The organism is Rhodococcus sp. UNC363MFTsu5.1, from assembly GCF_000686785.1.
GTDB lineage: Bacteria > Actinomycetota > Actinomycetes > Mycobacteriales > Mycobacteriaceae > Rhodococcus_G > Rhodococcus_G maanshanensis.
The window spans coordinates 1-46365 of record NZ_JMLO01000038.1; the positions used below are offsets into that span (position 1 = coordinate 1).

At 68.5% G+C, this 46365-nt stretch carries 25 protein-coding genes; 3 read left to right on the forward strand and 22 right to left on the reverse strand.

Annotated features, from left to right (window positions below; all coding sequences use genetic code 11):
* The 17 genes from BR31_RS29825 to BR31_RS0123315 all read right to left on the reverse strand — a co-directional run.
* Positions 1–8298 (reverse strand): non-ribosomal peptide synthetase (locus tag BR31_RS29825; protein ID WP_156042590.1); only part of this gene is annotated, 8298 nt, incomplete at its 3' end.
* Positions 8299–8427: 129 nt separating this feature from the next.
* Positions 8428–17964 (reverse strand): non-ribosomal peptide synthetase, encoded by a 9537-nt coding sequence (locus BR31_RS0123240; RefSeq protein WP_197023695.1) that lies wholly within the window; start codon positions 17962–17964, stop codon positions 8428–8430.
* Positions 17965–18469: 505 nt separating this feature from the next.
* Entirely contained in the window at positions 18470–19375 is a 906-nt protein-coding gene (locus tag BR31_RS0123245; RefSeq protein WP_027503083.1) for an oxygenase MpaB family protein, read from the reverse strand.
* Between the two features lie 34 nt (positions 19376–19409).
* Positions 19410–19991, reverse strand: coding sequence for a mce associated protein mas1a (locus tag BR31_RS0123250; protein ID WP_231496680.1), 582 nt, complete (start codon positions 19989–19991; stop codon positions 19410–19412).
* Positions 19981–21198, reverse strand: coding sequence for an MlaD family protein (locus BR31_RS0123255; protein ID WP_027503085.1), 1218 nt, complete (start codon positions 21196–21198; stop codon positions 19981–19983). The genes BR31_RS0123250 and BR31_RS0123255 overlap by 11 nt, the downstream gene beginning before the upstream one ends.
* Positions 21195–22277: an MCE family protein gene (locus BR31_RS29830; protein WP_051637683.1), complete on the reverse strand. Its 1083-nt coding sequence runs from the start codon at positions 22275–22277 to the stop codon at positions 21195–21197. The genes BR31_RS0123255 and BR31_RS29830 overlap by 4 nt, the downstream gene beginning before the upstream one ends.
* Positions 22277–23395 (reverse strand): MCE family protein, encoded by a 1119-nt coding sequence (locus BR31_RS0123265; RefSeq protein WP_027503086.1) that lies wholly within the window; start codon positions 23393–23395, stop codon positions 22277–22279. Before BR31_RS0123265 ends, BR31_RS29830 begins: the two co-directional genes overlap by 1 nt.
* Positions 23392–24438 (reverse strand): MCE family protein, encoded by a 1047-nt coding sequence (locus BR31_RS0123270; RefSeq protein ID WP_027503087.1) that lies wholly within the window; start codon positions 24436–24438, stop codon positions 23392–23394. The genes BR31_RS0123265 and BR31_RS0123270 overlap by 4 nt, the downstream gene beginning before the upstream one ends.
* Positions 24438–25487, reverse strand: a complete 1050-nt coding sequence (locus tag BR31_RS0123275; protein ID WP_027503088.1) for an MCE family protein — start codon at positions 25485–25487, stop codon at positions 24438–24440. The genes BR31_RS0123270 and BR31_RS0123275 overlap by 1 nt, the downstream gene beginning before the upstream one ends.
* Positions 25484–26713: an MCE family protein gene (locus BR31_RS0123280; RefSeq protein WP_027503089.1), complete on the reverse strand. Its 1230-nt coding sequence runs from the start codon at positions 26711–26713 to the stop codon at positions 25484–25486. Before BR31_RS0123280 ends, BR31_RS0123275 begins: the two co-directional genes overlap by 4 nt.
* Before the next feature lies 1 nt (position 26714).
* Positions 26715–27575, reverse strand: coding sequence for an MlaE family ABC transporter permease (locus BR31_RS0123285; RefSeq protein WP_027503090.1), 861 nt, complete (start codon positions 27573–27575; stop codon positions 26715–26717).
* Positions 27575–28384 (reverse strand): MlaE family ABC transporter permease, encoded by an 810-nt coding sequence (locus BR31_RS0123290; RefSeq protein ID WP_027503091.1) that lies wholly within the window; start codon positions 28382–28384, stop codon positions 27575–27577. Before BR31_RS0123290 ends, BR31_RS0123285 begins: the two co-directional genes overlap by 1 nt.
* Positions 28385–28702: 318 nt before the next feature.
* Positions 28703–30289: a fatty-acid--CoA ligase FadD5 gene (gene fadD5 / locus BR31_RS0123295; protein WP_027503092.1), complete on the reverse strand. Its 1587-nt coding sequence runs from the start codon at positions 30287–30289 to the stop codon at positions 28703–28705.
* A 177-nt stretch (positions 30290–30466) separates the two neighbouring features.
* The gene (locus BR31_RS0123300; protein WP_027503093.1) at positions 30467–31264 is read right to left on the reverse strand and encodes an enoyl-CoA hydratase; all 798 of its coding nucleotides are present in this window, start codon (positions 31262–31264) and stop codon (positions 30467–30469) included.
* A complete protein-coding gene (locus BR31_RS0123305) occupies positions 31261–32262 on the reverse strand; it encodes an NAD(P)H-dependent flavin oxidoreductase (RefSeq protein WP_037177975.1) in 1002 nt (333 codons plus the stop codon). The genes BR31_RS0123300 and BR31_RS0123305 overlap by 4 nt, the downstream gene beginning before the upstream one ends.
* A gap of 1 nt (position 32263) precedes the next feature.
* A complete protein-coding gene (locus tag BR31_RS0123310) occupies positions 32264–34429 on the reverse strand; it encodes a 3-hydroxyacyl-CoA dehydrogenase NAD-binding domain-containing protein (protein WP_027503095.1) in 2166 nt (721 codons plus the stop codon).
* Positions 34430–34462: 33 nt separating this feature from the next.
* On the reverse strand, positions 34463–35683 hold the full coding sequence (locus BR31_RS0123315; RefSeq protein WP_027503096.1) for an acetyl-CoA C-acetyltransferase: 1221 nt from the start codon (positions 35681–35683) through the stop codon (positions 34463–34465).
* A gap of 278 nt (positions 35684–35961) precedes the next feature.
* On the opposite strand from BR31_RS0123315, the gene BR31_RS0123320 reads away from it, so the two are divergent.
* Positions 35962–37194 (forward strand): TetR/AcrR family transcriptional regulator, encoded by a 1233-nt coding sequence (locus BR31_RS0123320; protein WP_027503097.1) that lies wholly within the window; start codon positions 35962–35964, stop codon positions 37192–37194.
* Between the two features lie 27 nt (positions 37195–37221).
* On the opposite strand, the gene BR31_RS0123325 is transcribed toward BR31_RS0123320, so the two are convergent.
* The 4 genes from BR31_RS0123325 to BR31_RS0123340 form a co-directional block, all read right to left on the reverse strand.
* Positions 37222–38628, reverse strand: coding sequence for a wax ester/triacylglycerol synthase domain-containing protein (locus tag BR31_RS0123325; protein WP_156042592.1), 1407 nt, complete (start codon positions 38626–38628; stop codon positions 37222–37224).
* A gap of 40 nt (positions 38629–38668) precedes the next feature.
* A complete protein-coding gene (locus BR31_RS0123330) occupies positions 38669–40153 on the reverse strand; it encodes a wax ester/triacylglycerol synthase domain-containing protein (RefSeq protein ID WP_027503099.1) in 1485 nt (494 codons plus the stop codon).
* Between the two features lie 105 nt (positions 40154–40258).
* The gene (locus BR31_RS0123335) at positions 40259–41155 is read right to left on the reverse strand and encodes an oxygenase MpaB family protein (protein ID WP_027503100.1); all 897 of its coding nucleotides are present in this window, start codon (positions 41153–41155) and stop codon (positions 40259–40261) included.
* Between the two features lie 9 nt (positions 41156–41164).
* A complete protein-coding gene (locus BR31_RS0123340) occupies positions 41165–42694 on the reverse strand; it encodes an aldehyde dehydrogenase family protein (RefSeq protein WP_027503101.1) in 1530 nt (509 codons plus the stop codon).
* Between the two features lie 172 nt (positions 42695–42866).
* Here BR31_RS0123340 and BR31_RS0123345 point away from each other — a divergent pair, with 172 nt between their 5' ends.
* The gene (locus tag BR31_RS0123345) at positions 42867–44012 is read left to right on the forward strand and encodes an acyl-CoA dehydrogenase family protein (protein ID WP_027503102.1); all 1146 of its coding nucleotides are present in this window, start codon (positions 42867–42869) and stop codon (positions 44010–44012) included.
* 44 nt (positions 44013–44056) lie between these two features.
* The gene (locus tag BR31_RS0123350; RefSeq protein WP_027503103.1) at positions 44057–44752 is read left to right on the forward strand and encodes a GntR family transcriptional regulator; all 696 of its coding nucleotides are present in this window, start codon (positions 44057–44059) and stop codon (positions 44750–44752) included.
* A 20-nt stretch (positions 44753–44772) separates the two neighbouring features.
* Here the strand turns inward: BR31_RS0123350 and BR31_RS0123355 are convergent.
* Positions 44773–46365, reverse strand: a 1593-nt coding sequence (locus tag BR31_RS0123355) for an alpha/beta fold hydrolase (RefSeq protein WP_027503104.1), incomplete at its 5' end; no start/stop codon positions are given.

Here is a 46365-nt window from a genome sequence, read left to right on the forward strand (position 1 = left end):
CAGTGCCACCACGTCGTCGATCCCGACGCCGAGCGCGATCAACTCGTGCGCAAGCAGGTTCGCGCGCCGATCCAGTTCACCGCGGTTGACCGTCACGCCCGCCTCGACCACCGCCGGGGCGCCCGGATCCTGCGCGACGCGCGCGTCGATGCGCTCGAGCAACGTCTCGGAGGTGCGGGTGAGTTCGGTGCGGTTGTACGAGTCGAGCAGCGCCCGCTCCGCCTCCGAGACCAGCGGCACCTGCGCAAGTGCGGCATCGGGTGCCGTCACCATTCGGTCGAGCAGATCCAGCAGGCGGTTCAGGTGTGCTGTCGCCGTTGCCTCGTCGAAGGCCTCGTGCTGGAACTCGACCGCGACGTGCAGGCGGTCCGCACTGGTTGCCGCGATCACCGAGAGCGGGAAATGGCTGGCGGCGGTGGAGTCAACGCCCAGCAGCCGCGACCCGGCGATGTCGATGTCGCCGCCGACCCCGGAGGTGTCGAGCGGGTAGGACTCGAAGATCACCGCGGTGTCGAACTGCGCCGCATCACCGGCCACCTTGTGGATGTCGGTGAGCCCCATGTAGTGGTGGTCGAGCAGGTCCGCCTGCTCGGCCTGCACGCGGGTGAGCAGCCCGCGCACGCTCTCGGCCGGGTCGAGCCGCACCGCCACCGGGATGGTGTTGATGAACAGACCGGCCATCTCCTCGACCCCGGCCAGCGCGGCCGGTCGGCCGGAGACGGTGGCGCCGAACACGACAGTGCCGCGGCCGCTGAGCATTCCCAGCACGAGGGCCCAGGCACTCTGCACGAGGGTGTTGAGCGTGACGCCCAGCTCGCCGGCGAGCGCCTGCGCCCGCGCGGTCTGCTCGGCGGAGAGGGCGAGCTCGATCTTGCCGGGCGCGGCGGCGTGTGCGGCCCCCGCCACCTCGGGGGCCAGCAGGGTGGGCCCGTCGATACCGGCCAGTGCCTCGCCCCAGATCCGCAACGACTCATCCCGGTCCTGCCGGGACAGCCAGTCGAGGTAATCGCGGTAGGACCGCGGCCGCGGCAACACGGCGTCGTCGCCACCGAGGGCGTACAGGGTGAGCAGCTCGCGGATCACCAGCGGCGTCGACCAGCCGTCGAGGATCACGTGGTGGTTGGTCACCAGCAGCTGCCAGCTCTCGTCACCTGCCCGCAGCACGGTCAGGCGCAGCAGCGGCGGCGCCGCCATGTCGAAGCCCGCGGCCTGATCCGCGCCGAGGATGCGGCGCCGTTCGGCGTCTCGGGCGGACTCGTCCAGCGCACCCACCTCGTGCACCGTCACGGGGACGCGGCTCGGCGCGGTCACCACCTGCAGCGAGCCCGACGCCTCGTCGACGACGAAGCCGGCCCGCAGGTTCGGGTACCGGACCAGCAGCCGATCCGCCGCCCGGCCGAGCCGATCCGCGTCGAAGGTCCCGGCGAAGTTCAGCGAGAACTGCGCGGTGTAGACGTCCAAGACGCCGGGCACGCCCTCGGCGAGCAACGCGTGGAAGAGCAGCCCGTGCTGGAGCGGGGACAACGACCAGATGTCCTCGAGGCCCGGGTAGCGCCGCTCGAACCCGTCGATCTGGGCCTGGGTGAGCTCGACCAGCGGGACGTCGGACGGGGTGAGCCCGCCCGATTCCTCGGAGCGGGCGTGCCGCGCGATCGCGGTCAGCGCCTCCCGCCACAGTTCCGCCAGTTCCGAGACCTCTCCCCTGGTCAGCACGCCTCGCGGATAGCTCAGCGTCATCGACAGCCCGCCGCCGGCGAGCACCGATGCGTTGACATCGAGCGCGGACGCGGCCGCCATCGCGGGATCGGTTGCACCGCCGAGGGATCCGCCGTCGGTGACGGGAATCCAGCCGAGCGAACGGATCTCGTCCGACATCTCGTCGGTTCCGAATCGGCCGAGGTAGTTGAAGGTGATCTGCGGCTCGGCGGCGGAACCCAGCTCCGCGGCGGTCGTCGGGTTGAGGTACCGCAGCAGGCCGTAGCCGATGCCGTTGTCCGGCACCGAGAGCAGCTGCTCCTTGACGGCCTTGACCGCGGCGCCTGCGCCCGGTCCGGCCGCGAAGGCATCGTCGAGGTCGATTCCGGCCAGGTCGAGACGTACCGGGTACACGCTGGTGAACCAGCCGACCGTGCGCGAGAGGTCCGCGCCCGGGATCACCTGCTCCTCACGCCCGTGGCCCTCGAGGGTGATCCCAGCGCTGGTGCCCTCCTGGCCGCGAGCGCGGCGCCACCGCGCAACGGCGAGCGCGAGCGCGGCCAGCAGCCCGTCCTGTGCGCCGCCACGGAACTTGGCGGGCACGGCGGTCAGCAGCGCCTCGGTGGTGTCGGCGGGCAATTCCGCCGTGATCGACTCGACCGTGTCCATGGTGTCCACGGCCGGATCCAGCGGCCGGGAACCCAGCGGCGCCTCGGATTCCGCGGTCACCGCGCGCCAGTGCCCGAGCTCGGCCATCCGCCGGTCGGTCAGCGCCTCCTCGGCCAGCGCGTGGGCCCAGCGGCGGGCCGAGGTCGCGGCCGGCTCCGCCGTCGGTTCGAGACCCGCCCCCAGCTGTCCCCAGGCGGCGGCGAGCGCGGGCACCAGCAGGCGCCAGGACACACCGTCCACCACGAGGTGATGCAGCACCACGAGGATGCGCCCGTTGACCTCCCCGGCTCCTGGCGCCGGGTCGAACCAGACGACCTGGACCATCACCCCGGCGACGGGATCGAGACGGTCCGCTGCCGCGTCGAGGGACGCCGCCGCAAGCCGCTCGAATCCGACTGTGCCGGGAAGGCTCTCGCCGTCGAACTCGACCCGGGTGATCAGCGGATCGGCCACCACGGTGCCTGCCGCGCCGGTGCGCAGCAGGTCGGCGCCCGGCACCAGCTCGGCGCGCAGCATGTCGTGCTGGTCGAGAACCGCCTGGAACGTGCCCGCGAGGGTGGCGTGATCGATCCCCTTGGGCGCCGTGAGCAGCACGGCCTGCGAGAACCGGGCGGCCGCGCCGCGCTCGTGCGCCCATCGGGCCACCGGCAGCAGCGGCATCTCGCCGACGCCACCGCCCGGCAGCTCCTCGAGCACCACAGGTCCGGCGCCGTCGGCGGCCATCGCGGCCACCTCGGCGAGGCCGGCGACGGTCTTGCGCTCGAACACGTCCCGTGCCTTGATCACGACGCCAGCGGCCTTCGCGCGTGCCACCAGCTGGATCGAGACGATGCTGTCGCCGCCCAGCGCGAAGAACGAGTCGACCACGGACACCCTGGCAACGCCGAGCACCTCGGCGAACAGGCCGGCGAGCAGCTCCTCCATCGGGTTCGCCGGCGCCACATACGATTCCGCCGACGAACCGAAGTCAGGTTCCGGCAGCGCCTTGCGGTCGAGCTTGCCGTTCACCGTGAGCGGCACCGCATCGAGCACGACGATCGCGGACGGCACCATGTGTGCGGGCAGCGACTCGCCGACGAATCGGGTCAGGGCGGCGACGTCGACCGTCGTGCCGGCGGCGGGCACCACATAGGCCACCAGAACCGTCGCCCCTGACGGCCCGGTGCGCCCCATGGTCATCGCGAAATCCACCGACTCGTGGCGTGCGAGCGCCGCATCGATCTCGCCGAGCTCGATCCGGAACCCGCGCACCTTCACCTGGAAGTCACTGCGGCCCACGTACTCGATCACCAGGTGCGAGAGGTCACCGTCTGCGGAGCGGTCCACCCACCGAACCACGTCGCCGGTGCGGTACATCCGGGCGCCCGGCTCGCCGTGCACGCCCGCCACGAACCGGTCCGCGGTCAGACCCGCACGATCGTGGTAGCCGCGGGCCAGCGGACCCGCGACGTACAGCTCGCCCGCCACGCCGACCGGCACGGGGCGCAGCCGCGCATCGAGCACCATCGCGGACACCCCGCGCGTCGGGCCGCCGATGGTGATCGCCTCGCCTGCCGCGATCGCATCGCCCGAGGCGACCATGACGGTGGCCTCGGTGGGTCCGTACGCGTTGTGCAGGGCGACCTTCGGCGCCCAGCGATCCACCAGGTCCGCCGTCAGCGCCTCGCCGCCCATCACCAGCACCCGCAGGGAGTCGAGACCGTCGGCCGGCAACGCCGCGGCCGCTGACGGCGTGATGAACGCGTGGCTGACCCGCGCGGCGGCGATGATCTCGGCGAGCTCGCTGCCGCCGTACACGGTGGGCGGAACGATCACCAGCGTGGCGCCCGCGCCGACCGCCATCAGCAGTTCGAGGATCGAGGCGTCGAAGCTGGGCGACGACGAGTGCAGTACCCGGGCCGCCGAGGTGACGCGGTAGCGTCGCCGCTGTTCGGCGGCGAAGCTCGCCAGGCCGGCGTGCGGCACCACGACGCCCTTGGGAAGCCCGGTCGAGCCCGAGGTGTAGATGACGTACGCGGCCTGGTCCACGCCTGCCGGGGCGACGCGGTCCGCGTCGGTGACCGCCACGGTGGACTGCCGCTCCCACTCTGCGGCGAAGCCCGGGTCGTCGAGGACCAGCCAGGTGGTGGCAGGCAGCCCGGCCACGTTGTCGGCGACGGTCAGACCCAGGACCGCGCCCGAGTCCTTCACCATGTGTTCGAGCCGGTCGATCGGGTACGCGGGATCCATCGGCACGAAGGCGGCACCGGACTTGGCCACCGCCCACAACGCGACCTGGGACTCGATCGATCGCGAGAGAGCTAGCGCGACAAACGACTCCGGCCCCACACCTCGACCGATCAGCACTCGGGCCAATGCGTTGGAGCGATCGTCGAGTTCGCCGTAGGTCAGCGCGACGTCGCCGAACATCAGGGCGATCGCGTCGCGGTCGGCGGCCGCAGCGGCCAGCAGGTCCGGCAGCGCGACCGGCTCCTCGCCAGTCGGGCCTGCGACCGGGGCGAGCGCGGCCCGCTCCGTGGCGCCGACGATCTCCATGTCGCCGACCGGCGCGGTCGGGTCCGCGGTGAGCGCACCCAGCAGCCGGACGAAGCGCTCGGACATGGTCCGGACGGTCTCGGCGTCGAACAGGTCGGTGGCGAAGACGAACTCGCCGGTCATCCCCGGGCCGTCTGGCTTCTCTCCGAGCACGAGCTGGAGATCGAACTTGGCGAACGCGACGCCGCTGTCGACCGGGCTCACCGTCAATCCGGGCAGCTCCACCACCGCGGGCTCGTTGTTCTCGAGCGACATCACGACCTGGAAGATCGGCGAATGCGCGGTCGAGCGCTCCGGCGCCAGGATCTCCACCAGTCGCTCGAACGGCACGTCCGCGTGCACGAGGGCACCGAGGTCCGATTCTCGTGTGGCGGTGAGCAACTCGGCGAACGATCCTGCCGGGTTCACGACGGTCCGCAGCGCGAGTGTGTTGACGAACATGCCGACCAGGTCGTCGAGCGCGGCCTCACCGCGACCGGCCACCGGCGTGCCGACCACGATGTCGTCGGTGCCGGACAGCTTGGACAGCAGGACGGCGAATGCCACATGCGTCGCGGTGAACAGGGTGGCCTCGTGCTGCTGCGCCAGCGCGCGCAACCGCTCGTGCAGGTCGGCGTCGATCTCGAACCCGAACCGGTCGCCGCGCATCGACTGCACCGCCGGCCGCGGCCGATCCGTCGGCAGGGTCAGCAGGTCCGGGATGCCGTCGAGCTCGTTCACCCAGTAGCCGACCTGACGGGCCAGCAGCGAGTCGGGATCGTCCTCCTCGCCGAGCAGCTCGCGCTGCCAGATCGCGAAGTCCGCGTACTGCACCTCGAGCGGCGCACGATCGGGACCGACACCCTGAGCGAAGGCGGCGTAGGCGGCCACGACATCGCGCGCCAGTGGCGCCATCGACGCGCCATCCGCCGCGATGTGGTGAACCAGGAACAGCAGCACGTGCTCGGTCGCGCTGATCTCGAAAAGCGTGGGACGAACCGGGATCTCGACGGTGACGTCGAAGCCCTGCGACGCGAGTCCACCGAGGCGGGACACGAGCTCGGCCTCGTCCCGTACCGAGATGGGCACCAGGTCGAGGTCGAGGCCGTCCGCAGGCAGCACCACCTGGCGCGGGCCGTGCCCGTCGTCCGGGAACACCGTGCGAAGCGACTCGTGCCGCTCGAGCACACTCGTCACCGCCGCCGCAAGGGCCTGGGCGTCCAGCGCACCGGTCAACCGGATACCGAGCGGCAGGTTGTATGCGGGCGAGGCGGTGTCGAACTGGTTGATGAACCACATCCGAGACTGGGCCAGCGACAGCGGGAGCCGCTCCGGTCGCACGGCAGCGACCAGCTCGGGTCGGGCCCGCCCGGTGCCTGCACTCCCGGCCGCCAGCTCGGCGAGGCCGGCCACGCTCGGCGCGTCGAACACCTCGCGCAGGCTCACGTCCGAGCCGAGCGCCGCGTTCACCCGCGCGACCACCCGCGCGGCGGACAGGGAGTTGCCACCGAGGTCGAAGAACGAGTCGTCGGCGCCAACCCGCTCGGCCCCGAGAATCTCCGCGAACACCGCCGCGACCGCGACCTCCGCCGGGGTGGACGGCTCCCGGTACTCGGCGCGATGGGTGTCCAGCGACGGATCCGGCAGTGCCCGTCGATCGAGCTTGCCGTGCGCGGTGACCGGCAGCTCGTCGAGAACCACCATCGCTTCCGGAATCATGTATTCCGGCAACGACAGTCGAAGCGACTCGCGGACCTCCTCGACATCGGGTGCGACACCGGCGGTCCCCACCAGGTACGCGATGAGGTGTTGCTCGGCGTCTGCGCCGTCCCAGACGAGCGCCACCGCCTGGGACACCGCGGAATGCGCCAGCAGCGCGGTCTCGATCTCGCCGAGCTCGATCCTCAGACCGCGGAGTTTGACCTGGAAGTCGTTGCGGCCGATGTACTCCAGCTCGCCATTGTTGGCCCGGCGCACCAGGTCACCGGTGCGATACATCCGTTCGCCGGACGGCTCGAACGGGTTCGCGACGAACCGCTCGGCGGTCAGTTCCGCCCGTCCGACGTACCCGCGCGCGAGCTGAACGCCCGCGAGATACAGCTCTCCCGCCACCCCGTTCGGGACCTGGTGCAGGCGTTGATCGAGGACATGGAGCCCGGTGTTCCACACCGCGGCACCGATGGGAACCGTGACGGTGTCGGCCTCCGTCACCTCGTGATAGGTCACATCCACGGCGGCCTCGGTTGGGCCGTAGAGGTTGTGCAGCCGCACCAGCGGCAGAACCTCCCTCAGCGCCTCGGCGGTCTGGGGAGGGAGCGCCTCCCCTGAGGCGAAGATCTGGCGCAGCGACACACACGTGTGCACCGTGGGCTCGGCGGCGAACACCGCCAACATCGACGGCACGAAGTGCGCGGTCGTGACGGACTCGGCGAGGATGACCCGCGACAGGTAGAGGGGGTCTCGGTGGCCGTCGGGCATCGCGATCACCATGCGCGCACCGGTCTGCAACGGCCAGAACAACTCCCACACCGACACATCGAACGTGGCGGGCGTCTTCTGCAGCACCACGTCGTCCTGACCGAGCCGGTACTCGGCCTGCATCCACAGCAGTCGATTCACGATCGCGGAATGGGCGATCCCGACGCCCTTGGGCTTCCCGGTGGACCCCGACGTGAAGATCACGTACGCGATGCCCGAGGGGTCGATCCGCCGGCCACGGTCCTCGTCGGTGACGGGGGTCCCCGGGAGACCCGAGAGGTCGAGGGTGTCAATGTCGAGAACGAGACCCTCCGCCGTGAACCCGTCGCGTGACGTGGTGAGGACGCAGACCGGGGCGGCGACGTCGAGGATGTGGTTGATCCGGTCGGCGGGCTGGTCCGGATCGACGGGCACGTATCCGCCACCCGCCTTGATGACCGCGTACATGCCGATGAGCAGGTCGAAGGACCGGCGCATGGCGAGCGCGACGAGAGATTCGGCTCCGACGCCCTCGGCGATGAGGCGACGTGCGAGCCGGTTCGCCCGCGCATCGAACTCCGCGTACGTCAGCGACGCGCCGTCGAACGTCATCGCGACCGAGTCGGGCGTGCGGGACACCTGCTCGTCGAAGAGCGAGACCAGCGTCGGCGCGCTCGCATCCGGCCCGCCCGGCGACAACTCGGCCGCGTCACTGCGAATCCGGTCGAGCACCGCACCGATCCCGCCCTCGGCGGCCACGATCGTCGGCACGAGGCCGGTGAGCACCACCGACACGATTCCGTCGGCGTCCATTCCCCGGTCTGCCAGCGGACCCGCCAGCAGCTGCATCCGCTCGTCGAGCTCCCGATAGGTCGCCGACATACCGTCCACGGACACGACGACCGTGTCCGGTCGGTCCGACGCGAGAGCGGCGATCGATCGAGTCAGATCCGCAGCAGACAACAGGCCCTCCGAAAGCAGTAACGCTGATCACAAAAAATGGCGGCGGGCCGCCCGCAGCGCGAACGCCGCGGCAGCGGCACGCCGCCCTGAGAAGATACGCTAGGCCGACCTATGGCCGGGCACAGTTGCTCATCCTCCGGTCACCGCCCGCACCAGCGGATCGTCGGTGTAGCCGGCCACCCGGGTCGCCGCATCCTCGACCAGTCGGGCGAGCACGTCCGCGAACCCGTCTCCCGCGCCGCTGCCGCCCGCCGCGAGCAGGATGGTCGGCACCAGGCTCGTCAACGCGGTGGTCACGATCGCCTCGACCGCCATGCCACGATCCGCCAGGGATGCGGTGAGCAGCTTGAGCCGCTCGTCCAACTGCCCATAGGTGACGGCGATACCGTCATGGTTCAGAGCGACATCGCCCGCGGCGAACTCTGCCACCTGCGCGACCAACGCCGGCAGGTCGTCGACACCGGGTTCGCCGCCCTCGGCTTCGGTCGCCGTGTCTGCGGGTTCGCTCCAGATGTCGATGTCACCCACGATGGCGTCCGAGTCCTCGGTGACGTCCTCGAGGATCCGGAGAAGCCGATCCGGGAAGCGTGCCACCGTGTGCTCGTCGAACAGATCTGTCGCATAGAGGAACGCGGCAGACAGCGTGGACACCGTGCCCTCGGCGTCACGGTTCTCGAGAACCGTGAGCTGCAGGTCCAGCTTGGCGGGCACCAGGCCGCTGTCGAACTCCGATGCGGTGAGATCCGGCAACTCCAGGGTGGGGCGGCCGAGGTTCTCGAACGAGAGCATCACCTGCGCGAGCGGCGAGTACGCGGGCGAGCGCTCCGGGTTGAGACGTTCCACAACGCTGTCGAACGGCACGTCTGAATGCGCGTAGGCCTCGAGGTCCACTCGCTTCGCCTGCTGCACGACCTCCGCGAACCGGGCACCGGGATCCACCGAGGTCCGCAGCACCAGGGTATTGACGAACATGCCGACCAGGTCGTCGAGCGCGGCCTCACCACGTCCGGCCACCGGGGTGGCGACCGCAATGTCCTCGCCACCGGTCAGGCGGGCCAGCAGGACCGCCAGGGCAGCGTGGACGACCATGAACAGCGTCGCATCGCTGCGGCGCGCGAGCTCGTGCAGGCGCGCGGTCAGGTCGGCGCCGATCTCGAAGTCGACCTTGCCGCCGCGCATCGACTGTCGCGCCGGACGGGGACGATCCGTAGGCAGCTCGATGAGCCCGGGCATGCCGCGCAGCGCGCGCTCCCAATAGTCGAGCTGACGCGAGGCGAGGGACTCGGGGGCGTCCTCCGCACCGAGCACCTCGCGCTGCCACAGCGCGTAGTCGGCATACTGCACGGCGAGCGGTTCCCAGCCGGGCTCCTGGCCCGTCACGCGCTGCCCATAGGCCAGCATGACGTCCCGTGCCAGAGGTCCCATCGAGGCGCCATCGGCGCTGATGTGATGCACCACAAGGCCGAGCACGAATTCCTGCTCGCCCACACTGAACAGGCGGGTCCGCAGCGGCGGGACCGAGGTGACGTCGAAGCCCTGCGACGCGAACGCGACGAGACCCTCGGTGAGTCGGTCCTCCTCGACCGTGACCGGGTTCAGGTCGATCGGCACGGACGAGACCGGCAGCACCACCTGACGCGGGATGCCCTCGTCCTCGGGGTAGACGGTCCGCACCGACTCGTGCCGCGCCAGCACGTCGGAGACGGCAGCCTCCAGCGCATCGAAGTCGAGGTTTCCGTACAGCCGGACCGCGATCGCGATGTTGTAGGCGGGCGAGGTGGGATCGAGTCGGTTGATCAGCCACATCCGCTGCTGCGCCAGCGAGAGCGGCAGGTGATCGGGCCGGTCGGCCGCGACAAGGGCCGGTCGCGCGGCCCGCCCCTCGGCACTGACAGCGCGCGCCGCCAGCTCCGAGACCGTGGCGGCCTCGAACAGGTCTCGAACGCCGAGAGCCGATCCGAGCGCCGAGTTCACCCTGGCCACCACGCGCGTCGCGGAGAGCGAGTTACCGCCGAGCGCGAAGAACGAATCCCCGACCGACACCCGATCCAAGCCGAGCACCTCCGCGAAGATCGCGGCCACCGTCTCCTCGATCGGAGTGTCGGCTTCGACGAAGTCATTTCCGGCCGAAGCGAATTCGGGATCCGGCAGCGCCTTGCGGTCCAGCTTTCCGTTCACCGTCAGCGGCAGCGCATCGAGCAACACGATCGACGAGGGCACCATGTGCCCCGGCAGGCTCTGGCCGAGGAACTCCTTCAACGACGCGGCGTCGACCGCATCTTCGGAGACCGGGACCACGTACGAGGCCAGCAGGATGTCGCCGGACGGACCGGGACGCCCGACGGTGACCGCGAAGTCGACCGATTCGTGGGCTCCGAGCGCGGCGTCGATCTCGCCGAGCTCGATGCGGAAGCCGCGCACCTTCACCTGGAAGTCGCTGCGGCCCACGTACTCGATGGCCAGGCCGGTATCGCTGCCGGGCGCCTCGACCCATCGCACCACGTCGCCGGTGCGGTACATCCGGCCACCGGAGGCGCCGAACGGGTCGGCCACGAACCGCTCGGCGCTCAGGCCTGCCCGCCCGTGATAGCCACGGGCCAGCGCGACCCCCGAGACGTACAGCTCGCCCGCGACGCCGACCGGGACCGGGCGCAGTCGCGCGTCGAGGACCACAGCCGACACGCCACGGATCGGCCCGCCGATGGTGACGGGCTCGCCCGCGACGAGCCGGTCGCTGATGTTGGTCGCGACCGTGCCCTCGGAGGGGCCGTATGCGTTGAACATCGCCCGGCCGACGGACCATCGCGCCACCAGGTCCGGGCTGCAGGCGTCGCCGCCGACGACGACCGTGCGCACGGTGTCGAGTCCGGAGGGATCGACGGTCGCCAGCGCGGCTGGGGTGACGAAGGCGTGGGTGACGCCCTCGGTCGCGAGGAGCGCACGCAGCTCCTCGCCTCCGTAGATCTCCGGTCCGGCGATCACCATCGTCGCGCCTGCGCCGACCGCGAGCAGCAGTTCGAGCACCGAGGCGTCGAAGCTCGGCGAGGAGAAGTGCAGCGTGCGCGAGGATGCGGACACCGCATACCGCTCCCGCTGCTCGCTGGCGAAGTTCGCCAGCCCGGTATGGGTGACGACGACGCCCTTCGGCAACCCGGTGGAGCCCGAGGTGTAGATCATGTAGGCGCTGTGCTCGATCCGCAGTGGCGCCGACCGTTCCGCGTCGGCGACGGCGCCCGCCGCCAGTTCCTCGCAGCGCGCGAGGAACTGAGGATCGTCGAGCACGACCCAGGTGACCGACTCGGGCAGCCCGGCGCGGTGCGCCGCGACGGTCAGCCCGATGCGCACGCCCGAATCGGACACCATGTGGGCGATCCGGTCCTCGGGGTATCCGGGGTCGATCGGCAGGTACGCGCCGCCGGCCTTGGACACCGACCACACACCGAGCACGGATTCGACCGAGCGCGGCAACGCAAGTGCCACGAACGTCTCCGGGCCGACACCGGCCGCGATGAGCGCGCGAGCCACCCTGTTCGAGCGCTCGTCGAGCTCCGCATAGGTCAGCTCACGGTCACCCGCGACCAGCGCCACCGACTGCGGGTTTGCCGCAGCGGCCGCCGAAAGCAGCTCGGGCAGAGTCGATCCCGCCACCGAATCCGTGCCGCGCACCGGCACCAGCCGGGCTCGCTCGTCGACCCCGAGCAACTCGATTCCGCCGACGCGCGCATTCTGGTCCGCCGCGAACGCCTCGAGAACCCGCACGAGGCGGCCGAGGAAGCCCTCGACGGACGCGCGGTCGAACACCGACGGCATGTACTTGAAGTTCAGCTCGAGCGTCTCGCCGAGCAGTCCGACGACCGCGAGCGGATAGTGCGAGCCGTCCCGGACCCCGACATCGAGCAGACGCATGCCCGCGATGTCGGAGTGCTCGGTGAGCCCCTGCCTGTCGACGGGGTAGGACTCGAGCACCACCAGGGTGTCGAACAGGTTTCCCTTGCCCTGCGCCGTCAGGATCTCGCTGAGCCCCATGTGCTGGTGACCGAGGGTCTCGGACTGCTCACGCTGGACACGGGAGAGCAGCTCCGCGACCGACTCCTCGGAATCGAGCTCGATCCGGACGGGGACCGTGTTGATGAAGAGGCCGACCATCGATTCCACGCCGGCCAACTCCGGCGGACGTCCCGAGACGGTAGCACCGAAGACGATGTCGTCGCGCGCGGTGAGCTGGCCGAGCACGACACCCCAGGCCGCCTGCAGCAGGGTGTTCGTGGTGACCTCGAGGGTCCGGCCCAGCTCGGACAGGCGCCGGTCGAGATCGGCGGACAGCGCCGCGGACACCTCCTCGGGCACCGCGTCCTCCGCTGCCGACTCACTGCGCGCCGCGAGCAGCGTCGGCTCCTCGATGCCCGCGAGCACCCGATGCCACCTGGCCTTGGTGGCCTCGGAGTCCTGGGCCGCGAGCCACGACAGGAAGTCCCGGTACGAGCGGGCCCTCGGCAGCACGTCGGACGAGCCGGCCGCCGCGTAGAGGGTCAGCAGATCACGGATGATCAACGGGGTCGACCAGCCGTCCATCAGGATGTGGTGGTTGGTGACCGTGAGCAGCCACTTCGCGGGCGCGGTCTTGATCAGGTGGAAGCGGGTCAGCGGCGCCGAGCCGAGATCGAATCGGGTGGTCCGATCCGCCTCCAGCATCCGCTCCACCTCGACCGCGGCGGCCTGCGGGTCCATCGACGACAGATCGGTCTGCGTCCACGGCAACTGCGCGTCGTGCAGCAGCACCTGCAGGACCTCGCCACCGTCCTCTTCCTGGACGAAGGCGGTCCGGAAGTTCTCGTGCCGATCGATCAGCGCCTGCCCTGCCGTCCGGAGACGATCGGCATCGACCTGGCCACCGAGTTCGAGCAGGATCTGCGCGGTGTAGACGTCGACGTCCGAGGACAGCAGCGAATGGAAGTACATGCCGTGCTGCAACGGCGCCAGCGGCCACACGTCGGTGAGCTTCGGGTACCGCTGCTCGAGCCGGTCCACCTGCTTCTGCGACAGCTCGACGAGATTCAGGTCGGACGGCGTCAATCCCCCCGCGTCGCTTCCGCTCGCGAAGGTCGCGATGGCCTCGAGGGCGCAGGCCCACCAGTGCCCGAGCGATCGGGTCTCGTCCTCGCTGAGCAGCCCACCCGCGAACGTGAAGGAGGCGGCCAGGTGCGCGTTCGGCCCCTCGCCCTCGATGCCCGCGTTGATCTCGACGGTCGCCGACAGCGGGGTCGTGCCGTCGGTGGTCGACATGAATCCGCCGATGCCGACGGAATCGTCCGGCGTCCACGGTGCGCCGATGAGGTGCTCGCCGACCGACGCCGTGCGTCCGAGGTAGTTGAAGATGATCTGCGGCTCGGGCATGGCGGCCAACCGGGCACCGGTCGCCTCCCCGAGGTGACGCAGCATGCCGTAGCCGAGGCCGCCGTCGGGAACCGCGAGCAGCTGCTCCTTGACGGCCTTGACCACCGCTCCCGCGGACGGACCCGCCGCGAGCGCGTCGTCGAGGTCCGCGCCCTCGAGGTCGAGGCGAACCGGGAAGATGCTGGTGAACCAGCCGACGGTGCGGGAGAGATCGGCCCCGGCGATGACGTCGTCGTCGCGTCCGTGACCCTCGAGGGACAACAGGACCGAGGACTCGTCGACACCGCGGTCGCGGCGCCAGCGGGCCACCGCGAGCAGCAGCGCCGACAGCAGTCCGTCGTTGACGCCGCCGTGGAACGCGCGGGGGATGCTGGTCATCACGGCCGAGGTGACCTCGGGCGAGATGTCGATCCGGACCGTCTGTGCGGTCTCCGCCGTGTCGACCGCGGTGTCCAGCGCGCGCGAGCCGAGCACGGGGTCCGGGCCGTCGAGAACCTCTCGCCAGCGGTCGAACTCGGCCGCGCGGGCGTCGCTGCCCGCCTCCTCGAGCAGGCTGTGCGCCCACCGGCGCATGGAGGTGCCGACCGGCTCGAGCGCCACCGGCTGTCCGGCGGCGGTGTTAGACCACGCGAACGCGACGTCGGGGATCAGCACCCGCCAGGAGACACCGTCGACGGCGAGGTGGTGGATCACGATCAGCAGCCGACCGGCGCCGGACGGTGAGGTCGTCCTGACCACGGCCACCATCACCCCGGCCGCGGGGTCGAGGCGGTCGGCGGCCGCGTCGAGCAGTTCGTCGACGGCCGCCTCGAACTCATCGGTACCGGGCTCGACCGTGAGGGAGACCGCACGCATGAGATCATCGGCGCGCACCGCACCGGGCTCGCCGACCTGGAAGTTCCACTCCCCGTCAGCATGTCGCGCCAGGCGCGAACGCAGCGCATCGTGGTGATCGAGCACGGACTGCAGGGCGTCGCGCAGATGTCCGTCGTCGGCCGCGTCGGGCAGCGTCAACAGGACGGCCTGGGCCAGCCGGTCGAAGCGCCCCCGATCGACCATCCATCGGACCACCGGCAGCAACGGGAGGTCACCGACGCCACCGCCAGGCAACTCGTCGAGCACGAACTGGACGTCGTCGCTGAGCTGACGGCGCGTGACGACCTCGGCGAGTCCCGCGACGGTCTTGCTATCGAACACATCCCGGGTCGTGAAGACCGCGCCGGCCTCCTTGGCGCGAGAGACCAGCTGGATCGACATGATGCTGTCGCCGCCCAGCGCGAAGAAGCTGTCCTCCACGCTGACCTCGTCGAGGCCGAGCACCTCGGCGAACACGGCGGCGATGGTCTTCTCCATCGCGGTGGCAGGCGCCACGAACGCGGAGACCGGGGTGCGGAAATCCGGTTCCGGCAACGCCTTCCGGTCCACCTTGCCGTTCGCGGTCAGCGGCAGCCGATCCAGCACGATGATCGACGCAGGCACCATGTAGCTGGGCACCAGCTCGCCGACGTGACCGATGACGGCGGCGACGTCGAGGTCGGCACCCGCGACGGGAACGGCGTAGCCGATCAGCCGCTGCCCGAGGTCGCTCTCGTGGACCAGCACGGTGGCCGCAACCACGTCGGGGTGTGCGAGAACCGCGGCCTCGATGTCACCCAGCTCGATCCGGAGTCCGCGGATCTTCACCTGGAAGTCGCTGCGGCCCTGGAACTCGAGCTCGCCATCGGAGTTCCACCACACCACGTCGCCGGTGCGGTACATGCGCGCCCCGGCACCGCGGAACGGGTCCGCGACGAAGGTCGACGCGGTGAGATCGAACCGGTTGCCGTACCCCCGCGCGACACCCGCGCCGCCGACATACAGCTCCCCGGTCACCCCGGCAGGGACCGGCCGCAGGCGCTCGTCGAGGACATGCAGGTCGATGTTGGGGAGCGGCCCACCGATCGGGATCCGTCCGTCCGGGTAGCTCGCGTGGTCGACGACCAACTCGTGGAAGGTCGTCATGTCGGTCACCTCGGTGGGACCGTAATGGTTGACCAGCCGGGTGCCCGCCGCGGCGAGATGCCCCAGCCGCTCCGTACGCATGGCCTCGCCACCGAGAAAGACGGCATCGAGCTTGGGAAGGACGCCCCTGGTGTCGTGATCGAGCAGAACGTTGAACAGGCTCGGCGCCATGTTCGCCGCACGAGCGACGCCATCCTCGACGATGTCGAGCACTTCCACCGGGTCGAACGGCTCGCCTGCGAGGTGGAGCGACCAGCCCTCGGAGAGCGCGACCCAGACATTCTTCTGTGTCTGGTCGAAGCTCGGCGAGCCTGCGACGAGAACACCCTGGCCCGGTTCGAGGGCGACGTGCCCCCGGTACCACTCCACGTTGTTCGCGAACCCGGACATCGGGACAAGCGTCGGCTTGGGCCTGCCGGTCGAACCCGAGGTCGAGATGACGTAGGCGATGCGCTCGCCCGCGTGCGGCTCGGCCCACCGGTTCGCGGGAGCGGTGGGGTCGAGTTCGGCGACGGCGGCCTGCGAGATCGGATCGTCGAGCAGGATGACCTGTCCGTCGAATCCCGCCCGCTCCCACGCGCTCGTGGCGACCACGCAGCTCACCGCGCAGTCCTCGAGGATCGATTGCACCCGATCGGTCGGCAGCGTCGGGTCGACGTAGGCGTAGGCGGCCCCCGCCTTCCATGCGGCCAGCATCCCGACGACCCAGTCCACCGACCGCGGCACCATCAGCGCCACGATGTCGTCGGCCCGGACGCCCCTGGCGATCAGCTCGCGCGCAAGCTGATTTGCGCGCCGGTCGAGTTCACCCCTGGTGACGGTCTTGCCGGAACCGACAACCGCGACCGCGCCTGCGTCACGCCGAACGCTCTCTTCCCAGCGATCGAGGATGTTCGACTCGAAGGGGGCCGACGCACCCGCGCCGAGCGATCGGAGACGCTCCGCCTCCCCCACCTCGAGGAGGTCGATGCCGCGCACCGCGGAATCGCGCGACGCCGACAGGAAGCGCTCGAGATAGCTCAGGAACCGGTGGTGGTAGCCGTCGAGATCCGACGCGCTGTACAGGTTGGGGTTGCCCTCGAAGTCGATCTGCACGCTCTTGCCCGCGACGCTCGGGTAGAGGTTGACGGCGAGGTCCTCCACGGGACCGGTGCTGAGCACCGTGAGGCGACCCGTGAGATCACCGAGCTTGATCTCGCGGTGGAACATCATGATGTTGATCGACGGTCCGAAGAAACCGCGCTGGCCGTCGACGGTTCCGGCGTCGCGGCGCATGTCCTCGTGCCGGTACCGCTGGCGCCGCAGGGCGCCGGTCAGCTCGAGGTTCGCCTTCCCCATCAGGTCCTCGATGGTGGTGTCACCGTCGATCCGCAGCCGGATCGGGACGACATTGGACACCATGCCACCCGACCGGCGCAGCAGCGCGGATGCCCGTGCGGAGACCGGCAGGCTCAGCACCACGTCGGCATTGCCGGTCATCGCGGCGAGATAGCCGGCGAAGGCGGCGACGATGGCAGGGGTCTCGCCGACGACGCTCGTGGACGCCGTCGCGCCGAGCAGCTCGGCCGTGGACGGCGGAACCTGCTCGCCCGCCACGGTGGCATGCGAATCGACGGGCGCGGTACGGCCCGCGAGACTGGGCGCCGCGGGCAGGTCGGCGACCCGCTCGATCCAGTACTCCCGGTCACGCTGGAAGCGGTCGGAGTTCCGGTAGGCGAGCTCGTCCTCGTAGATCGCGACGAGATCCGCCGCGTTGCCAGGCGCGATCTCCCGGCCCTCTACGAGCGCCGTGTACACCTCCGCGGCACGGTTGAGCGTGTTCATCGCACCGAAGCCGTCGATGGAGATGTGGTGGAAGCGGCAGTACCAGTAGCTGCGATCGTCGGCCAGCTTCAGAACCGTCGACACGTTGAGGCGCTCGACGAACAGGTCGCGCGCGGATCCGTAGTCGTTGCGCATCCAGGCCTGCGCCGCCGCGACCGGGTCCTCGTGCCCCGAGAAATCGACGAAGTCGACGCGATCGTCGATCGTTCGATCGATGATCTGCTGCGGAAGACCGTCATCGGCGATCAGTCGCATGTATGCGGAGCCGAGCTCCATGCCTGCGAACCGGCAGGCCTCCGTGAGGACGTCCACGTCGAGGACGCCGTCGACCTCGACGTACTGGGCGATGTTGAGGGGAACGTCTCCTGCGGCCTGCTGAGCGAACCACATGCCACGCTGGGCGGACGAGAGCGGAAACGGTGCGGCATCCTGCGGGTGTGCGCTCACCTGCGCCCCTTCATCCGAAGGTTCAGCAGGTCCGACCGTACCCAGGGCGTCCAACGTTCGCTCCCCCATCTCGACAACACTCGTCGCTGTATCCCGTCATGGCCCCGCCCAAGCGGCGAAATGGTCTTCCGTTCAGTCCATCCATCTCATCGCCGCTCGGCCGATCCGCGTTAGCCGTTTTCCCGAAGGAACCTGGCGCCACGCGCATAAGTCCACGTCAGCGAGGGTGCCCGCGATCGGTGAACAGCGCGCACGGTCCAGCGACCGCGTCGAGGGTCGCTCGATCGGCCTGTGCAGGTTGCGTAGCCTGCCTCCACCTCCCAATGACCCCCGCCACAGCACGCAGTCCGTCATGACCTGCAATACAGCAACCGAAATCATCGCACACCGAAGACGGGAGACCCATTCAGCCGACACGCGTTACGCGCTATTTGCTACCAGCACGCGCCTGTTACTAGCGAGTAACTTAGCGTTCATCACATTTCGGCGAAACCCGCCCAACGGACTAGATCAACGCCCGTCCGGCGCCGATACGCCTGCGGATGTCGCGCATCAGCACGTAGTTGGCTCCGTGCCGGACGAAGCGAGGCAGAAACCGGTTGACGAACGAGACGAATACGAACAGGTGCTCGAACCGCCTGCGATCGTCCTCGTTCCACTCGACGCGGAGCTCCTCACGGAACAGCGGCGGCAGGAAACCGACGGTCAGGAAGGTCAACAGGTTCCCGAAGACGAGCCGAAACGGCCACCCGATCATCCTGAGGTTCACCAGGTCCATCAGATAGGCGCGGACCGTGTCGTCCATCGACACCCGCGAGCAGGCGTTGTTCCAGTAACGGTCGAAGTCGGACCTGGTGGCCGGCCACATCTCCTCGGTGACCTGCAGGGTGGTCCCCAGCGTGCTCGACGACTGATAGAACGACTCCGCCTCCTCCTCCGACATCGTGCCGTGCAGGAGCTGGTGGGTGTCCTCGAACCCGATGTACAGGCAGGCCGCCACCCACAGCTGGAGCTCCCGATTGAAAGCGTTGTACCTGACCGGGCTGTTCTCGTCCGAGCGCACCTGCCGGTGCGCGACATTGACGGCCTCGCGGTAGGCGAGACGTTCCTGGTCGGTTCCCAGAATCGCGACGGTGAGGTACTGAAAGGTCGTCCTTGCCCGCTTCCAGGGATGGCGCATCAGGCTGCCGGACTCCACCTTGCTCTCGATCACCCCGTAGGCCACCTCGGGCCAGCCCAGCTGCATCACCACGTTCGCCGCGCCACCGGCGAAGGACCAGAAATCCAGTGCCTCGGAGATGTGCGCGGGTCGCCGCGTCCACCTGCGCGCAGACGAGGTGATCCGGATCCTGGTCTGCGCCGTGGTCAGGGCCGGTCCGGCGGCCGAGTCCTCCTGGTAGTGCACGGGCATCGCTTTCCCCTGTCCTGGTGATCGTTCTCGTCAGCTATTTCGTGTCGACGTTGTCGACGACCCATCGGTCGCCCTCACGGACGAGGGAGACCACCATCCGGTACTTCTGGGAGTTGCCGTCGGGCGAGACCACGTTCTTCGCCTGCTGGTCCACGAAGACGAGCACCAGCGCGGATGAGTCATCGATGCGCTCGACCCCCACATGGTCCGCGCTGGCGGTCGCCTGCCCCTTGCCCTCGGTGACTATCTGCGCGAGCGCGTCGACCATCTGGTTGTATTTGTCCGCGAACGCCGGGGTCGACATCTCCATGATTGCGTCGCGGTTCGCATCGAGGCTCTGGAAGTCGAACGAGGACATCGCCACCGAGTACTCCCGCGCGATGTCGACCGCCTCGGCGCGCAGTTCGTCGAGGTGCCGGGCACGGAGCACCTGAACCGTCAGCGCCGCTGCCGTCGCGAGCAACGCGAGCACCAGCAGCAGCACCACGAGGACCGGTGGTCGACGCAGCGAACGGATCGCGCGAGGAGCCGACCGGGCGTCGGCATCCGCGCGCTCGATCGACTGCATCGCGCCGGGATCACGCGGCGGCGCCGCGACCGTGTTGTCAGTTGCCATGTCCGAGGTCCTCCAGAAGCGATTTCCAGTAGTTCAATGCCTCGACCCCGGTCGGGATGAGGATCGGGTCGGCGACCACAGGGGGACCGATGGCCGTCCCCGGCGTCGTCGCGTTCTGCAGGCCGAGGCCGCCCGGGCGGGGTGCGTTCCTGGCGCCACGCTGCGCGATGTTCGTTCCCGGCGGGCAGTAGTAGGTGAGGTCGGTCTCGGTCGGACTCACGTCGCCGACCGCCCTGCGCACCGTGTCGTAACTGCAGACCGGCCCCTGCGTGGCGACGAGAGCGAAGTTCGCCCGATCCCCTGTGACGATGGACTCCAGCTTGCCCAGACCCCGCGGGATGTCGACGAGACCGGCGGCGAGGGCGTCGCTGCGGTCCGAGATGACCGGCGCGACGGTCACCAGGTTCGCGAGCACGGCCCCGAATGTGTCGTGGTAGCGATCGAACAGGGCCCTGGCATTGCCGAGTGCCTGTGGGGAGGTGTCGGCGAGGTAGACGAGAACCGGCCCGCTCGAGTCGAGCTGCTCGGTGAAATTGCGCGCCGCCGCCATCCCCCGCCCGAATGAATCGGACTGTCCCGCCATCGCTCCGACCAGAATCGTGGTCCGCTCGAGAAGGGCCCTGAGCGTCGGGACCTGCTCGTCGAGTTGAGCCGACAGCCGATCACCGTGCTCGATCATGCTCGCCATCGCAGGACCGAGACCGTCGAACGACGCGCCCAGCTCCGTGCCGATATCGCGGACCGCCTGCGGATCGATGTCCTCGAACAGCCGGGATGCCTGCAGCATCATCTGACTCATCTGGACCGGCTGCTCCTCGGCAGGCGCGGCGAGCTCGTCACCCTCGGTGAGGTAGGGGCCGCTCTCGGTGTTCGGGAAGATGTCGACGTTCTGGATCCCCGCGGCTGTCCCCATCCCGACCCGGGCGACGCTGTCCTGCGGGATCTGGGTCCCCGGATCCAGGTCGAAATCCACACGGGCACCACGGATGTCGGGGTCGAGCGAGACACCTGCCACCTTCCCGACCGTGACCCCCCGATAGGTGACGCTGGTGCCCGCGGTGAGCCCGAGCGCGTCCGTCATCGTGGAATGCACCCGTATCGGATCCCCGAACGCCTGCGGCCCGAGGACGTAGTTGATGCCGAACGGGATGACGATCGCCGAGGTCAGGGCGAACAGCACCAACTGGACCAGTACCAGGCGTCTCATCGGGCACCACCCGGGGTCGGCGCAGGCAGCGGGACACCGCCTGCCAACAACGATGCCAATGTTCTCGCGGGCGCGCTCCCGGCACCGCCTGGCAGCGATCCGCCGGTGATCAGCTTGTCGATACCGCCCGGGATGTCGAGCGCGCCATCGAAGTTCAGATAGTCCCCGTGCACGGAGCGCCCGAAGTTCCCCAGGAAGGTGTTCATGTTGTCCAGCGTCGTGGCGATCCTGTCATTGACGCTGTTCAACGCCCCGATCACCGTGCCCGCGTCGGTGAGCATGCCGTCGATGCCCTGCGGCGATGCGGAGAGAACTGCGTCGGTACTGCTCGCCAGCGCGGTCGTCGAGGCGAGCAGCGATGCGATGGAATCTCTTTGCTGCGTGAGCAGTTCGACCGCACCCGGCATCGCATCGAGGTAGCCGTCGACGACGCGTTGCTGGTCCACCAACTGCTGTGAGACCCGCGCCGCGAGGTCGATGGCTGCGTCGAACTCACTCCGATTGGCGGTGGCGCCTGCCATCAGAGAGGCCAGCGTGTCCATCAGTCCGCGCACCTCACCCGACCGGCCCGCAAACGCCTTGTTCAACTCGCCGACGACGGTCTGCAACTGACTCAACCCGCTTCCGCTGACGATCGTGCCGAGGGTGGCGAGCGCGCTCTCGATCTGCGGACCGATCGTCGTGCGGGACTCGGCGATGACATCGCCCTCCCGCAGCGGCCGCGACGAGGGCTGCGCGGGTTCGGCGAGCCTGATGAACGGGTTCCCCAGCGCCGAAGGCAGTTCCACGGACGCCTCGACGTTGTCCGGCAGCTCGGTTGCGCGTTCGAGACTCAACGAGACCCTGGCCCCCACCGTGTCGGTCGCCAGGGCGGCGACGCGACCGATCACCTTCTGGCCATTGAGCACATCGGCACCCGGCAGCAATCCATCCGCGGTGGCGAGCTGCAGTGTGACCGCGTAGTCGGGACCGTCCGCCGTGCGGCCGAGCGGCAGGTCCGCGATGCCGACGCCGCAGCCCGCGAGCAGCAGACTTCCTGCCAGCGCCGCGCAGGCGAGACCGATCGACGTGCGGCGCATCAGTTCCCCCTCGGCGGTAGTGCACCACCGGTGACCGCCGAGACGATGCCGAGCGGGTCGGAGGCACTGACCGGGAACGAGATCGGATTGGTGAACCCGGCCCCGGTGCACAGCGGCAGCGGGTAGGCATCGCAGAGCGGCTTTGCGACGGCGAACTGGGTCAGCGCTGTCGAGACGTTCAGCCGGATCCGGCCCCGATTGTCGGGGCCGACAGTGTTGGACAGGTTCTGCATCAGCAGCGGCACCACGTCCATGAACTCGGCGAGTCCCGCCTGGTTCGTCGCCAGCGTGTCGCCGAGCACCCGCGTGTTCTCGGCAATCGTGCCCACGTCGTCTCCGTGTCGGGTCATGAAGCTGTTGACCTGATCGAGCACCACGCGCAGGTCCTGCAGCGGTCCTGCGATGTCGATCTTCTGCGCCGACCACTCGTCCCCCAGCTCCCCGAGGTCGGCGACGAGTGTGTCCAGGCTGACCTGGCGGGCATCGAGCGCGGTCATCAGGGTGTTGAGATTGCGCACCAGCTCACCGATGTCCTCGGCCCGCGCTCCTACCACTCCCGTTGCCGCACTGAGGTTCTTGATGGCTGCGTTGAACTGGTCGCCGTTGCCGCGCCAGTTGTCCGCGACCTCGGTCAGCAGTTCGCCTGCGCTGCCGCCCGGCCGGTCCGGTGCACTGCCACCGAGGGCATCGGTCAGTGTGCTGATGCTGCCCATCAGCCCGTCGAAGTCGATCGGGGCGTGACTGCGTTCCAGCGGGATCTCGGCACCGTCTGCGAGCTTCGGCCCGCCACCGTAGGTGGGTCCGAGCTCGACGTGCCGGTCGCTGATCACCGAGGGGTTGAGCACGTAGGCATTCGCGTCCGCGGGCAACTCCACCTCGCCGGGCACCGTCATCGTCACGCGCACCGAAGTGCCCTTGGGCTGCACCGCGATCACCGACCCGACCGGGACCCCGAGCACCGTGACCTTGCTGCCGGGGTAGATTCCGTTGACGTAGGCGAAGTTCGCGTACACGGTCTTCGAGTCGTCGGTGCGGGCGAAGACGAACCATCCCGCCGCCACCAGCGCGACGGCGAGCGCGAGCGCGGTCGCGACTCGCGACCATCGAGCGGTGGTCATCTGCACCCCTGCATCACTCCGAGGGCGCACAGCATGTTGTCCGGGATCACCGCGGCGGGCGCATTGACGTCGGTCCAGGCCCCGTTTCCGGTCGCGTCGGTCGCGGAACGGAGTGCGGGTGGCAGCCGATCCATCATCAGCTCGATGTTGCCCGCGTTGGTCTTCAGTGTGTCGGTGATCGACACGAGGTTCGTGACCAGCTGGCCGAACTCCTCCTGATGGTCGGCCATCGACGTGGACAGTGTTGCCACCACCGCACTGAGGTTGTCCACCAGTTCGGTCAGCGCCTGCTTCCTGACGGCGAGGATCTGCACCACGGTCTGCGCGTTCGACATGGTCGTCGCCAGCGAATCACTCTGACGGACAACGAGATCTGAGAGCGACCGGGACATCGTGAGGAGTTCGTCGATCTGCTGCCCGTTCTCGGCGAACGCGGCCGATGCGCCGCTGAGCCCGGCGAGGGTCTTCCCGAGTTGGTCCGAATCGGCTGGCACGATCTGTGACAACGTGGTCATCATCGCCTGTATCGAGTCGACATCGACACCCTCGGCCGCCGCCGTCGCATCCCTGCTGACGTCGTCGAGGCTGTACGGAACGGTGGTGCGGGAGCGCGGTATGACGGTGCCGCCGTCGTCAACCCCGGCGGGCACGATCTCGAGGTATCGCTTGCCGAGCACGGTCTTGAGCCGCACCGTTGCGGTGCTCTGATTGCCCAATGGCTGCTGCTTGTCCAGCCGGAAATCGACGCGCACATGATCGCCGGCCAGCTCGATCTCCTCCACCCGACCGGCGGGTACCCCGGCCACGTAGACCGGGTCACCGCCGGACAATCCGGCGGCGTTGTCGAGCTCGGCGACAAAGGGACTGGTCCGCGCCACGTACCACGCCTTCGGCGCGCCGATCGCGATGCCGAGGCCCGCCACCAGCGCGACGATCCCGAGCGCGCCGAGGACCATCGGCGTGCCACTGCCCGGCCGTCGGTCGCCGGTGAACAGGAACCGCACGACGCCGACGAACACGTCGATCAGCTTCACCAGGAACATCATGAGCACACCGGGGAATGCGCGGTGCCGAAGATGTTCGCTTCCACGTCGCCCGCCTTCAGAGTGAAGTTGCAGAGGTAGAGATTGACGAACCCGCCGTAGCTGCCCATCCGGTTGATCGTGGCCCCGAACTCCGGCATCTTCGCCACGAAGGCGTTGAACTCATCGGTGCTCGCGACCCAACTGTCGGTCACCGCTTTCAGGTCGGTCACCGATCTCCCGAACGCTCCGTTGGACCGGGCCATCGCCTGTGCCATCTGAGCAACGGCCCGATTCCCGTCGCCGAGCAGTGCGACCAGTTGATCGCTGTTGCCCGCCACCGAGGTGCTGAGCCCGCTGAGCCCCGCCAGCAGCTGCTCGAGCTGAGGGGCCCGCGCCTCGACCGAGCCGAGCAACGAGGCCAGGTTGTCGACCAACTGCTCGATCACGTCCTGCCGATCGACCAGGCCGGTACTCAGGGAGCCGATCTGCGCGAGCAGGGTCGCGATCGTCTGCCCCTGGCCGCTGAAGGTCTCGACGAACCCGCGGGTGAGGGTGTTGACCTGATCGGGAGCGAGCGCGTCGAACAGCGGCCGGAACCCGTTCATCAGCGCGGTCAGGTCCACCGGCGGCGTGGTCTGCGCGACCGGGATCAAACCACCTGGCTCGAGGGCGGCCGAATGCTGTCCGAACGCCACAGTGTTGATCGCGGCGCCCTCCGGTTGTGTCAGCGCGATGTAGCGTGCGCCGAGCATGTCGCCGTATCGGACCGCGGCCGTGACCTCCCTGGCCAGCGTGTGCTCCGACCCGACCTCGATCCGGACCACGGCCTTGCTGGTGCCGCCGCCCGCGTCGGCGAAGTCGATGGTCTCGACGCGACCGACGCGGACGCCGGCCATGGTCACCGGGTTGCCGGGGTTCAACCCCTCCACGTCGGTGAATTCGAGCGTGTACCGGTCGGTGGCGCCGCGCACAGGAACCGTCAGCGTGTTCGCCACGAACGACGCGCACAGCGCGCCGGTCACGCAGAAGCCGATGGCCTTCAGCGCTGGCATCCAACCGATCTTCATCGGACTGTCACCTCGCTGCCCCGCACCATCGGTCCGAGCATGACGACGGTCGCCGGGTTCGGCATCGCCTCCGGGTCGGTGCTCGCGCTCTTCTCCCTCAGGCCGGCCTCGAGGAGGTTCAGCACCGGCGCCTCACGCCCCACGTCGACCACGGGCTGGCGTCCCGGTTGCGCGGACAAGGCCTCGGCCCCACCGCAGTCGGCGCCGTACTCGTCTCCGTAGTGGGGGCAGTCGGACGCTGTGTACGGCAACGGACCCTGGAACGTCGGCACGGCGGTGATGTTGAACTTTCCGGTGGCGAACACGCGTGCGCCCGCCGCCCCGAAGGTCTCGGCGCCGGTCAGGGTGTCGACGAGGCCCGCCGGGTTGGCCGCGGTGGTCGCCAGGATGGTGCCGGTCGAATCGACCACGGTGATGATCTGATCGCGCTGCTCCCCGACGAACGAGGCCGCCACCGAGGCGAATCCCGCCGCGCTGCCGAACATCGCCGCCACCTGCCCGCCGTGATCGACCATTCGCTGCGACACCGATGTCGCAGCGGCCAGGGTGGCGAGCACGTCCGGCGTTGCCGAGTCGAGTGCCGCCATCACCGAACGGAACTCGGGAGTGGCCGCGACGAACTGCTCTGCGGCGGGGGCCAGCGTTCGTGATGCCGAACCGAGCTGGTCGACGATTCGGCCGACCGCCTCCCCCCGGCCGTCGAGCGCCTGGCCCAGCGCGGTCAGCGCGGTCTGCATCTTCTGCGGCTGCATCTGGTCGAGGACGTCGACCATCTTCTTGTAGACCCCGTAGAGCGCCACCGCGTCCGGACCGGCATCCACCGCTATCGCGTCACCGTCCGCGAGCGCGGACCCCGCCTGAGCGTTCGGGGCGTCGACCAGCTGGATGTAGATGTCCCCGAAGAAGGTCCGGGGTACCACCCGTGCGCGGACCGAGGACGGAACCTGCCCGATCGCGGCGGCATCGATCTGCAGGCGCACCACAGAAGATTCTGTACCCGAGTCGATTCCGGCGATCCTGCCGATGTTGACACCGGAGTAGCGCACCGGCGCCTCACCGGTGATCAGGCCTGCCGACGCCGGGATGGCGACGACCACCACGGGATCGCTGCGCAGACTCCCCGATCCGCGCAGCACCATCGTCACCGCGACGAGCACACCGACCAGCACCGCGATCGCCCCGCGCAGCGCGAGGCTCGCCCGCGACCGCCCCGTGAACTGGTCCACCTCAGACCCCCATTCCCGGGATCTCGGGGACCAGTCCCCACAGCGCGAAGGTCATCAGCACATCGAGGACGCCGATCGCGAGGATCGCGGTGCGCAGGGCGCGGCCCGCCGCCTGCCCGACCCCCGCGGGTCCGCCCGAGGCGTAGTAGCCGTACGCGCAGTGCACAAGCGAGACCACCGCGGCGAAGACCACCGCCTTGAGCGCGGAGTAGACGAGGTCCTGTGGGGACAGTGCTAGGTGGAAGAAGTAGTCGTAGGTACCCGCGGAGGCGCCACCCCAGAACACGATCACCAGCCGTGTCGAGAGATAGCTCGCGAGCAACCCGACCATGAAGATGGGCAGGACGCAGACCATGGCGGCCAGCACCCGGGTGCCCGCGAGGAACGGGATCGAGCGGATCGCCATCGCGTCAAGCGCGTCGATCTCATCCGAGATCCGCATCGCACCGATCTGCGCGGTGAATCCGGTGCCCACCTTGGCCGCCAGCGCGATCGCGACCACGACAGGGGCGAGCTCGCGGGTGTTCGCGATGGCGGAGAGCATTCCCGACATCGTCGTCATCCCGACCAGCTCGAGTCCGCGTTGCGTCTCGACACCGAGCATCATCGCGGCGGCCAGGGACATCGCGAACACGATTCCGACGGTGCCGCCACCGGAGAGCAGCGAATTGGTGCCGAAGCTGACCTCGCTGATCTGGCCGAGGACATGCTTGCGATACCTCGTGAGCGCGAACGGGATCGACGCGACCGTCCGTGAGTAGAAGGTCACGTGCTTGCCGACGTCGACCAGTGCTCCGTAGACCGCCCTGGCGGGCGCTGTCGACTGACGTCGCGCGCGGACCATCGCATCGAAGCCCACCATCAGTAGGACCCCACGGCCGGGACGATCACTGTGTAGAGCGCGGACAGCGCGGCGTTGACGATGAACACCAGGGCGAAGGCGATCACCACCGCCTCGTTGACCGCGTCCGCGACTCCGCGGGGTCCGCCCTTGGTGTGCAAGCCCTTGAAGGTTGCGACCAGGGTCGATGTGAGGCCGAAGATCGCCGCCTTCACCAGTGCCATCACGAAGTCCGACATCCGCCCGTACTGGCTGAAGGTCGACATGAACGTTCCGGCCGGAAGGTGTTGAACGTAAATGTGATAGAGGTAGCAGGCCATCACGCCGCCGAAGGTCACCATCGAACACAACGCGAGCGAGACCACCACCGCGGCGACCAGCCGGGGTGCGACCAGGCGCTCGACGACGTCGATGCCCATGACCTCCATGGCGTCGATCTCCTCGCGGATCTTGCGTGACCCCAGGTCGGTACAGATCGCCGAACCCGCCACGCCCGCCATCATCAGCGCGCACACGAGCGCGGCGGCCTGACCGACGATGATGAACGCCACCACCGCGCCCGAGTACCCACCCGCGCCGATCCGGTCCGCGAGCTCGCCGACCGACACCGCGATGAACACGCCGATCGGGATCATCAGCAGCAACGAGGGCCCTGTACTGACCCGGCCGATGAACAACGTCTGGGTGATGGTCTCGTGCAGCGACAATCGGCGCCGGAACACGGCGCGGGCCAACCCGACGAGAGAGAGAACCGCGAAACCGATCAGGTACCCGCCCTGGTTCGCGACGTCGCGAACGGGCCCCTTGGCGACCGGCAGTTCGTACGTCATCGCCAGAGCCCCCTCTCAGCCAGTTCGCGATCGAAGCCCTGTGGGCTCCGAGTGTGTGAAGCCTCTCACGGCAGACAGCCCACCGCAAGGATTAAGTAAACGATGATTCTCAAATATCTCGGCGTGACGATCGCGCAATATCTCGCAGGAGATGCGCAAAATCCATTGTCTACAGAATATTTCGTCCCATCTGAGATACGCAGGTGCGACACGAGTTAACAGAGCTTCGCTACGGCGAGCCGAGCGGAGGACCTCCGATGCAGCGATGCGGAGGCGTGGACGACCCTCACCGTCGCCCACGCCCATCCAGCCCCGTTGTCAGCCGGCGGTCATCGACACCGATCCGTGGTTCTTACGCAGGTCGCCCTTGACCACCTTGCCGCTGGCGTTGCGCGGCAGCGCGTCCACGATGACCAATTCCTTCGGGTGCTTGTACCTGGCCAGTCGCTCATCGAGGAATTCGGACAGCTCATCGAGGGTGAGATCGTCGCCCCGCAGCGCGACGACGGCCACAGGGACCTCACCCCACCTCTCGTCGGAGCGTCCGATCACGGCCGCCTCCAACACCTTCGGATGCGCGAAGAGCGCGTTCTCGACCTCGGCACAGTAGATGTTCTCGCCGCCGGAAATGATCATGTCCTTCTTGCGGTCGACGACGAAGATGAAACCCTCCTCGTCCTGGCGGACGAGGTCTCCGGAGTGGAACCAGCCGCCGGCGAACGCATCGGCCGTGCCCTGTGGGTTGCGCCAGTATTCGCGCATCATCGTGGGGCCCCGGTAGACGATCTCGCCGACCTGCCCCGCGGGCACATCGTTCATCTCGTCATCCACGATGCGGGCCTGGATCGTCGGGATGACCTTGCCGACCGACCCCAGCTTGCGCACCGCGTCCTCGCCGTCCAGGACACAGGTGATGGGCGACATCTCGGTCTGCCCGAACACCGCGACGTTGACCGCGGCCGGAAAGGTGTCCGACATCGCCCGCAACACCACGTCGGACGCGGGCGCAGCGCCCCAGCTGATGACCCGGAGCGCCAGGTCGCGTTGCCGCACGGTGGGTTCCGCGCACACGGCCTGCCACTGCACCGGCACGAGGAAGGCCGTGGTCACGCGCTCCGCCTCCCATACCTCCAGCAACTCGGTTGGGTTGAACGCGCCGAGCGGATGGATCACCGTCGGCACTCCGAGCACGAGGGACGGCGCCATACTGCCGAGCGCGGCGATGTGGAACATCGGCGAGGCACAGAATCCGATGTCGTCGCCGCCCGACATGCGCAGGGCCCGGATACAGGTGAGCGCCTGCGCCTGCATGTTCGCGTGCGAGAGCACCGCCCCCTTCGGGCTACCGGTCGTGCCGGAGGTGTACATGATCAGGGCAGGCGTGTCCTCGGCCAGGTCGATCGGCGCATGCGCCGACCCGCCCTCCGCGAGCAGCTCCTCGTAGCCGAGCACCCCTTCCGCACCCGGCTGGCCCACCACGACGCAGGTCGACAGGGCCGGGACCTGACCGCGCACCGCGGCGACCAGCGGCGCCAACGGCACGTCGGTGACGACAGCGGTGGCGCCGCTGTCGGTCACGATGAACGCGATCTCGGGCGGCGTCAGCCGGAAGTTGACCGGAACCGCTATGGCGCCAAGGGAATTGACCGCGAGAACCGCCTCAAGGAACTCGGGACGGTTGAGCATGACCAGTAGCACCCGGTCGCCGGCCCGGATGCCCCGCCGAGCGAGCGCATCCGCGAACGACTCCGAGCGCCGATGGAGCTCGGCCCAGGTTGTGGTCGCTCCCTGGAATCGCAGTGCGACCGCGTTCGGCCGCATCAGTGCGTGAGTGGCGACCTGATTGTTCCAGTGATTCCTCCGGGACTGCAGCGGCTGCGAGAGCAGATCATCGCTGAACGACATCTGATGTTCCTTCCCTGGCACGGTGTGGCTGACGTACCCTCACGGATGCGCCCAGTATGGCAATACAAGGCCTGTCATGCGGCGTTTTTGTTAACAAGGATTCGCATGCTGGACCCGGCCCGAACTGGACGTTTGTCCAATCAGGGCTCGCGCCCCGGCAGCCGGGCCCCACGGCCGTCAGCGCCCGAAGTCGGGCGCCCGGCCGCCGAGCATCGCGGCGACACCTTCCCGGAAATCCGGTGCCGCCAGAAGTTCGATCTGGCCCTCGGTTTCCCGCTCGATCGCCTCGTCGATCCGCGCGAGAGTGGCGGCGGTCAGCGCACGTTTGGTCAGTTCGATCGCGCGGCGCGGCCCGCGAGCCAACCTGGCCGCGACGGCGTCCACGTGGGGCGACAGTTCGTCCTCGGCGAGCACCCGGGCGATCAACCCCGCCGCGGCGGCATCCGGTGCGCCGAGCTTCCTGCCGAGCAGCGCCATCTCGGTCGCCCTCGCCCGCCCGATCGCCGCGGGGACGAGCAGACTCGATCCGCCATCGGGCATGAGCCCGACGTTCACGAAAGCCAACAGGAAGTACGCACTTGGCGCCGCGTACGCCAGATCCGCCGCGAAGGCGATCGACGCGCCGACGCCCGCCGCCGGCCCGTTCACCCTCGCGATCACCGGTACCGGCAGCGTGAGGATCGCGCGTATCACCCGGTTCGCCGACTCCATCACGACGCGGGGATCCGCCTCGGGACCCTGTGCGGCAGCTGCGAGGTCGGCGCCGGTCGAGAACGCGATCCCCTCTCCTGCGATCACCACGACGCGAACCGCCGGTTCGGTCGCCCGACCTGTCAGCACATCGCCGAGAGCGTTCATCGAGGCCAGATCGAGCGCGTTCATCCGCTCCTGGCGATCGATGGTGATCCGCAGGACTCCCTCCGCCAACTCGACCCTCAGACCGCCGATCACCTCACGTTCGGGTGCCGCGGTCATCGGAGGGCCCCCACCGGCTCGCTCACAGAAGCGATCCCGGCCAAACGGCCCGCGATGATCTCCTCGGCTTCCGCCACCATCCGCGACACCAGGTCACCGACCTTCGGTACATCGTGGATCAGGCCCTGGCACTGCCCCGCCGTCCAGATGCCCGCGTCGAGGTCGCCGTCCTCGAAGACCTTGCGTCCACGTGCACCGGCCACCAGGTCCCGAAGATCGTCGAAGGTCGCCCCGCCACGCGACTCGATACCGACGACCTCGCCACTGACCGCGTTCGCCGCCACCCGTGCCGTGTTCCGGAGCGTGCGGAAGATCAGCCTGGTGTCGAGCTCACTGTTCGCCACGATCTGCCGCTTCACCTCCTCCGCGACCGGCGACTCCTGCGTGCACATGAACCGGGTGCCCATGTTCACGCCGTCCGCGCCGAGTGCGAGCGCGGCAACCAGTCCGCGGGCGTCGGCGATACCACCCGATGCGAGTACCGGGATGCGTACCCGCGCAGTCGCTGCCGGGATGAGGACCAGGCCGGGCACGTCGTCCTCACCCGGGTGGCCCGCGCATTCGAAGCCGTCGATGCTCACCGCGTCGACACCGATCTGCTCCGCCTTGAGTGCGTGGCGGACGCTGGTGCACTTGTGGATGACCTTGATCCCCGCGTCCTTGAAGTGGGGAAGGTGGTCGATCGGATTGGAGCCGGCCGTCTCGACGATCCGCACCCCCGACTCCACGATCGCCTGCCGGTACTCGGCATACGGCGGCGGGTTGATCGACGGCAGGATCGTGAGGTTCACCCCGAACGGCTTGTCGGTCATGTCCCGGCAGCGGGCGATCTCCCGCGCCAGATCCTCGGGTGTCGGCTGGGTGAGCGCCGTCAGGAAACCGAGTGCGCCGGCGTCGGCAACGGCCGCAACGAGTTCCGCGCGACCCACCCACATCATCCCGCCCTGCACGATCGGGTACTCGATGCCGAATGCCTCGGTGAACCTGGTGCTCAGCATGTCAGTTCCCCTCTTCGAAGGTGCCGCCGGCGGCCGCCTTGTCGAGCAACAGTTGCGGCGGCTCGAAGCGCTCGCCATAGCGCTGCGCGAGCTCGTGAGCGCGCTCGACGAACCCCTGTGCCCCGCCGGGATACTGATCGATGTAACGCACGACGCCACCGGTCCAGCCCGGGTAGCCGATACCGAGGATCGAACCGACATTCGCATCGGTCGCGGTGTCGAGCACGCCCTCCTCGAGGCAGCGGACGGTCTCGATCGCCTCGATGAACAGCATTCGTTCCACCATGTCTCCGAACGGGATCACCGTGGTGCCGCCGAAAGCCGACAGACCCGACCACAGGCCGGACCGCTTGCCGTCGACGTACTCGTAGAAGCCGGCACCCGTGGACCGCCCCCTGCGGCCGAACTCGTCGATCATCCGGTCGACGACCGCGTCCGCGGGGTGCGCCACCCATTCCTGACCCGCCGCGACCGCCGCGGACCTGGTCTCCTCCCGGATCTTGCGCGGGAGGGTGAGGGTCAGTTCGTCCATCAAGGCCAGCACCGGAGCCGGGTAGCCGGCCTGCAGCGTCGCCTGTTCGATCGAGGCGGGCGCTATGCCCTCGCCGAGCATGGCGATGCCCTCGTTGGTGAACGTTCCGATGACGCGGCTGGTGAAGAAGCCCCGGCTGTCGTTGACGACGATCGGGGTCTTGCCGATCTGCTGGACGACGGCGAGGGCCCGGCCGAGCGCATCGTCGCTCGTCTTGTCCCCCTTGATGATCTCGACGAGCGGCATCTTGTCGACCGGGGAGAAGAAGTGCAGGCCGATGAAGTCCTCTGCTCGGGAGACTCCCGCCCCGAGCAGGGTGATGGGCAGGGTCGAGGTGTTCGAGCACAGCAGCGCGTCCGGAGCGATGACGGGGTCGATCTCGGCGAAGACCTGGTTCTTCACCGCCGGGTCCTCGAACACGGCCTCGATGACCAGTTCCGCGCCCGCGGCATCCCCTGGATTGTCGGTCGGCCGGATCCGGCCCAGGATCGCCGCGGCCTCCTCATCGGTCGTCCGCCCCTTGGCAATGGCCTTGCCCAGGATGTTCTTCGAGTAGCCCTTTCCGCGTTCGGCAGCCTCGAACGAGACATCCTTGAGCACGACGTCCATTCCCGCCCTGGCACACACATACGCGATCGCGGCGCCCATCATGCCTGCACCGAGAACGAGGGCCTTACGGACCGGTTCGCGCTCCGCACCGCCGTATCGCTTCACCAGCGAATTGGCCTTCTGCATGTCGAAGAAGAACGCGCGGATCATGTTCTTCGAGATCTGGCCGGTCGCCAACTCGGCGAAGTACCGGTTCTCGATCGTCTGCGCGGTGTCGAAGTCCACCTGCGCACCCTCGACGGCCGCACTCATGATCGCGATCGGCGCCGGGTACGGTGCGCCCTTGAGTTGTTTGCGCAGAGTCGCCGGGAAGGCAGGAAGATTCGCGGCGAGCGCGGGAGTCGCCGGGGTTCCGCCCGGAATCCTGTGCCCCTTGACATCCCACGGCTGATGCGCCTGCGGGTTTGCCGCGATCCACCTCTTGGCGGCGGGCACCAGTTCGTCGGGCGCGGCCACCAGCTCGTCCACAAGGCCGATGGCGAGGGCCTTCTCCGGCGTATGCCGCTGGCCCTGGAGCAGCACCTGGGTCAGCGCCGTCACCACGCCGAGCAATCGAACCGTCCGGACGATGCCACCACCTCCGGGGAGGAGTCCGAGGGTCACCTCGGGCAGTCCCACCGTGACCGATGTGGCGTTGACCGCGATCCGGTGATGACAGGCCAGCGCGAGTTCGAGGCCACCGCCGAGCGCCGCACCCCCGATGGCGGCGACCACCGGCCTGCCCAGCGTCTCGAGCCGACGCATCGGTGCCTTGATCCGGTTCACGTTGGCGATCACGGCCTCGGCCTCGCCCCGCTGCGACCTCAGGATGTCATTGAGATCCCCGCCGGCGAAGAAGGTCTTCTTGGCCGAGGTGAGGATCACCCCCGTGATGGAATCGCGCTCGGCCACCAGCCTGTCGACCACCGCTCCCAGGGACACGATGAACCCCTCGTTCATCGTGTTCGCGGACTGCGCTGGGTCGTCGAGGGTGAGCGTTACGATGCCCTCGGGATCAATGTCGTATCGAATTGCGTTGTCGGTCATGGTGTTTGATCTCCCGATTCAGAAAGTCGCGGGTCAGATGCGTTCGATCACGGTGGCGATGCCCATACCGGCGCCGACGCAGAGGGTCGCCAGCCCATACCGCTTGTCGCGACGCTCGAGTTCGTCGAGCAGGGTGCCGAGGATGATCGCCCCGGTCGCGCCGAGCGGATGCCCCATGGCGATGGCGCCACCGTTGACGTTGACCTTGTCCATCGGGATGTCCATGTCCTTGACGAACTTGAGCGCGACGGAGGCAAAGGCCTCGTTGATCTCGAACAGGTCGATGTCGTCGGCGGTGAGCCCCGCCCTCGCGAGCGCCTTGTTCGCCGACGGCGCCGGGCCCGTCAGCATGATCGTCGGCTCCGACCCGACGACCGCGGTCGAGACGATGCGCGCACGCGGCCTCAGTCCCGCCCTGGCCCCGGCCTCGGCCGTCCCGATCAGCATCAGGGTCGCGCCGTCGACGATGCCCGACGAGTTGCCCGCGTGGTGCACGTGTTCTATCCGCTCGACCCAGTGGTACTTCTGGAGCGCCACCGCGTCGAACCCGCCCTGTTCGCCCATCGAGGCGAACGAGGGCTTGAGCGCCGCCAGCGCGGCGACCGTCGCATCCGGGCGCATGTGCTCGTCGCGATCGAGGACCACCACCGCGTTCCGATCCCTGACCGGGACCACCGAGTGGTCGAATCGCCCGTCGGCCCACGCTTTTACCGCCAGTTCCTGTGACCGGACCGCGAACTCGTCGACCTGGGTTCGACTGAAGCCCTCCATCGTCGCGATGAGATCGGCGCCGATCCCCTGGGGAACCATGTATGTCGCGTAGTTGGTGGCGGGGTCCATTCCCCAGGCGCCGCCGTCGGATCCCATCGGCACCCGCGACATGGACTCGACCCCGCCCGCGAGAACGAGGTCCTCCCAGCCCGAGGCCACCTTCTGGGCCGCCAGATTCACGGACTCGAGTCCCGACGCGCAGAACCGGTTCACCTGCACGCCCGCCACCGTCTGGGGCAAACCCGCGGCCACGGCCGCCACCCTCGGCAGGACAGCGCCCTGTTCCCCGAGAGGCGAGACGATGCCGAGCACGATGTCGTCGATCTCGCCGGGATCGAGCCCGGGATTGCGCCGGCGGATCTCGGTGATGAGGCCGACCACGAGGTCGATCGGCTTGACCGAGTGCAGCGATCCGGTTGCCTTTCCGCGGCCGCGTGGTGTGCGCACGGCATCGAAGATCAGCGGCGCTGCAGGTCGGGACATGGTCATGTTTCCCCTTTCGGGACGGCGGACGAGGAGGCGGGCGAGGACCGGGCTCGCGGTCGCGCCTCCGCCAGTGAGCATGCTCACACGGTGCGAATTGCGGTTAACTTTCATGCACCGGCCCATGGTTGTCAATAGCGAATATCGTTGCTAGTCCGGACTTTGCACCAAAATGCCAGTGGGACCATCGCCCTCAGCACCGGAATCCCGACTTCGCTTTTGGGCCGTAGACGCGCGACTCTCGGTTAAGATGCGGAGACCGAAGTCAGGAGACGTCGATGCCCCAGACGACCACCGGCCGGCCGACTTCGGCCGCCGCGCCCGTTCGGCGACGGCCGAAGGACCGCAAGGCGCAGATCGCCATGGTGGCGGCGCAGGCCTTCAGCGAACGGGGCTATCACGCAGTCGGCGTGGACGACATTGCCGCCACCCTCGGCATCTCCGGGCCAGCCCTCTATCGCCACTTTCCGAACAAGTACGCATTGCTGGTCCACGCCGCGATGGGGACGGTGGGTGGACTCCGATCGGCCTCCGACGCCGCCGTCGAGGCGGACGATCCGGACCGCACCCCGGAGGCCCAGTTGGACCGGGTGCTGCGAGCGCTGATCGTGACCACCGTCGAGAACCGGAAGACCGGTGGGCTCTACCGGTGGGAGGGCCGCTACCTCCGGCCCGACGACCGGGACCTGATGCGTGCCGAGTTCGCCGCAGTGACCCAGAACGTCGCGCGGCCGCTGCGCGAGGTGAGGTCCGAACTCACCGAACGCGAAGCGGTGATCCTCGCGACCGCCGCGCTCAGCGTGATCGGCAGCATCACCGCCCACAGCGCCGCGCTGGCGAACCGCCGGATCGAGAAACTCCTGCTCGGTACCGCGTGGGGGGTGTTGCGGTGCGACCTGGCCGCGGCCCCGCCCGCGACGACCACGATCGACGATCCGACCGCACAGCGCGGACTCGCCGTGACTTCCAAACGCGAACTATTGCTCGCGGAGGCGGTGAAGATATTCAACGACCGCGGCTACCACGAATCGAGCATCGAGGAGATCGGCGCCGCGGCGGGCATCAACGCGTCCAGCGTCTACCGACACTTCCCCAGCAAGGCCGATCTGCTGGCGGCCGCGTTCCACAGGGCGGCCGATCGCCTGGCCCTGGCGACGGCCGCCGCGCTCGGCGCCTCCGCCGACCCGGACGAGGCGCTGAGTCGACTCTCGGCAACCTACATCGACCTTGCCTTCGCCCATCCCGAGGTGCTCTCGGTGTACTTCGCCGAGATCGGGAACCTGCCCAAGCAGGAGCGCACGAACCTCCGCAACGTGCAGCGCCTGCACGTCGAGGAGTGGGTCCACCTGCTCACCGCGGTTCGGCCCGAACTGTCTGCGGTCGAGGCCAGGTTCCTCGTGCACGCGGCCCTCGGTCAGACCCTCGACGTGGGCAGACTGCTGCATTTCGACACGGGCGCGCAGGCCCGCGGCCGGATGCAGGCCCTCATGCTGACGGTGCTGCACAGCTGACCCGCGCCTCGTCGGCCCGACGCACCACTACGCCCTTGCGCCGCTCGCGATGGCCAGCCTGAGTTCGTCGTACGACTCGCGGAGCAACTCGAGGTAGCGGCGGTCGTCGCGCAATTGGCGTGGATCGGCGGTGACGCCAACGGTGAGCACGTCGCCGATGCTGTCCACCCAATGGCCGAGTCCGCTCGGTCCGACGAGGGCGCACAGGCTGAAACTGACCGCCACGCTGGAGCCGCACAGCTTCAGGTCCGCGACCCCCTTGGGCACGTTGGTGATCAACGTGTTCGCCCAGCCGACACTCTGCGACTTCCGCGCCGGGAGTGCCCGGATGATCCCCAATCCGGCTCGGATTGCGAAACCCGGTATGGCCCTCACGAACTCGTCAATCCTGATCGATGCGGGACTGCTCTTGCGCGCCCTCTCACCGAGGACCGAACGGTGGATCGCCCGTGCTCGGTCGACCGGATCGACGATGTCGGTGTGCAGGTCCACGGCCATCGTCACGAACTGGTTCCTGGATCCGTCGTCCCGGATCGAACGTGTCGACATCGGCACCCCGGCAGCCAACGAACCGGCTGAGGGGTCGCCGACCTCGGTCAGGTAGACCCGCATTGCGCCGCCGATCACCGCGAGCGCGAGATCATTGATGGTCACGTCGCCCAGGTCGGTCTTCATCGCATGCAGTTCCCCGAGCGGGAACACCGCGATGTCGAATACTCTGCCCGGACTCAACGGATGATTGAACACCGTTCCTGGCCGCTCGACGATGGGCGACTCGTACTTCCCCTGTTCACAGTGCAGTGCGAGTTCGCGCTGCGCCGCCCTGGCGTCCAGGAGGCCGACCGCCAGACGCCGCAGGTTGGCCGGCGCGGACCGGGCCGCTCGGGTGAGCAGTCCGAATCCGGAGGGCAGCGAACTCCGGATGACTCGAGTATCCGACGCACCCTGGACGGACGGGGCCGGGTCGAACAGTCGGCGGCCCAGCTCGGCACTCAACATCCCGTCAGCGGCAGCATGGTGCGTCTTGAGCGCCGCGACAGTCGCCTCGCCCGCGACGCCCTCGATTCCCCGGACACCGGTCATCACATGCAGCTCCCATGGCGGCCGCGACTCGTCCATCGGCTGCAACAGGCTCTCGGCCAAAGCGCTTCGCGCGGAGTCCCATTCGGAAATCTCGTGGAAGACGATGTGGTCCTCCACCGAGAAGTCAGGGTCCATCGCCCAGTAGGGATGGTCGAGGCCGAACGGCACCTTGACCAATCGCCGTCGAAGGATGTCGATCCCGGTGACCCGATCGGCGATCCACTCGACGATCTCCGCCTTCCCCGGTGGTCCTGCTGTGCCCACCTCGGGCGCGAAGACATACGCGCTCACGATGATCTGCTTGGACACCTCGTTCTCGACATAGAGGAACACCGAGTCTCTCGGATCCATCTGCTGCACATGACTCCCCCCGCTGACCGGTGCAGACCGCTCACATGAGCGCCAGACCCTCGGTCTGCGCCACACCCCCACCCGAGCCTACGACGAGGACATCCTCTGGGCCGAATGCGTGCCGGACCGCCCGCCCCAGGTCGTCGAACGATTCGCCGAGGAGCTCCGTGTATCGGCCGAGGTCGCGCAACTGCAGTGGGTCGGCCGTGACGTTGATCGTGAGCGAGCCTCCAACCGAGCCGATGGCGTGGGCCACCCCACCCAAACCGATGAGTGGCGCGAGACCGAAACCGGCCACCGCTGTCGCATCACACAGGTGCAGGTCCGCATCTCCGTGCCGCACGGTGGTGACCAAGGTGTTGACGAGATGAATCGACTCCGATCGCCTCGTGGGTCGTCCATAGCCGATTCGCAACGCGGCTCGAATCACCCATCCGGGAATGACACGGACGACGTCGCAGGCGGCCGCCTCGGCCTCGGCCGGAAAGCTCAATCGCTCGCGTTCGGCCAGAACCGACCGGTGGATGCCGCGGACCCGCGCGATCGGATCGACCTCGGTGGTGTGCAGGTCCACCGCCATGGTGTGAAACTGGTTCCTCGACTCGGATGCGCGACGATGCCGGATGGACATCGGAACCGCGGCGGCGAGCGATTCGTCCGGGAGCGTGTCGACCTCGTCGAGATACCTCCGCATGGCGCCCGCCACCACGGCCAGCACCAGGTCGTTGACGGTGACCTCGCCGACCGCGGACTTCATGGCCCGCAACTCGTCGAGTGGGAGGAATGCCGCGTCGAACACCCGGTCGGGGCCGAGCGGCTGGTTGAGCACTGTCCGCGGCCGCTTCGCGACGGGCAGCATCTGCACGCCCTCCTCGCGTTCGGCCAGTAGCCGTCGGCGCGTCGCGCGGAAGTCTCGCAGTCCGCCGACCAGCTCGCCGACCTTGCGGGGGCACGCTCGGACCGCGGAGGTGAACAGGCCTGCCCTGGCGGGCACCGGTGGTGCAGCGACGAGTGCGGCCGGGCGACTGGCCTGGGCCGGGCCTGCCCCGAACAGCGCCCTGGAGATCGTGGTGCTCAGCTCACCGTCGGCCATCGAGTGATGGAACTTCATCACCGCGACGGTGGCCTCCCGCGCGGCGCCAGGGATACCGCGGACCCCGGTGACGACGTGGAGTTCCCACAGCGGCTTGGACCGATCCATCGGCTGCTGTACGAGCTGCGCCATCCATCCCCGCAGTTCCTCCCACCCCGAGCCCTCGTGGAAGAACAGATGATCCTCGACGGAGTACTGGGGATCCTCGACCCAGTACGGATGATCGAGGTCGAACGGGACGCGGACCAGTCGTTGCCGCAGTGCATCGATTCCGCGGGCACGGTCGGTGATCCACCGGGTGATCTCTCCGCGATCGGCCGGGCGGGCCGGCGCACCATCGGGGACGAACACGTAGGCGGACAGAAAGGTCTGCCAGGCGACGGGACGCTCCACGTAGAGGAACACCGCATCCCGCGGATCGACCTGCAGCACGTAACTCCCCGTTCGTCGACCCCTGCCGGCGAGACGGTACCGTTTGACACTAAACCCCGCGCATCGAGGTTCCCGTAGCGCGGGAGGACCCGCGGTCCGCGCTGGTCAGCCCCGACCGTGGTTCTGGTCCACTCCGAGGTCGCTCGGCCGGTAGCCGACCGGATATCCGGGATAGGTCCGGTTGTGCGGGTCCCTGGTGGCCTTCGACCGCCTGCGCGGCGGCAGCAGCCGGACAGCCATGGACCGGGCGACCAATCCGCGCTGCGCGACCCCCGTCATCCACGCCGGTGCCGCCGGGAACCCGAAGGCGGAGCGCATCTGCTGGTCCAGCATCGCGTACACCCCCTGACGAACGGCGGGCCGAAGCGGACGGGGGAACCAGGAGCAGAACAGGTCACGGGTGTAGACCCCGATCATGTGATTGTCCTCGGTGTACCGGAAGCGCTCCGCCTCGTAGTCGATCTTGAACCGGTAGAAATCCTGGAAGTCCTCCGGGATGTCCTTGATCCCCATCCGCAGCCCCACCCCCCGGTAGAACAGGAACGAGGCGAGCCGTTCGTTCGGGTGCAGTGGGCGCCAGCCGTAGCGGTCGATCCAGTCCAGGGGATCGAAGGCGAAGGTGCTCAGCACGTACAACATGTCCGAGTTGTCGATGTCGTACTTCGCGTGCATCCGGTTGACCATCCGCAGTGACTCCGTGCCCCGCGGCGAGTCGTAGCCGTGCTCGACGAGCTCGGCCATCAGCAGCGCCGTGTCGTCGTAGCGCTTCTGCGGCCGCTTCTCGAACTCACCGGTCCTGCGCAGCAGCGCGGAGATGGTGGGCACACAGTAGGTCCGGAACAGCGCGAACTCGAGCGCCCGCTGGTAGTCCCACGGAAACTCGAAGCCGGCGGTGATCCGATGGATCTCCTGGTGGTCCGTCGCCGGATCGAGTTGCTCGATCCGGTGGAGCCAGCCGTTCCTGCCGCGCGGTGTTGAGGGGTTCTCGTTCACCAGAAACATGGTGCCTCCTCAGCCCCGGCCGTGCCGCGTCTTGAGCAGCCAGGCCGCGATCTTCATGTCACGGGCCTTGCGTTCCATCGACAACAGGTTCAACGGCGCCTTGTACTTCTGCCGGGCAACCGATTTCGCCCGGCTGAACTCGCGCAGCCCGTCGGCGCCGTGGATCCGGCCGAAGCCCGACTCCCCCACCCCGCCGAACGGGAGCGCCGCCACGCCCGCGAATCCCAGCACCGAGTTGATCGTGACCACTCCGGCCCGCAACCGCTCCGCAGCCGCCACCGCCCGCCTGCGGTCACGGGTGAAGATCGAGGCACCGAGTCCGTACTTCGAGGCGTTGGCGGCGGCGATCCCCTCGTCCAGATCCGCGACCCGGTTGATCACCACCGTCGGCCCGAAGGTCTCCTCACGAATTGCGATGCTGTCCTCCGGAACGTCGACGAGGATGACGGGCTCGACGAAGGGCGCACGGATCGACTCCGGGCCGCCGAGCACCGCGCGACCGCCCCTGGCGAGGGCGTCGTCGATCTGCCCACGCACCACCTCCGACTGCCGTGCCATCGTCATCGGCCCGTACGAGGAGTCCGGGGCGCCGCCAGGGCGCAGCCGTTCGGCCTTCTCGGCGACCTTCTGTACGAAGGTGTCGAACACACCGTCCGCCACGTAGATCCGTTCCACCCCGACACAGGTCTGGCCCGCGTTGCCCATCGCACCGAAGACGGCGAAATTCGATGCCTCCTCCAGGTCGGCATCGGCGTCCACCAGCATCGCGTCCTTGCCGCCACACTCCGCGACCATCGGGGTCAGGGTCTCCGCGCACAGGGCCATCACCTTCTTTGCGGTCGGCGTCGACCCGGTGAACGCGACCTTGTCGACCCCTGCCCTGCAGAGCGCGGCCCCGGTACCGCCGTCACCCGTGATCACCTGGAGCACAGGCTGGTTGGGAACCAGCGTCTGCCACTTGTCGGCGATCCACACCGCGACGCCCGGCGTCAGTTCACTCGGTTTGAAGACCACCGCGTTGCCCGCCGCCAGTGCGTACGAGATCGAGCCCATCGGCGTGTACAACGGATAGTTCCACGGCCCGATCACCCCCACCACGCCGAGCGGCTGGTAGCGGACGGTCGCCTCCTGATTGGCGCTCACCAACCCGGAGGGCACCTTCTTCTTGCCGAGCACCTTGGCGGCATTGCGGGCGGCCCAATCCAGGTGCTCGACGGTGAGCATCACCTCGAGCAGGGCGTCGCCCTGCGGCTTGCCGGTCTCGCGGGAGATCACGGCGGCCAGAGCCTGCGCGTCGGACGCGATCGCCTTCTTCCAGTCCAGCAGCCATCGCTTGCGCCCGTCGAACCCCAACGAATCCCACCACCGCGCCGCGGGCCGGGCCCGCTCCACGACCCTGGCGACCTCGTTCGCGTCCGCGACCGGGTAGGTGGCGATGACCGCGTCGGTGCGCGGATCGAGCGACTCGATCGATGCCGCCCCCGCGGGAGACCCGGCCGTCTCGGTGAGTTCGCGCTTCTCGGCCGCCTGCTGTGCCATGGACAGTTCCCTCCGTCGCCTCACATCTGGATACTTCTCATCAAATATATTTGATGTGATGTAGTGTTGTGAAGATCACACTAGGCGGCAACAGGCCCGCCGACAAGACCACATCGGCACCGATTCCCCGGCGCGAACCGTGCGCCGACACGACCAGCGGGAGACAACGAAGATGAGCGTTGAATTCACCACGGAACAGAGGGCATTCGCCAAGGCCGTCGCCGACTTCTGCAAGCGCGAGGCCGGTACGCGCGAGAAGCGCGATCAGTTGACGGATCACGGCGCGCACAATCACAACCAGGGCGTATACGAGAAGATGGCCGAGCTGGGCTGGCTCGGGCTGACCATCCCCGAGGAATTCGGCGGCTCCGACGCGACCATGGTCGACATGTGCATCCTGCTCGAGCAGACCCACCGCGGGATGTTGCCGATCGGCGCGATCGGGCCGACGCTCATCACCGGCGGGGCATACGCCAAGTTCGGCACCCCTCAGCAGAAGGATGAGGTGCTGCGCGGCATCGTCCGCGGTGCCTCCCAGTCGATCTCGATGTCCGAGCCCGAGGCCGGTTCCGATGTCGGGAACCTGAGCACCAAGGCCGAGCAGACCTCGGACGGCTGGCTGGTCAACGGCCAGAAGACGTGGTGCTCCAACGCCCACATCTCGGAGAACATCCTGCTCGTCGCGCGCACGAGCCGCGGCGAGAACAAGCACGAGGGACTGACCATGTTCCACGTGCCTGCGCGCACGGACGGCCTGAAGATCAGCCCGATCGAGCTGATGGGCGGCCAGAAGGAGACGAACGACCTCTACTTCACCGACTGCGTACTCCCCGCGGATGCGGTGGTCGGCGAGGTGGGGAACGGCTGGCGCCAGCTGATGACCGGACTGAACTTCGAACGACTGATCCTTGCCGCGATGATCCTGGGGACCGCGGAGCGGGCTTTCGACGACACCCTCGGATACATCACCCAGCGTAAGCAGTTCGGTCGGCCGATCGGCAGCTTCCAGTCGCTGCGGCACCGGATGGCCGACCTCGCCACCGAGATCGAATGCACCAAGCTGCTCGTCTACAACGTCGCGCGCGAGGCGGACGCCAACCCGGACAAGGTCCTCGCCCGGGAGGCCTCGATGGCCAAGCTGAAGGCGACGGAGACCGCCAAGCGCGTCGCCCTCGAGGGCATGCAGATGATGGGCGGGTACGGCTACGCCACCGAGTTCGACATGGAAAAGCATGTCCGCGGGGCGCTGGTGTCCACCATCTTCGGCGGGACCAGCGAGATCCAGCGCGACATCATCGGAAAGACGTACGGCTTGTAGCCACTGGCAGGCGTTTAAGCTGATTGCCGTCAGAAGGAGACTCGATGACCTCGTCCGCCACACCCCGCCCCAAGGAGGCGCGCGCGCTCCGTCGCCGCCCTCAGCTCTCCGATGACGTCGCGGTGCACGTCCGCAACCTCATCATGTCGGGCGGGGTGCGGCCGGGCGAGTTCATCCGCCTCGACGAGACCGCCGCCGAACTCGGGGTGAGTGTCACCCCCGTCCGCGAGGCCCTGCTGACGCTGCGCAGCGAGGGCCTCGTGGAGCTGGTGCCGCACCGTGGGTACGTCGTCGCCGCCCTCAGCCGGGGTGACATCAACGACGTCTTCTGGCTGCAGGGACAGATCGCCGAGGAATTGACGTCGAGGGCGACCGCCGCCATCGACCAGGAGACTCTCGACGAGCTCCGCGCGATCAATGCGAAACTGGCACGTGCCGTGGAGGATTCGGATGCGGCCCGGATCGAGGACCTCGAGTTCGACTTTCATCGGATCCTGAATCGGTTGGCGGGCGCCGCCAAGCTCTCCCGGTTCCTGCTCAATGCCACCCGGTACACGCCGGTGCACTTCTATTCGGCGGACCACGGCTGGGGTGATGCCGCCGTCGCGAGCCACGACCGGCTCATCGCCGCGATGGCCTCGGGCAAGGCCGACGAGGCCGGGCGCGAATCCAGGGCTCATTTCCTCGACGGCGCTCAGCGTCTCATCAAACATTTGGAGGAAGTGGGGATCTGGGACTGACGGTTCGCCGTCACCGAGCGCTAGCGGACCACCGCTTCCGCCCTGGTCCACCAGTCGTCGAGGTGGCGCGCGATCACCGCCAAGGCCTCCGGCGAGGCCATTCCCCAGTGGGTCGATTCCACCGGATGATTGTGGATCGCGCCGCCCACCACCGACCGCCAGGTCGAGGCCCCGAGCGCCCCGCTCCTGTCCTCCCGCACCGCGGTGAAGTACACGAGGTCACCCGCGAACGGCTTCGGATGGTGGGCTGCCAGCAGCGTGAGGGACTCCAACACGGATTCGACGGTCCGTATCCGGTCGTCGGCGAGGATCCCCTCCGGAACCAGCCCGCCGAGCAGCTCGTCCGGGGTGGGATCCTCGAGGACCGACCGTGCGGGCGCGGCCTCGTGATCGGCGAAGCTGTCCATCATCGACAGCAGCGCGACCTCCTCGCCCTCTGCCTGCAATTGGACCGCCATCGCCTGAGCGATCACGCCACCGAGCGACCACCCCAGCAGGTGATAGGGCCCCTTCGGCTGAACCGACCGGATCTCGCGCACGTACCTGTCGGCCCACTCGGAGATCGACCCCGGCGCCCAGCCGGAACGCCCGAGTGCGGGCGACTGCAGGCCGTAGATCCCGCGGTCGGACTCGAGGTGCCGGGCCAGGCCGGCGAAGGCCCATGACAGCCCACCGATCGGGTGCACGCAGAACAGGGGCGGCTCGGATCCACCGACCCGGATCGGCAGCAGCACCTCGAATGACGCCTCACCGTCCACGTCGGCGCCCGTACCCGAGTCGATCCGGTTGGCGAGCCCCGCCGGAGTCGGGTCGGAGAACATCCACTGGACCCGGACCTCGGACCCGAGTCGCTCGGAAAGCCGAGCCACCACGCCGGTCGCGATCAGCGAGTTGCCGCCGAGCTCGAAGAAGTTGTCGTCCAACCCGACCCGGCCGACACCGAGTACATCGGTCAGCACCTCCACGATCGCGATCTCCGTCGCGGACACCGGCCCGCGGTACTCACGGGCGAGGGGCTCCGGCGCGGGCAACGCCGAGCGGTCGAGCTTGCCGGACGCGTTCACCGGCAACTCGTCCAGCGTCACGAACACGTTCGGAATCATGTAATCCGGCAGCACACGGCCGAGGGACGCGCGGGCGACGCCCGAATCGAACGCCGGGTCGCCGACCACGTACCCGACCAGTTGCTGACCACCCAGGCCGTCCCCGCGGACCAAGGCCACGGCCTGATCGACCTCGTCGAGCCCGCGCAGGGCCGCCTCGATCTCGCCCAGCTCGATCCGCAGACCACGCAACTTCACCTGAAAATCGTTGCGCCCCAGATATTCCAGCTCGCCTGACGGAGTGGAACGGACCAGGTCACCGGTCCGGTACATCCGCGCACCCGAACCGCCATACGGATTCGCCACAAACCGATCCGACGTCAGATCACTACGACCCACATACCCCCTCGCAAGTTGCACACCCGCCAGGTACAACTCACCCGGCACCCCCACCGGCACCGGCCGCAACCGCGAATCCAACACGAACACCTGCGTGTTCCACACCGGCGCACCAATCGGCACCGACACCTCATCCGCGGCCGTGACCTCATGGAACGTCACATCCACCGC

What these genes read in the sequence shown, in the direction of transcription:
- BR31_RS0123245 (WP_027503083.1), bottom strand. Translation starts at nt 19,375, where the DNA reads ATGCCCGTGCACTACCAGGAGGACTCGGCCGCCGGACCGGCCCTGACC.
- BR31_RS0123250 (WP_231496680.1), bottom strand. Translation starts at nt 19,991, where the DNA reads ATGGCAACTGACAACACGGTCGCGGCGCCGCCGCGTGATCCCGGCGCG.
- BR31_RS0123255 (WP_027503085.1), bottom strand. Translation starts at nt 21,198, where the DNA reads ATGAGACGCCTGGTACTGGTCCAGTTGGTGCTGTTCGCCCTGACCTCG.
- BR31_RS29830 (WP_051637683.1), bottom strand. Translation starts at nt 22,277, where the DNA reads ATGCGCCGCACGTCGATCGGTCTCGCCTGCGCGGCGCTGGCAGGAAGT.
- BR31_RS0123265 (WP_027503086.1), bottom strand. Translation starts at nt 23,395, where the DNA reads ATGACCACCGCTCGATGGTCGCGAGTCGCGACCGCGCTCGCGCTCGCC.
- BR31_RS0123270 (WP_027503087.1), bottom strand. Translation starts at nt 24,438, where the DNA reads ATGTTCCTGGTGAAGCTGATCGACGTGTTCGTCGGCGTCGTGCGGTTC.
- BR31_RS0123275 (WP_027503088.1), bottom strand. Translation starts at nt 25,487, where the DNA reads ATGAAGATCGGTTGGATGCCAGCGCTGAAGGCCATCGGCTTCTGCGTG.
- BR31_RS0123285 (WP_027503090.1), bottom strand. Translation starts at nt 27,575, where the DNA reads ATGGTGGGCTTCGATGCGATGGTCCGCGCGCGACGTCAGTCGACAGCG.
- BR31_RS0123290 (WP_027503091.1), bottom strand. Translation starts at nt 28,384, where the DNA reads ATGACGTACGAACTGCCGGTCGCCAAGGGGCCCGTTCGCGACGTCGCG.
- fadD5 (WP_027503092.1), bottom strand. Translation starts at nt 30,289, where the DNA reads ATGTCGTTCAGCGATGATCTGCTCTCGCAGCCGCTGCAGTCCCGGAGG.
- BR31_RS0123300 (WP_027503093.1), bottom strand. Translation starts at nt 31,264, where the DNA reads ATGACCGCGGCACCCGAACGTGAGGTGATCGGCGGTCTGAGGGTCGAG.
- BR31_RS0123305 (WP_037177975.1), bottom strand. Translation starts at nt 32,262, where the DNA reads ATGCTGAGCACCAGGTTCACCGAGGCATTCGGCATCGAGTACCCGATC.
- BR31_RS0123310 (WP_027503095.1), bottom strand. Translation starts at nt 34,429, where the DNA reads ATGACCGACAACGCAATTCGATACGACATTGATCCCGAGGGCATCGTA.
- BR31_RS0123315 (WP_027503096.1), bottom strand. Translation starts at nt 35,683, where the DNA reads ATGTCCCGACCTGCAGCGCCGCTGATCTTCGATGCCGTGCGCACACCA.
- BR31_RS0123320 (WP_027503097.1), top strand. Translation starts at nt 35,962, where the DNA reads ATGCCCCAGACGACCACCGGCCGGCCGACTTCGGCCGCCGCGCCCGTT.
- BR31_RS0123325 (WP_156042592.1), bottom strand. Translation starts at nt 38,628, where the DNA reads ATGGATCCGAGAGACTCGGTGTTCCTCTATGTCGAGAACGAGGTGTCC.
- BR31_RS0123335 (WP_027503100.1), bottom strand. Translation starts at nt 41,155, where the DNA reads ATGTTTCTGGTGAACGAGAACCCCTCAACACCGCGCGGCAGGAACGGC.
- BR31_RS0123340 (WP_027503101.1), bottom strand. Translation starts at nt 42,694, where the DNA reads ATGGCACAGCAGGCGGCCGAGAAGCGCGAACTCACCGAGACGGCCGGG.
- BR31_RS0123345 (WP_027503102.1), top strand. Translation starts at nt 42,867, where the DNA reads ATGAGCGTTGAATTCACCACGGAACAGAGGGCATTCGCCAAGGCCGTC.
- BR31_RS0123350 (WP_027503103.1), top strand. Translation starts at nt 44,057, where the DNA reads ATGACCTCGTCCGCCACACCCCGCCCCAAGGAGGCGCGCGCGCTCCGT.